At 60.9% G+C, this 56008-nt stretch carries 56 protein-coding genes (2 of these 56 only partly in view); 25 read left to right on the top strand and 31 right to left on the bottom strand.

Translation table 11 applies throughout. The features are described 5' to 3' along the window. On the top strand, nt 1-1070 hold the 3' portion of the coding sequence (locus tag MRY17_RS15625; RefSeq protein WP_243352434.1) for a DHA2 family efflux MFS transporter permease subunit. 460 nt of this gene lie to the left of the window's left edge; the window shows 1070 of its 1530 coding nt (coding positions 461-1530); its start codon lies off the left edge, out of view; its stop codon occupies nt 1068-1070. Between the two features lie 374 nt (nt 1071-1444). Here MRY17_RS15625 and MRY17_RS15620 read toward each other — a convergent pair whose 3' ends face one another. The 4 genes from MRY17_RS15620 to MRY17_RS15605 all read right to left on the bottom strand — a co-directional run bounded on the left by MRY17_RS15620 (nt 1445) and on the right by MRY17_RS15605 (nt 4186). Beyond that, nucleotides 1445-2251 carry an IS3 family transposase gene (locus tag MRY17_RS15620; RefSeq protein WP_243353948.1) on the bottom strand — a complete coding sequence of 269 codons (807 nt, stop codon included), beginning with the start codon at nt 2249-2251 and terminating at the stop codon, nt 1445-1447. 26 nt (nt 2252-2277) lie between these two features. After that, on the bottom strand, nt 2278-2583 hold the full coding sequence (locus tag MRY17_RS15615) for a transposase (RefSeq protein WP_243352433.1): 306 nt from the start codon (nt 2581-2583) through the stop codon (nt 2278-2280). Nucleotides 2584-2936: 353 nt separating this feature from the next. Further along, on the bottom strand, nt 2937-3686 hold the full coding sequence (gene lpxH / locus MRY17_RS15610; RefSeq protein ID WP_181284072.1) for a UDP-2,3-diacylglucosamine diphosphatase: 750 nt from the start codon (nt 3684-3686) through the stop codon (nt 2937-2939). Continuing rightward, nucleotides 3683-4186: a peptidylprolyl isomerase gene (locus MRY17_RS15605; protein WP_057721741.1), complete on the bottom strand. Its 504-nt coding sequence runs from the start codon at nt 4184-4186 to the stop codon at nt 3683-3685. Before MRY17_RS15605 ends, lpxH begins: the two co-directional genes overlap by 4 nt. Nucleotides 4187-4448: 262 nt before the next feature. Between MRY17_RS15605 and MRY17_RS15600 the strand changes: the two genes are divergently transcribed. Both MRY17_RS15600 and cysS read left to right on the top strand, forming a co-directional pair. Further along, complete coding sequence (locus tag MRY17_RS15600; protein ID WP_243352432.1) at nt 4449-6149, top strand: glutamine--tRNA ligase/YqeY domain fusion protein; 1701 nt, start codon at nt 4449-4451, stop codon at nt 6147-6149. Between the two features lie 22 nt (nt 6150-6171). Beyond that, nucleotides 6172-7554, top strand: a complete 1383-nt coding sequence (cysS, locus tag MRY17_RS15595) for a cysteine--tRNA ligase (protein WP_243352431.1) — start codon at nt 6172-6174, stop codon at nt 7552-7554. A gap of 409 nt (nt 7555-7963) precedes the next feature. Here cysS and MRY17_RS15590 read toward each other — a convergent pair whose 3' ends face one another. Further along, nucleotides 7964-8677 (bottom strand): DUF4225 domain-containing protein, encoded by a 714-nt coding sequence (locus tag MRY17_RS15590; protein WP_181284069.1) that lies wholly within the window; start codon nt 8675-8677, stop codon nt 7964-7966. Next, on the bottom strand, nt 8674-9159 hold the full coding sequence (locus MRY17_RS15585) for an Hcp family type VI secretion system effector (protein WP_198721482.1): 486 nt from the start codon (nt 9157-9159) through the stop codon (nt 8674-8676). The genes MRY17_RS15590 and MRY17_RS15585 overlap by 4 nt, the downstream gene beginning before the upstream one ends. Nucleotides 9160-9841: 682 nt before the next feature. On the opposite strand from MRY17_RS15585, the gene MRY17_RS15580 reads away from it, so the two are divergent. Next, a complete protein-coding gene (locus MRY17_RS15580) occupies nt 9842-10159 on the top strand; it encodes a nuclear transport factor 2 family protein (RefSeq protein ID WP_065884909.1) in 318 nt (105 codons plus the stop codon). Beyond that, nucleotides 10156-10938, top strand: coding sequence for an SDR family oxidoreductase (locus MRY17_RS15575; RefSeq protein ID WP_243352430.1), 783 nt, complete (start codon nt 10156-10158; stop codon nt 10936-10938). The genes MRY17_RS15580 and MRY17_RS15575 overlap by 4 nt, the downstream gene beginning before the upstream one ends. Here the strand turns inward: MRY17_RS15575 and MRY17_RS15570 are convergent. The 8 genes from MRY17_RS15570 to MRY17_RS15535 form a co-directional block, all read right to left on the bottom strand. Then, nucleotides 10935-11264 carry a winged helix-turn-helix transcriptional regulator gene (locus tag MRY17_RS15570; protein ID WP_181080935.1) on the bottom strand — a complete coding sequence of 110 codons (330 nt, stop codon included), beginning with the start codon at nt 11262-11264 and terminating at the stop codon, nt 10935-10937. The two genes, MRY17_RS15575 and MRY17_RS15570, sit on opposite strands and share 4 nt — an antisense overlap. Nucleotides 11265-11447: 183 nt before the next feature. Continuing rightward, nucleotides 11448-11786: a Na+/H+ antiporter subunit G gene (locus MRY17_RS15565; RefSeq protein ID WP_076950844.1), complete on the bottom strand. Its 339-nt coding sequence runs from the start codon at nt 11784-11786 to the stop codon at nt 11448-11450. Further along, nucleotides 11783-12061: a K+/H+ antiporter subunit F gene (locus MRY17_RS15560; RefSeq protein ID WP_005789171.1), complete on the bottom strand. Its 279-nt coding sequence runs from the start codon at nt 12059-12061 to the stop codon at nt 11783-11785. The genes MRY17_RS15565 and MRY17_RS15560 overlap by 4 nt, the downstream gene beginning before the upstream one ends. Next, complete coding sequence (locus MRY17_RS15555; RefSeq protein ID WP_181284064.1) at nt 12058-12546, bottom strand: Na+/H+ antiporter subunit E; 489 nt, start codon at nt 12544-12546, stop codon at nt 12058-12060. The genes MRY17_RS15560 and MRY17_RS15555 overlap by 4 nt, the downstream gene beginning before the upstream one ends. Next, on the bottom strand, nt 12543-14225 hold the full coding sequence (locus MRY17_RS15550) for a monovalent cation/H+ antiporter subunit D (RefSeq protein ID WP_243352429.1): 1683 nt from the start codon (nt 14223-14225) through the stop codon (nt 12543-12545). Before MRY17_RS15550 ends, MRY17_RS15555 begins: the two co-directional genes overlap by 4 nt. Then, a complete protein-coding gene (locus MRY17_RS15545; protein WP_003192163.1) occupies nt 14222-14566 on the bottom strand; it encodes a Na+/H+ antiporter subunit C in 345 nt (114 codons plus the stop codon). The genes MRY17_RS15550 and MRY17_RS15545 overlap by 4 nt, the downstream gene beginning before the upstream one ends. Beyond that, nucleotides 14566-17490, bottom strand: a complete 2925-nt coding sequence (locus tag MRY17_RS15540; RefSeq protein ID WP_243352428.1) for a monovalent cation/H+ antiporter subunit A — start codon at nt 17488-17490, stop codon at nt 14566-14568. The genes MRY17_RS15545 and MRY17_RS15540 overlap by 1 nt, the downstream gene beginning before the upstream one ends. A 188-nt stretch (nt 17491-17678) precedes the next feature. Further along, nucleotides 17679-18608 carry a DMT family transporter gene (locus tag MRY17_RS15535; RefSeq protein ID WP_191951918.1) on the bottom strand — a complete coding sequence of 310 codons (930 nt, stop codon included), beginning with the start codon at nt 18606-18608 and terminating at the stop codon, nt 17679-17681. A 92-nt stretch (nt 18609-18700) separates the two neighbouring features. Here MRY17_RS15535 and MRY17_RS15530 point away from each other — a divergent pair, with 92 nt between their 5' ends. From MRY17_RS15530 to MRY17_RS15470, 13 genes are all read left to right on the top strand, one after another. After that, complete coding sequence (locus MRY17_RS15530; RefSeq protein WP_191951917.1) at nt 18701-19264, top strand: helix-turn-helix domain-containing protein; 564 nt, start codon at nt 18701-18703, stop codon at nt 19262-19264. Nucleotides 19265-19381: 117 nt separating this feature from the next. Beyond that, nucleotides 19382-20521, top strand: a complete 1140-nt coding sequence (locus MRY17_RS15525) for a hypothetical protein (protein ID WP_243352427.1) — start codon at nt 19382-19384, stop codon at nt 20519-20521. A gap of 115 nt (nt 20522-20636) precedes the next feature. Further along, on the top strand, nt 20637-22100 hold the full coding sequence (locus tag MRY17_RS15520; RefSeq protein WP_243352426.1) for a hypothetical protein: 1464 nt from the start codon (nt 20637-20639) through the stop codon (nt 22098-22100). Nucleotides 22101-22350: 250 nt separating this feature from the next. Beyond that, nucleotides 22351-23547, top strand: a complete 1197-nt coding sequence (locus MRY17_RS15515) for an SfnB family sulfur acquisition oxidoreductase (RefSeq protein WP_243352425.1) — start codon at nt 22351-22353, stop codon at nt 23545-23547. A gap of 12 nt (nt 23548-23559) precedes the next feature. Continuing rightward, nucleotides 23560-23886, top strand: coding sequence for an acyl-CoA dehydrogenase (locus MRY17_RS15510; protein ID WP_191951913.1), 327 nt, complete (start codon nt 23560-23562; stop codon nt 23884-23886). Further along, nucleotides 23886-25319 carry an LLM class flavin-dependent oxidoreductase gene (locus MRY17_RS15505; protein WP_243352424.1) on the top strand — a complete coding sequence of 478 codons (1434 nt, stop codon included), beginning with the start codon at nt 23886-23888 and terminating at the stop codon, nt 25317-25319. Before MRY17_RS15510 ends, MRY17_RS15505 begins: the two co-directional genes overlap by 1 nt. A 110-nt stretch (nt 25320-25429) precedes the next feature. Beyond that, a complete protein-coding gene (locus MRY17_RS15500; RefSeq protein ID WP_243352423.1) occupies nt 25430-26278 on the top strand; it encodes an AMP-binding protein in 849 nt (282 codons plus the stop codon). After that, a complete protein-coding gene (locus tag MRY17_RS15495) occupies nt 26275-27045 on the top strand; it encodes an ABC transporter ATP-binding protein (RefSeq protein WP_243352422.1) in 771 nt (256 codons plus the stop codon). The genes MRY17_RS15500 and MRY17_RS15495 overlap by 4 nt, the downstream gene beginning before the upstream one ends. After that, nucleotides 27045-27926: a branched-chain amino acid ABC transporter permease gene (locus MRY17_RS15490; RefSeq protein WP_191951909.1), complete on the top strand. Its 882-nt coding sequence runs from the start codon at nt 27045-27047 to the stop codon at nt 27924-27926. The genes MRY17_RS15495 and MRY17_RS15490 overlap by 1 nt, the downstream gene beginning before the upstream one ends. Before the next feature lie 4 nt (nt 27927-27930). Next, a complete protein-coding gene (locus MRY17_RS15485) occupies nt 27931-28980 on the top strand; it encodes a branched-chain amino acid ABC transporter permease (RefSeq protein WP_243352421.1) in 1050 nt (349 codons plus the stop codon). Between the two features lie 21 nt (nt 28981-29001). Further along, nucleotides 29002-30342, top strand: coding sequence for an ABC transporter substrate-binding protein (locus MRY17_RS15480; RefSeq protein WP_181284053.1), 1341 nt, complete (start codon nt 29002-29004; stop codon nt 30340-30342). Between the two features lie 3 nt (nt 30343-30345). Beyond that, the gene (locus MRY17_RS15475; RefSeq protein WP_181284052.1) at nt 30346-31113 is read left to right on the top strand and encodes an ABC transporter ATP-binding protein; all 768 of its coding nucleotides are present in this window, start codon (nt 30346-30348) and stop codon (nt 31111-31113) included. Between the two features lie 12 nt (nt 31114-31125). Next, nucleotides 31126-32520, top strand: coding sequence for an FAD/NAD(P)-binding protein (locus MRY17_RS15470; protein WP_243352420.1), 1395 nt, complete (start codon nt 31126-31128; stop codon nt 32518-32520). Nucleotides 32521-32693: 173 nt separating this feature from the next. On the opposite strand, the gene MRY17_RS15465 is transcribed toward MRY17_RS15470, so the two are convergent. From MRY17_RS15465 to MRY17_RS15450, 4 genes are read right to left on the bottom strand one after another with little or no spacing between them, the layout of a single operon-like run. Then, nucleotides 32694-33941: an efflux RND transporter periplasmic adaptor subunit gene (locus MRY17_RS15465; RefSeq protein ID WP_243352419.1), complete on the bottom strand. Its 1248-nt coding sequence runs from the start codon at nt 33939-33941 to the stop codon at nt 32694-32696. Then, complete coding sequence (locus tag MRY17_RS15460; protein WP_243352418.1) at nt 33931-35409, bottom strand: TolC family protein; 1479 nt, start codon at nt 35407-35409, stop codon at nt 33931-33933. Before MRY17_RS15460 ends, MRY17_RS15465 begins: the two co-directional genes overlap by 11 nt. Further along, on the bottom strand, nt 35402-36601 hold the full coding sequence (locus MRY17_RS15455) for an ABC transporter permease (RefSeq protein WP_243352417.1): 1200 nt from the start codon (nt 36599-36601) through the stop codon (nt 35402-35404). The genes MRY17_RS15460 and MRY17_RS15455 overlap by 8 nt, the downstream gene beginning before the upstream one ends. Then, nucleotides 36598-37305: an ABC transporter ATP-binding protein gene (locus MRY17_RS15450; protein ID WP_181284205.1), complete on the bottom strand. Its 708-nt coding sequence runs from the start codon at nt 37303-37305 to the stop codon at nt 36598-36600. The genes MRY17_RS15455 and MRY17_RS15450 overlap by 4 nt, the downstream gene beginning before the upstream one ends. 354 nt (nt 37306-37659) lie before the next feature. On the opposite strand from MRY17_RS15450, the gene MRY17_RS15445 reads away from it, so the two are divergent. Next, nucleotides 37660-38412 (top strand): TetR/AcrR family transcriptional regulator, encoded by a 753-nt coding sequence (locus tag MRY17_RS15445; RefSeq protein WP_057721768.1) that lies wholly within the window; start codon nt 37660-37662, stop codon nt 38410-38412. Between the two features lie 167 nt (nt 38413-38579). Here MRY17_RS15445 and MRY17_RS15440 read toward each other — a convergent pair whose 3' ends face one another. Both MRY17_RS15440 and MRY17_RS15435 read right to left on the bottom strand, forming a co-directional pair. Then, nucleotides 38580-39641 carry an FUSC family protein gene (locus MRY17_RS15440; protein WP_181284204.1) on the bottom strand — a complete coding sequence of 354 codons (1062 nt, stop codon included), beginning with the start codon at nt 39639-39641 and terminating at the stop codon, nt 38580-38582. A 150-nt stretch (nt 39642-39791) separates the two neighbouring features. Beyond that, nucleotides 39792-41408 carry an NADP-dependent glyceraldehyde-3-phosphate dehydrogenase gene (locus MRY17_RS15435; protein WP_191956446.1) on the bottom strand — a complete coding sequence of 539 codons (1617 nt, stop codon included), beginning with the start codon at nt 41406-41408 and terminating at the stop codon, nt 39792-39794. A gap of 138 nt (nt 41409-41546) precedes the next feature. Between MRY17_RS15435 and MRY17_RS15430 the strand changes: the two genes are divergently transcribed. The 3 genes from MRY17_RS15430 (at nt 41547) to MRY17_RS15420 (ending at nt 44385) form a co-directional block, all read left to right on the top strand. Then, entirely contained in the window at nt 41547-42428 is an 882-nt protein-coding gene (locus MRY17_RS15430) for a Dyp-type peroxidase (RefSeq protein ID WP_243352416.1), read from the top strand. Nucleotides 42429-42514: 86 nt separating this feature from the next. After that, complete coding sequence (locus tag MRY17_RS15425; RefSeq protein ID WP_243352415.1) at nt 42515-42904, top strand: hypothetical protein; 390 nt, start codon at nt 42515-42517, stop codon at nt 42902-42904. A gap of 116 nt (nt 42905-43020) precedes the next feature. Continuing rightward, nucleotides 43021-44385, top strand: a complete 1365-nt coding sequence (locus MRY17_RS15420; protein ID WP_243352414.1) for an MFS transporter — start codon at nt 43021-43023, stop codon at nt 44383-44385. A gap of 27 nt (nt 44386-44412) precedes the next feature. Here MRY17_RS15420 and MRY17_RS15415 read toward each other — a convergent pair whose 3' ends face one another. Then, entirely contained in the window at nt 44413-44934 is a 522-nt protein-coding gene (locus tag MRY17_RS15415; protein WP_243352413.1) for a DUF3087 family protein, read from the bottom strand. Between the two features lie 114 nt (nt 44935-45048). Here MRY17_RS15415 and MRY17_RS15410 point away from each other — a divergent pair, with 114 nt between their 5' ends. Both MRY17_RS15410 and MRY17_RS15405 read left to right on the top strand, forming a co-directional pair. Continuing rightward, complete coding sequence (locus MRY17_RS15410) at nt 45049-45228, top strand: hypothetical protein (RefSeq protein WP_243352412.1); 180 nt, start codon at nt 45049-45051, stop codon at nt 45226-45228. 14 nt (nt 45229-45242) lie between these two features. Continuing rightward, on the top strand, nt 45243-45437 hold the full coding sequence (locus tag MRY17_RS15405) for a DUF6021 family protein (RefSeq protein ID WP_065884943.1): 195 nt from the start codon (nt 45243-45245) through the stop codon (nt 45435-45437). A gap of 43 nt (nt 45438-45480) precedes the next feature. Here the strand turns inward: MRY17_RS15405 and MRY17_RS15400 are convergent, their stop codons facing one another. Further along, on the bottom strand, nt 45481-45717 hold the full coding sequence (locus tag MRY17_RS15400) for a DUF6555 family protein (protein WP_065884944.1): 237 nt from the start codon (nt 45715-45717) through the stop codon (nt 45481-45483). 231 nt (nt 45718-45948) lie between these two features. On the opposite strand from MRY17_RS15400, the gene MRY17_RS15395 reads away from it, so the two are divergent. Continuing rightward, nucleotides 45949-46701, top strand: a complete 753-nt coding sequence (locus MRY17_RS15395) for an outer membrane beta-barrel protein (RefSeq protein WP_191951897.1) — start codon at nt 45949-45951, stop codon at nt 46699-46701. Between the two features lie 58 nt (nt 46702-46759). Here the strand turns inward: MRY17_RS15395 and MRY17_RS15390 are convergent, their stop codons facing one another. From MRY17_RS15390 to nuoG, 9 genes are all read right to left on the bottom strand, one after another. After that, a complete protein-coding gene (locus MRY17_RS15390; protein WP_181284197.1) occupies nt 46760-47074 on the bottom strand; it encodes a helix-turn-helix domain-containing protein in 315 nt (104 codons plus the stop codon). 278 nt (nt 47075-47352) lie between these two features. Next, nucleotides 47353-48816 (bottom strand): NADH-quinone oxidoreductase subunit NuoN, encoded by a 1464-nt coding sequence (gene nuoN / locus MRY17_RS15385; protein ID WP_073526615.1) that lies wholly within the window; start codon nt 48814-48816, stop codon nt 47353-47355. 7 nt (nt 48817-48823) lie between these two features. After that, a complete protein-coding gene (gene nuoM / locus MRY17_RS15380; RefSeq protein WP_025858974.1) occupies nt 48824-50356 on the bottom strand; it encodes an NADH-quinone oxidoreductase subunit M in 1533 nt (510 codons plus the stop codon). A gap of 55 nt (nt 50357-50411) precedes the next feature. Next, on the bottom strand, nt 50412-52265 hold the full coding sequence (nuoL, locus tag MRY17_RS15375; RefSeq protein ID WP_243352411.1) for an NADH-quinone oxidoreductase subunit L: 1854 nt from the start codon (nt 52263-52265) through the stop codon (nt 50412-50414). Next, on the bottom strand, nt 52262-52570 hold the full coding sequence (gene nuoK / locus MRY17_RS15370) for an NADH-quinone oxidoreductase subunit NuoK (protein WP_003174727.1): 309 nt from the start codon (nt 52568-52570) through the stop codon (nt 52262-52264). The genes nuoL and nuoK overlap by 4 nt, the downstream gene beginning before the upstream one ends. Before the next feature lie 2 nt (nt 52571-52572). After that, the gene (gene nuoJ / locus MRY17_RS15365) at nt 52573-53076 is read right to left on the bottom strand and encodes an NADH-quinone oxidoreductase subunit J (RefSeq protein WP_065884950.1); all 504 of its coding nucleotides are present in this window, start codon (nt 53074-53076) and stop codon (nt 52573-52575) included. Between the two features lie 9 nt (nt 53077-53085). Next, nucleotides 53086-53634, bottom strand: coding sequence for an NADH-quinone oxidoreductase subunit NuoI (gene nuoI, locus MRY17_RS15360; RefSeq protein WP_003174725.1), 549 nt, complete (start codon nt 53632-53634; stop codon nt 53086-53088). A gap of 11 nt (nt 53635-53645) precedes the next feature. Then, on the bottom strand, nt 53646-54653 hold the full coding sequence (gene nuoH, locus MRY17_RS15355; protein WP_124424056.1) for an NADH-quinone oxidoreductase subunit NuoH: 1008 nt from the start codon (nt 54651-54653) through the stop codon (nt 53646-53648). Further along, nucleotides 54650-56008, bottom strand: partial view of an NADH-quinone oxidoreductase subunit NuoG gene (nuoG, locus tag MRY17_RS15350; protein ID WP_243352410.1) — the 3' portion only. 1356 nt of this gene lie beyond the right edge of the window; the window shows 1359 of its 2715 coding nt (coding positions 1357-2715); its start codon lies off the right edge, out of view; its stop codon occupies nt 54650-54652. The genes nuoH and nuoG overlap by 4 nt, the downstream gene beginning before the upstream one ends.

Genomic DNA, 56008 nt, shown 5'->3' with positions numbered 1-56008 from the left:
GGCCGATTCTCGGTGGCTGGATCACTGACAGCTACAGTTGGCCGTGGATCTTTTTCATCAACGTGCCCATCGGGATTTTTGCGGTGATGGTGGTGCGTGCGCAGCTGAAGAAACGCCCGGTGGTCACCAGCTACCAGCCGATGGACTATGTTGGGCTGCTGAGCCTGATCGTCGGTGTGGGGGCCTTGCAGATCATCCTCGACAAGGGCAATGACCTGGATTGGTTCGAGTCCAACTTCATCATCATTGGTGCGGCCATTTCGGTGATCGCCCTGGCGGTGTTCGTGATCTGGGAGATGACCGACAAGCACCCGGTGGTCAACCTGCGGCTGTTCGCGCACCGTAACTTCCGGATCGGCACCATTGTGTTGATCCTCGGTTACGCGGGCTTTTTCGGCATCAACCTGATCCTGCCGCAGTGGCTGCAAACCCAGATGGGCTACACCGCCACCTGGGCCGGGCTGGCGGTGGCGCCCATCGGGATTTTGCCGGTGCTGATGTCGCCGTTCGTGGGCAAATACGCGCACAAGTTCGACCTGCGCCTGCTGGCGGGGTTGTCGTTCCTGGCGATGGGCTTGAGCTGTTTCATGCGCGCGGGCTTCACCAATGAGGTGGATTTCACCCACATCGCCCTGGTGCAGCTGTTCATGGGGATCGGCGTGGCGCTGTTCTTCATGCCGACCCTGAGCATCCTGATGTCCGACCTGCCGCCGCAGCAGATTGCCGACGGCGCGGGGCTGGCAACGTTCCTGCGCACCTTGGGCGGCAGCTTCGCGGCCTCGCTCACCACCTGGATCTGGATTCGCCGCGCCGACCAGCACCACGCGTACATGAGCGAGAACATGACCACTTATGACTCGGCCACGCGCGACGCGATACAGGCGCTCGGCGGGGCGGGGCACAAAGCGTATGCGCAGTTGGACCAGATCCTCACCAGCCAGGCCTACATGATGTCCACCGTGGACTATTTCACCTTGATGGGGTGGATCTTTGCCGGGTTGATGCTGCTGGTGTGGCTGGCCAAGCCGCCGTTTACCGCGAAAGCGGGGCCTGCGGCTAGCGGCCACTGATCCGAACGGATTGAAATGCAATCAACTGTGGGAGGGGGCTTGCCCCCGATAGCGGTGGGTCAGTTACAGATGTATCAACTGACACACCCTCATCGGGGGCAAGCCCCCTCCCACATTGGATGTGTGTTGTCAGGTATCAAGCGCCAGGCAGGGCCAACTGCGGATTGTTACTGGTATGGCTGGCCAAGCCGCCGTTTGGCGCGAAAGCCGGGCCGGAAGCAAGCGGCCACTGATCCGAACGGATGGAACGCAATCAACTGTGGGAGGGGGCTTGCCCCCGATGGCGGTGGATCAGTCACAGAGGTATCAACTGACACACCCTCATCGGGGGCAAGCTGAACTGGTCTAGTAATTTCGGACATTCTTTTCGGTTCTCACGCTGCGAGCTTTTCCGCCGCTATCGGTGAGTGGTAGCCGTTGTGGCTGTGGCGCCTTACGCTGTTGTAGCGCGCCACATATCGGTTGATATCTGCCCGAGCCTCGTGCTCTGAACTGTAACCGCCCTCAGGCACCCATTCCGACTTTAAGCTGCCAAAAAAACGCTCCATTGGGGCGTTATCCCAGCACTGACCTTTGCGACTCATGCTTTGCTTCAACTCGTGTACCTGCAGTTCAGCCCTGAATTTATGACTCGTGTACTGGCAGCCCTGGTCGGAATGAAACAGCACGCCTTTGGGTCGCCCTCTCAACTCAATAGCCATGCGCAGTGACTCGCTTGCCAGCGTCGCATCGGCGAGCAGTGAATACGACCATCCCACCACTCGGCGCGCGAACAAACCCAACACCACCGAAAAGTAGAGCCATCGCTTGCCGAGCTGGATATAGGTGATGTCCGCACACCACACCTTGTTGATGTCAGCGACGTAAAACTCACGCTCCAGCTCATGCTCAGCCACCAAAGACTCAGCGCCTGATGACTTGTACTTATGTGGCCGGCGTTGTCGGCTAGCAATTCCAGCCTCTTTCATCAAGCTACGAGCCATGTAGCGCCCCACCTTATAGCCTGCACCTCGCAGGTCTTCAGAAAGAGTTCGTGCTCCAGCCGATCCTCTGGACGCCTTGTGATACTTAATCAGAGCAACCTTAAGCGCTTCGCGCTCAAGATCGATTTTTCCCTGACGCTGACGCCAGGCGTAGTAGCTGCTGCGGTTGACTTCAAAAACGCGGCAGCAATCTGTAATGCCGTACTGTTCGCCTAGCTCGCTGATCAGAGGGAATGATCTTTGGAGTCCAAAAGCAGGAGAACACTGGCCTTTTTTAGGATTTCGATATCCCGGTCTTTTTGCCTGAGCAGGGCCTGGAGTTCGTGAATTTTCTTCTGTTCGGCAGTAATTGCCTTGGTGCCCGTCATCGTGGATCCGGCGCGCTCTTTACGCACCTGTTCGACCCAGCGGCGCAAAGCCGTAGGGCCAATATCCAAACTGGCGCAAACTTCGGGAACAGACATATTTTGATCAAGCACCATGCTTGCAGCGTTGAGTTTGACCTCACTGGAATAGGACTTTCGCATCATCTGTACACCTCAGGTTTGGGCGCCATCATAGCGCCCTATTGATGTGTCCAAATTCATTAGACCAGTTCAAGCCCCCTCCCACATGGATGTGTGTTGTCAGGTATCAAGCGCCTGGCAGGGCCAACTGCGGATTGTTGCTGGTATGGCTGGCCAAGCCGCCGTTTGGCGCGAAAGCCGGGCCGGAAGCAAGCGGCCACTGATCCGAACGGATGGAACGCAATCAACTGTGGGAGGGGGCTTGCCCCCGATGGCGGTGGGTCAGTCACAGAGGTATCAACTGACACGTCCTCATCGGGGGCAAGCCTCCTCCCACAGTTTGACCTCTGTTCACATGGGATCAGTGGTGCTGCGGATCAAGCGCCGGGCAATGCCAACTGCGGATTGATGAAGTCAAACGCCGTCAACTGAAAGCCTTGCTCATCCACCTGCAACGCCCAGCCTTGCTTGTCCCAATCCCCCAGCACAATCCGCTTGGCCGCCTGGTCACCAATCTGCAACTTATGGATGGCGGGGCGGTGCGTATGGCCGTGGACCAGGGTGCGCACGCCGAACTGCTGCATCACCCGTGGCACTTCTTCAGGCGTGACATCGACAATATCGTTAGCCTTCATGCGCACCTGGGCGCTGCTTTCACTGCGCAACTTGCGCGCCAGCCTGTGGCGCGTGTTCAAGGGCAGGTGGCGCAGGATAAACAACACCATTGGGTTACGCAGGATGCGCCGCAGCTTCATATAGCCGAGGTCGCGGGTGCAGAGGCTGTCGCCGTGCATCAGCAGCACGGGTTCGCCGTAGAACTGCACGACACTCGGATCCTTGAGCAAGCTGGCGCCTGCCGCCTTGCAGAACGCCTTGCCGATCAGGAAGTCGCGGTTGCCGTGCATGATGAAAATCGCAGTGCCGCTGTCGCTCAGTTCGCGCAGCGCGTCACAGATGGAACGCTGGAACGCGGTCATCCCATCGTCGCCAATCCAGGCTTCGAAGAAGTCCCCCAGAATGTACAACGCCTGGGCGCCCCGGGCGCGGCCGTGGAGCAGATCCAGAAACGCCCGGGTGATGTCCGGGCGCTCCTCTTCCAGATGCAAGTCTGAAATCAGCAATATCACCCAACGATCTCGGCTTTCTCGACGATCACGTCTTCGGCTGGAACGTCCTGGTGACCGGCTTTGGACGTGGTGGACACGCCTTTGATCTTGTCGACAACGTCCTGGCCTTCGGTGACTTTACCGAACACCGCGTAACCCCAACCCTGCACGTTCTTGCCGCTGTGGTTCAGGAAAGCGTTGTCGGCCACGTTGATGAAGAACTGCGCGGAGGCCGAATGCGGCTCCATGGTACGGGCCATGGCGACGGTGTACTTGTCGTTGGAGAGGCCGTTGTCCGCTTCGTTCTGGATGCTTGGGCGCTTGTCTTTCTTCTCTTTCATGCCTGGCTCGAAACCGCCGCCCTGGATCATGAAGTTGCCGATGACACGGTGGAAAACGGTGTTTTCGTAGTGGCCGGCGTTGACGTACTCGATGAAGTTGGCGACGGTGATCGGCGCTTTCTCGGCGTTCAACTCGATGACGATGTCACCGTGGTTGGTGGTCAGTTTGACTTGAGTCATGTTCACTACTCTTTTCAGGGAATTCGTGGGTTTGGGTGCCCGGGGCACCTTACCTGTCTGGCTTAAACGACGGCCAAGGCGCGCAGTTTAGCGTGCCCGGCAGGAATTTCGAGGTGGTTTTTTACCGCCCCGGCCACAAAAGCAGTAATTAAACAGCAGTTTTTGGTGCCAGCCTGTCAGTGTCTTGACTGCATCGGCTATTATGAGCCCTTTGTTTTATCTGGCCCCCACCCGGCCACGAACCTGTCTGTTCAAGGATCCTATGAGCAAGCCCACTGTCGACTCTACCCCGAATGCCAAGGCCGGACCTGCCGTCCCGGTCAACTTCCTGCGCCCGATCATCCAGGCGGACCTGGATTCGGGCAAGCACACGCAGATCGTCACTCGCTTCCCGCCAGAGCCCAACGGCTACCTGCACATCGGTCACGCCAAGTCGATCTGTGTGAATTTCGGCCTGGCCCAGGAGTTCGGTGGCGTCACGCACCTGCGTTTCGACGACACCAACCCGGCCAAGGAAGACCAGGAATACATCGACGCCATCGAAAGCGACATCAAGTGGCTGGGCTTCCAATGGTCCGGTGAAGTGCGCTACGCCTCCCAATACTTCGACCAGTTGTTCGACTGGGCGGTCGAGCTGATCAAGGCCGGCAAGGCCTACGTCGACGACCTGTCCCCCGAGCAGGCCAAGGAATACCGTGGCACCCTGACCGAGCCGGGCAAGAACAGCCCGTTCCGCGACCGTTCGGTCGAGGAGAACCTCGATTGGTTCGCCCGCATGCGCGCCGGCGAATTCCCGGACGGCGCCCGCGTCCTGCGCGCCAAGATCGACATGGCCTCGCCGAACATGAACCTGCGCGACCCGATCATGTACCGCATCCGCCATGCCCACCACCACCAGACTGGCGACAAGTGGTGCATCTACCCCAACTACGACTTCACCCACGGTCAGTCGGACGCCATCGAAGGCATCACCCACTCCATCTGCACCCTGGAGTTCGAGAGCCATCGTCCGCTGTACGAATGGTTCCTGAGCAACCTGCCCGTGCCGGCCCAGCCGCGCCAGTACGAGTTCAGTCGCCTGAACCTCAACTACACCATCACCAGCAAGCGCAAGCTCAAGCAACTGGTGGATGAGAAGCACGTGCATGGCTGGGACGACCCGCGCATGTCGACCCTGTCGGGCTTCCGCCGTCGCGGCTACACCCCGGCGTCGATCCGCAACTTCTGCGACATGGTCGGCACCAACCGCTCCGACGGCGTGGTCGACTTCGGCATGCTCGAATTCAGCATCCGCCAGGACCTCGATGCGAACGCACCGCGCGCCATGTGCGTGCTGCGTCCGTTGAAGGTCGTGATCACCAATTACCCTGAGGGCCAGGTCGAGAACCTCGAACTGCCGCGTCATCCGCAGAAAGAAGAACTCGGCGTGCGCAAGCTGCCGTTCGCCCGTGAAATCTACATCGACCGCGATGACTTCATGGAAGAGCCTCCAAAAGGCTACAAGCGCCTGGAGCCGAACGGCGAAGTGCGCCTGCGCGGCAGCTACGTGATCCGTGCCGACGAAGCGATCAAGGACGCCGACGGCAACATCGTCGAACTGCGTTGCTCGTACGATCCGGACACCCTGGGCAAGAACCCTGAAGGCCGCAAGGTCAAGGGCGTGGTCCACTGGGTGCCGGCCGCTGCCAGCATCGAGTGCGAAGTGCGCTTGTACGATCGTCTGTTCCGCTCGCCGAATCCTGAAAAGGCCGAAGACAGCGCCAGCTTCCTGGACAACATCAACCCTGACTCCCTGCAAGTACTCACTGGTTGTCGTGCCGAGCCATCGCTTGGCGACGCACAGCCGGAAGACCGTTTCCAGTTCGAGCGCGAAGGCTACTTCTGCGCGGATATCAAGGACTCGAGACCCGGTCGGCCGGTATTCAACCGTACCGTGACCTTGCGTGATTCGTGGGGCCAGTGATTAAAGTCTTAAGGGAAACATCGTGCTAACGATCTACAACACGCTCAGCAAGACCAAAGAAGTCTTCAAGCCGCTCGATGGCAACAAGGTGCGCATGTATGTGTGCGGCATGACCGTGTACGACTACTGCCACATCGGCCACGGCCGCAGCATGGTTGCCTTCGACCTGGTGACCCGCTGGTTGCGTTTCAGCGGCTATGATTTGACCTACGTGCGCAACATCACCGACATCGACGACAAGATCATCAATCGCGCCAACGAGAACGGCGAGTCGTTCGACGCGCTGACCGAGCGCATGATCGCCGCGATGCACGAGGACGAGGCGCGCCTCAATATCCTCAAGCCGGACATGGAGCCGCGTGCCACCGACCACATCCCGGGCATGCACGCGATGATCCAGACCCTGATCGACAAGGGCTACGCCTACGCGCCAGGCAACGGCGACGTGTACTACCGCGTCGCCAAGTTCATGGGCTACGGCAAGCTGTCGCGCAAGAAGATCGAAGACCTGCGCATCGGTGCGCGTATCGAAGTCGACGAAGCCAAGCAGGACCCGCTCGACTTCGTGCTGTGGAAAGCCACCAAGCCCGGCGAACCGAGCTGGGAATCGCCGTGGGGCGCCGGGCGTCCGGGCTGGCACATCGAATGCTCGGTGATGTCCACCTGCTGCCTGGGCGAGACCTTCGACATTCATGGCGGCGGCAGCGACCTGGAGTTTCCGCACCACGAAAACGAAATCGCCCAGAGCGAAGCCGCCACCGGCCAGACCTACGCCAACGCCTGGATGCACTGCGGCATGATCCGCATCAATGGCGAGAAGATGTCCAAGTCCTTGAACAACTTCTTCACCATTCGCGACGTGCTGGAAAAGTACCATCCGGAAGTTGTGCGGTATTTGTTGGTGTCGAGCCACTACCGCAGCGCCATCAATTACTCGGAAGACAACCTCAAGGACGCCAAGGGCGCCCTGGAGCGGTTCTACCATGCGTTGAAAGGCTTGCCTGCGGTTGCACCGGCTGGCGGCGAAGCGTTCGTGGCACGTTTTACCGAAGTGATGAACGACGACTTTGGTACGCCGGAAGCGTGTGCTGTGTTGTTCGAGATGGTGCGCGAGATCAACCGCCTGCGCGAGAGCGATCTCGACGCGGCGGCTGGTCTGGCGGCACGCTTGAAAGAGCTGGCCAGTGTGCTGGGGGTTCTGCAAATGAAGCCTGAGGATTTCCTGCAAGCCGGCGCCGAAGGGCGTGTCGATGCGGCGCAAGTGGATGCGCTGATCCAGGCGCGTCTGGCTGCTCGTACCAATAAAGACTGGGCGGAATCCGACCGTATCCGCGACCAACTGACCGCGATGGGTGTGGTGTTGGAAGACGGCAAGGGTGGGACGACGTGGCGGTTGGCTGACTGACGGTTGGTTGCTGTACGTTGAATATAAAACGCCCCGACTGTTTCGGGGCGTTTTTTGTAGTGTGGAGATTAGTATGCGTCAAACTAGCTGGATTTATAGCGCTCTCATCAAAACCACCATCTGATTTCCCATCTAACAGGTAGAGCCCCCGCGTGAGCGGGTATACAGAAAAAAGCAATCCATCCAATGAAGGGGTAGTTTGATATAAGATCTGGGTTGTATCCGAGTAAGGGAAAGTTGTTTTCTTCTATCATGCTTAAGTATGTGATCGCAAAAAAGCCATTAAATATTAAGCATAGTAGAAATTTTGCAAGAAAATATTCGGTTCCAGAGAAGCGTATTTTTAGTGTGTATGCGCAAAGAATTCCCCATGTGGCAAATAGCGGGAAAGTCAAAACGAACCAGAGTGTCAATATTTTTCCTCGTTGTGCATCTGCTTTATCGTTTGAAAATCTGTATAGACTTCGATTCCCATTGTAGTTGGGGTCATTGTTTTGTACGCTCGGATGTAATCGGTTGGGATGTATCTAAATAGGCGCCAAGCATCAGGTTTAAGTACGTGTCTCGCTGCACTGTAGACGGATAAACCAATATCAGCTGCACCGTAGGCCATATTGGCTGCCCGTTCATCATGGCCCATAGCGAATGCGGCCGACTGATAAGCAGCACGAACCGGGCCGACCGCATCTGATTGTCCCGTCACTAGATTACGCCCACCCTCATATACGTTATTTGCACCATGTGCGATCAGCGGCACCCCCGCAATGAGACAGAGCGTGCCAACTGATGCGTAGCAAATTCCAGCTCCTGTGGCCATTTGCAGCGCGCCTGCTACAACTCCAATGCCTTTACGCCCAATCTCCATTGACTGGTTCAGCAGGCTTTGCTGTTCGGTTTTTATCTCCACAAGCCCCTGTGCAACCGTCTTTTTTCCCTGCTCCACATCGTTAACAATACTACGAGCGTAATAGGCCACTTCCCGATTGAATATCGAACGATTAACGCCATCCTGTAGATGCCGGGCACTGATTGCACACGCATGATTGGTCAGTTTTGCAGCGGCTTGGCTGACTACCCCCAAGTCATAGAAAGTAGGCGTTTGATTTTTGTTCTTTGAGTTCATCGCCCGGTTTCCCATGAGCCATAGCCGCTGGTCCCCGCGATGTGATGTGTCCAGATAATTTCCCGATAACGAATCGACAGATGTTCTTGTGCGTCTACATCATTCAGGAGTACCGAATGGGGAACGTCGACGGTCAGGCTGGCAATGATGCAGCCCCTTATATCGACGGTGTAGTATTTTTCGTGCCGACCAAACTGTGAAATTCGATAGAAGTTGATGACGCAGTTCAGTTCTTCTCTGTTGGATAACGCCACGGCCAGCAAGGGCGAGGATTTATCAATGCTTTTTGTGATGACCACCGGGCCATGAGTGGAGGCTCTGACATTGCCGGTGTTGAGCATATTGTGGTTGAAGGACATCACCATGATTTCGTCTCGATGCCCTTCCTGACACTTGTTGCCAATGGAGTCTTGAGTTGAGCAGCCAGCCGAGATCAGGCCTTGAGATTTTCCGTTAATGGACATGTAACCGTGGTTAGCCATGGACGTTGGTATCCTGATTTATTCGCCATAAACATACGGAAAAATGTAAATAGGAAATATCGGATGTTTCGCCTTTTATCGTGCGAGCGGGATGTAGGATTATTCGGGTTTCTGCGAGAAGAAAAACGCCCCGTTATGCCGGGGCGTTTTGCTGGGGTTGTGCGAGCGAAGGTAATGACGGCATTCGTCGCCTCGCTGAATTTGCAGCGACCACCGAAGATTAGGCAGCCATCTTCCGAGCGACAACCCTAAAACGCTGTCGTAAGTTTCCTGCTGAGACTCACGCTTGATCTGAGTTGTTCGGCGGGGCGCGGAGCGTCCCGGGCGGCATTACCACGCGGAGCGTGGGAACGATCAAAATGGGCGGCGCGCATCAGGTTTTTCGTCTGATGCAAAACCAACTGTGGGGGAGGGTTTGCTCGCGAATGCAGTCTTTCATTCAGAGCAGCAGTGGCTGACTCACCGTATTCGCGAGCAAGCCCGCTCTCACATTTTGACCGTGCTCACCTTGCCGGGTCTTCGGTTTCAAATTTATTGGGGATGCACGCACTTCAATATTCGCGTAGGCCCGTAAATCCAATGGCTTACTTTGAAGTGAGCCCATTACCTTTTCGTGCGTTCTTGTGGCGAGTCCCGGCGGTTTCTATCCTGAAGGCCTATCGAACATTCAGGAGTACCCGCCATGACCCTCGCGCTTCCCCCAGCCATCGCCCGTTACTTCGCCGCCAGGGCAGGCGATTTCAGCGAGTGTTTCACTGCCGATGCGGTGGTGAAGGACGAAGGCCACACTTATGTCGGGTTGCTGGCTATCCAGGCCTGGAAAGCCGGCACCGGCAACAAGTACACCTACACCAGCGAACCGTTTGCCTGTGAGGAGCAGGGCGATAAAACCGTCGTCACCAGCCATCTGGTCGGCAATTTTCCTGGAAGCCCGCTGGACCTGCAGTATTGCTTCAGTCTGGAAGGCGACAGGATTGCTGCACTGGAGATCGGAGTATGAGCTTTGACCTCGGCCTGAAGGGCCTTCGGGCACTGGTCACGGGCGGTACTAAAGGCATCGGCGCCGCCGTGGTTGCGGTGTTGCATGAGCAAGGCGCCCAAGTGATTTCGGTCGCGCGTTCGGCGGCGGATTCGACGCGCGAAGGCGTGCATTTCATTGCCGCCGACCTGGGCACCTCCGTCGGTTGTGCGAGCGCTACCGAAGCGGTGAAAGATCGGTTCGGCGGCGTGGATATCATCGTCAATGTGCTCGGCGGCTCCAGCGCGCCCGGCGGTGGTTTTGCGGTGCTCGATGATGAGCAATGGGCGAATGCGCTGAACCAGAATCTGATGGCGGCCGTGCGGGTGGACCGGGCGTTGCTGCCAGGGATGGTCGAGCGTGGCGCGGGTGTGATTATTCACGTCACCTCGATCCAGCGGGAATTGCCGTTGCCCGAATCGACCACGGCCTACGCCGCTGCCAAGGCGGCATTGGCAACGTACAGCAAGAGCCTGTCCAAAGAAGTGACGCCCAAGGGCGTGCGGGTGGTGCGTGTCTCGCCGGGCTGGGTGGAGACGGATGCAGCGGTGGTCCTGGCGGAGCGGCTGGCGGATGAAGCGGGTACGGATTATGAAGGCGGCAAGCAGATCATCATGCAGGCGCTGGGCGGGATTCCCCTCGGGCGGCCGGCCAAGCCCGAGGAAGTGGCCGACTTGATCGCGTTTCTGGTATCGCCGCGCGCCGCTTCGATCAGCGGCACCGAGTATGTGATCGATGGCGGTACGGTGCCCACGGTCTAGCTCGCGGGTTTGGCGGCCTGCCATTTGAGCAGCCCGTCCAGCACCGGGCACAGGCTCTGGCCCCATTCTGTCATACGGTACTCGACCTTGGGTGGCACCACCGGGTAAACCGTGCGGTGCACCAGGCCATCGGCTTCGAGCTGGCGCAGCTGTTGGGCCAGCATCTTCTGCGAGATCTCCGGGATCAGCCGCTCAAGGTCGGAATAGCGCTGCACCTGGCCACCGAACAGGTGAAACAGGATGATCAGCTTCCAGCGCCCGCCGAGCCAGGCGAGTGTGGTTTCCACGTCGGCTGCGGCGGTGGCGGGGGTGTAGGTTTTGCTCATTGCGTGCTTCCTGGGAATCGCCGGAATTGGCGTTGCGAATCCGTTCCATTGCCTGGCATCTATCCAACTGTGGGAGCTGGCTTGCCTGCGATCGCGGTGGGTCAGCCAACATTTTCGGTGGCTGACACGCCCTCATCGCAGGCAAGCCAGCTCCCACATTTTGCACTGTGTTCATTTGATGAATCAGCGGCGGCTGCTGACTTCTGCCGGCACATCATCACCCGCCATACGCTTGCGAAACAGTGCCGTTCGCGCCAGCAGCAACGTTGTGACCGGCACCGTGATCGACAGCAAAATCGGAATCAACCACCCGTGCAGCACCGGCCCGGACTTGAGCACCGAAAAGTAGATAATCGACGCCAACGCCACGCACCACGCGCCGAGCGTCGAGGCCAGCGCCGGCGGGTGCATGCGTTGGAAGAAATCTTTCATGCGCAACAACCCAAGCGCACCGATCAGCGCAAACACGCTACTCAAGACCAGCAGCAGCCCGACGACGATTTCCATCCATAACGGCATCATTCAATCACCTCCCCACGCAGCAGGAATTTGGCCAGGGCGAACGAGCCGACAAAGCCGAACAGCGCAATCAGCAGCGCCGCTTCAAAGTAGGTGTCACTGGCGTAACGGATGCCCAGCACCAGCATCATCAGCATCGCCAGGATGTACAGATAATCCAGCGCCAGTACCCGGTCCTGGGCTGACGGGCCTTTGAACAGGCGGATCAACGTCAGCACCATCGCCAGCGAGAACAGGAACAGGCTGAACAGGATCGCATTGGAGAGCAGGGCGCTCATTCGAAGATCTCCATCAGGGGCCGTTCGTAGGCGGATTTGAAGTGCTCGATAAACTGCGCCTCATCATCCAGGTCGAACACATGCAGCAGCAGGACGCTGCGGTCCAGCGCCAGTTCCGACCAGATCGTGCCAGGGATCACCGTGGTGATCATCGACAACGCTGCAAGGCCGTTGGGGCTGCGCAGGTCGATGGGGATCTTGATGAAGCGCGCGCGCGGCGGGCGTGAACCGCAGGTCAGGACGCCCCAGGCCACTTGCAGGTTGGAGACAATCACGTCGCGGCCCACCAACAGCAACAGGCGCAGGATCGCACCGGGACGGCGCAGGCTGATCGGTTGCGGGCGCAGTGGCGCCATCATCAGCGGCGCCAGCACGCCCAGCAATGCACCGAGCAGCAGATTGCCGGGGCTCATGGACAGGTTCAGCACCAGCCACAACCCCAGCAAGGCCAGCGACAACCACGGGGCGGGAAACAGGCGCTTCATGGTTGCACCTCCATGGCGGCTGCCTGGGCTTCGGGACTCGGCACCGGGCGCGTCGCCATCACTGCCATCACGTAGCTTTCCGGGTTGTTCAGGCTCTTGGCGGTGGCCAGGGTGTAGCGCAGCAGTGGCTCGGCCTTGAAGGTCAGCGCGATGCTCAGGCCCAGCAGCAGGAAGATCGGCACACACTCGTAGCGGCGCAGCAGGGGCGATGGGCGTTCTTCAGGGGTCCAGAAGCGCTGGATGCCAAGCCGTGCGAAGGCAATCAGCGAGGCCAGACCCGACAGGATCAACAGTGCCACCAGGCCCCAGGCTGCCGGACGGATGGGTTCGTCCACCGCATTGCCGAGGCCCAGCGGATTGACCAGCGCATGCAGCAGACTGAGCTTGCCGATAAACCCGGACAGTGGCGGCATGCCGATGATCAGCAGCGCGCAGGCCACAAAACTCAGGCCCAGGAACGCCATGGTCCAGGGAATCACCTGGCCGATCACGGCTTTCTGTTCATCGTCGAGGTTGACCCCGGGCCGTGGATGCAGGGATTCCATGGCTTTGGGCAGCGCATCAATTTCTTCATCCAGCGGCAGGTCGTTGGCCGAGCGCGAACGCTCGATCAGCTCGGCCAGCAAGAACAGCGCGCTCAACGCCAGGGTCGAACTGACCAGATAAAACAGCGCCCCTGCGATCAGGCTGGGCTGGGCGAAACCCACGGCCGACAGCAGGATGCCGGCCGACACCAGGATGCTCAGGCTCGCCATGCGCTCCAGGCGCTGCGCCGCCAGCATCGCCAGCGCCGCGCACACAATGGTTGCCATACCGCCGTACACCAGCCAGTCACCGCCGAACAGCGCCGACGCACCGGCCTGGCCGGAGAACAGCAGGGTCCACAGGCGCAGCACGGTATACACGCCGACCTTGGTCATGATCGCGAACATCGCCGCCACCGGCGCGCTGGCCGAAGAGTAGGCGGGCGCCAGCCAGAAGTTCAGCGGCCACATGCCGGCCTTGGCCAGGAACGCGGTGGCCAGGATCGCCGCGCCGGCGTGCAGCAAACCACGATCGGCCTCCGGCACCAGCGGGATTTTCAGCGCAAGGTCAGCGAAATTCAGCGTGCCGGTCACGCCGTAGATCATCGCCGCACCGATCAAAAACAGCGATGAGGCCAGCAGGTTGATCGCGATGTAATGCAACCCCGACGACACGCGGGCACGGCCTGAACCGTGCAGCATCAAGCCGTAGGACGCCGCCAGCAGTACCTCGAAAAACACAAACAGATTGAACAGGTCGGCGGTGAGAAAGGCGCCGTACAATCCCATCATCTGCACCTGGAACAGTGCATGGAAACTGGTGCCGGCACGGTCCCAGCGGGCCATGGCGAACATCAGCGCGCTGACGCCGATGATCCCGGTCAGTACCAGCATCAGCGCCGACAGTTGATCCACCACCAGCACGATACCGAACGGCACTTGCCAGTTGCCCGGCAGGTACACGCCGATCGAGCCGGGACCGCCTTGTTGTGTCCAGTACAGCAGCAATATGGCAATGCCCAGCCCCATGATGCTGGAGAACAGGTTGATCCTGGCTTTGAGCGGGCGGCGTTTCTCGCCGAGCATCAGCATCAGCGCCGCAGTCAGTAACGGCAGCAGGATCGGCGCAACGATCAGTTGGTTGACCCAATTCATTCCTTGGGCTCCCGGCCGTCCACATGGTCAGTACCGGTCAGGCCGCGGGAGGCCAGCAGCACCACCAGGAACAACGCGGTCATGGCGAAGCTGATCACGATGGCCGTGAGCACCAGCGCCTGGGGCAGCGGGTCGGTGTAGTTGAGCAGGTCTTGCGGCACCCCGTCCTTGATGATCGGCTCCTTGCCGATAAACAGGCTGCCCATGCTGAAAATGAACAGGTTGACCCCGTAGGACAGCAGGCACAGGCCCATCACCACCTGAAACGTCCGCGGGCGCAGGATCAACCAGACGCCGGAGGCCGCCAGGACCCCAATGGCAATTGCGATGACTTCTTCCATCAGGCGGCAGCTCCTTGTGGGTTGACGACGGCTTTGGGCTGGTTGCTCGGCTTATGCGCGCGCACTGACTGGTGACCGAGGGCGGTAAGCATCAGCAGGGTCGAGCCGACGACCATGGCGTAGACGCCGACATCGAAGAACAGCGCGCTGGCGATATGAATGTCGCCCAGCACCGGCAAGCTCAGATGCCAGGTATGGGTGGTGAGGAACGGGTAGCCAGCAAACAACGCGCCGAGCCCGGTGAGCGTCGCCGCCAGCAGGCCGAAGCCCATCCAGCGCATCGGCCGCAGGCTCATCTGCGCCTCGACCCACTGCGTGCCGGCCACCATGTATTGCAGGATAAACGCCACCGACATCACCAGCCCCGCGACAAAGCCGCCGCCCGGTTGGTTATGGCCGCGCATGAACAGGTAGAACGACACCACCAGCGCTATCGGCAACAGCAGGCGCACCAGCACCGCCGGCACCATCATGAAGCCCAGGGCGGTGTCGCTGGCCTGGCGCGGGTTGACCAGGTCGGTGGCCACGTCCGGTGCCAGCTGGCGCTGTTGCGGCGGCAGTTCCATACTTTCTTTCGACGGGCGGAAGCGCCGCAGCAGGGCGTATACGGTCAGCGCCACCGCACCGAGCACGGTGATTTCGCCAAGGGTGTCGAAGCCGCGGAAGTCCACCAGCATTACGTTGACCACATTGCTGCCGCCGCCCTCGGGCAGGGCGCGGCTGAGGTAGAACGAGGAGATATCGTTGGGCGTCTGTCGGGTCAGCATCGCATAGGACAATAGCGCCATGCCGCCGCCGACCACCGTGGACAGCAGGAAGTCGCGCAGGCGGCGAATGCGCGCCTTGCGCAGCGAACCGGGCAGCGGCGAAACCTCTTCGATCCGTCGTGGCAGCCAGCGCAGGCCGAGCAGGATCAACACGGTGGTCACCACTTCCACCACCAGTTGCGTCAGGGCCAGGTCCGGCGCCGAGAACCACACGAAAGTAATGCAGGTCATCAGGCCGCACACGCTGACCATGGTCAGGGCTGCCAGCCGGTGATATTTGGCCTGCCACGCGGCGCCCAGCGCGCAGGCAATCGCCAGCACCCACAGGGTGACAAACACGACCGAGCCGGGAATCTTCGGGCGATCACCCCAGGTCAGGCCACTGTTGAGCATCGGGATCAAGGCGCCGATCACCGCCACGATCACCAGCAGGAACAACTGGGTTTGCAGGCGCTTGGTGCTGATGCGTTTTTCGATCTTGCGCACCCCGCGCATCATCACCACCAGGCAACGCTCGAAGCCGCGCTTGCCGTTGAAGTAGCCGATCAGCGGCGGGTAGGTGAAACGGCCGCGTTTGAGTTGTTTGCGCAGCATCAGGTACAGCACTACGCCACCGCACATGGCCACCAGGCTCATGATCAACGGCGCGTTCCAGCCGTGCCAGATCGCCAGGCTATATTCAGGCAGCGCGCCGTCCACCACCGGCAATGCGGCGGCGGCCAGGATCGAGCCGACCATCTGCGCTGGGAAGATGCCCACCAGCAGGCAGGTGAACACCAGCAGTTCAACCGGTGCGCGCATCCAGCGTGGTGGTTCGTGGGGGGTATGCGGCAGGTCGGTCGCCGGTGGGCCGAAGAACACGTCAACGGTGAAGCGCAACGCATAGGCCACGCTGAACGTGCCGGCAATGGTCGCGATCGCGGGCAGAGTGATCTCCACCCATTTTGTCGCCGAAATAAATACGGTTTCGGCGAAGAACATTTCTTTGGACAGAAAGCCATTGAGCAACGGCACGCCGGCCATCGAAGCACTGGCCACCATCGCCAGGGTCGCGGTAAACGGGATCAGACGCACCAGCCCGCTGAGCTTGCGGATGTCCCGCGTGCCGCTTTCGTGGTCGATGATGCCCGCCGCCATGAACAGCGAGGCTTTGAAGGTGGCGTGGTTGAGAATATGGAACACTGCCGCGACGGCGGCCAGCGGGCTGTTGAGGCCCAGCAGTAAAGTGATCAGGCCGAGGTGGCTGATGGTGGAATAGGCCAGCAGGCCCTTGAGATCGTTTTGAAACATGGCGCAGTAAGCGCCGAGGAGGAGGGTGAGCGCGCCGGCACCGCCGACGATCCAGAACCACTCTTCGCTGCCGGACAGCGACGGCCACAGGCGGGCCAGCAGGAACACGCCGGCCTTCACCATCGTTGCCGAATGCAGGTAAGCCGAAACCGGTGTCGGCGCCGCCATGGCGTGGGGCAGCCAGAAGTGGAAGGGGAACTGCGCGCTTTTGCTCAAGGCGCCGATCAGCACCAGGGCCAGCATGACCGGGTACAGCGAGTGCGCGCGAATCTGATCGCCCGCCGCCAGCACCTGATCCAGATCGTAGCTGCCGACGATATGCCCCAGCAGCATCACCCCGGCCAGCAGGCACAGGCCGCCTGCGCCTGTGACCATCAATGCCATGTACGCACCACGCCGCGCATCGGCGCGGTGATGCCAGTAACCGATCAACAGGAACGAGAACAGGCTGGTCAGTTCCCAGAAAAACACGATCTGGATCAGGTTGCCGGAAATCACCAGCCCGAGCATGGCGCCCATAAAGGCCAGGAAAAACGCGAAGAAGCGCGGCACCGGGTCATCCGGCGACATGTAGTAACGCGCGTACAGTGACACCAGCGTGCCGATGCCGAGCACCAGCATCGAGAACAGCCAGGCAAACCCGTCCATGCGCAGCACGAAATTCAGGCCAAGACTGGGCAACCACATGAATTCTTCACGGATCACGCCACCATGGGCAATCTGGGGGTAAAGCAGGGCGACTTGAATGGTGCCGACCAGGGCCACCAGGCCGGCCAGCAGGGATTCGGTATTACGTGCATTGTGCGGCAGCAAGGCCGCCAGACAGCTGCCAATGAATGGCAGAAGCAGTAGAACTATCAGGGACATAGGCTTCTAATCTGCGGGAGTTTGGGATGCATCATACGTGCCGCTTTCGCGATCACCAAACGGCAAGATGTGGCAGGATCCTACAAGGGAGCAGTAAAGCAGCTACAAGCGGCAAGCTACAAGCCGCAAGCTACAAGCCGAACGCATACCTCTTGCAGCTTGTGGCTTGCAGCTTGCCGCTCAAAGCATCACCCCCGATTTTCCTGCTCGACCGCGTCCTGCACATCGCCAGCTTTTGAGCTGCTCCTCTTCAACTCACTTACAATCACCGCCACCACAATCAACACCGCCCCCAGTATCGCAATCGGCGGGAAGCGCTCCCCGGCAATTCGCCCAACCACGCCGGCCCATACCGGCTCGCCGGCATAGATCAAGGTGGCCCGGGTCGGCGAAACACTCTGCTGCGCCCAGTTCATCGCCACCTGGATCACCGCACTGGTCAACCCCAGGCCCACCGCGCTGAACAGCAGCAGCCACGAAAAGCCCGGCAACGGCTCGCCCATCGGCACCACCATCAGGAACGACAGCAGCGACGCCGTGGCCAGTTGCACCACGGTCACCCGTCGCACATCCACTTGCCCGGCGAAGGCGCTGATCAGAATGATCTCGGCGGCAATCGCCACGGCGCCAATCAGCGTGGCGATTTCACCGGGGCTGAAATTCAGCGACGCACCGGCCGGGCCGGTCAACAGCATCAACCCGGCAAACGCCAGCATGATGCCAATGCTCGGCATCAACCCCGGACGCCGACCCAGCACCAGCCACTGCAATAAAGGCACAAACGGCACATAGAGCGCGGTGATGAATGCCGACTGGCTGCTCAGGATCGTCTGCAGGCCAATGGTCTGCAAGCCGTAGCCGAACATGATCGCCACGCCGATGAACACCCCGGCCTTCAACTCGAACAGGGTCAGGTCGCGCAAGGTTCGCAGGGAAAAGAAGCCGACCACAATGGCCGCAGCCGCAAAGCGCAGGCCCACGAAAAACATCGGCCCGCTGACGCTCATGGCATGATGCACCAGCAGGAAGGTGCCGCCCCAGATCATGGTGATGACCAGCAGGATGCATTCGGCTTTGCTCAAGCGATTGAAACGCGAAGGGGAGTGCTGGGCAGTCATGGCGGCTCGGTCTTGCAAGGGAAAGGCACGGACCGCACAATGCGCCGCACGCTGGGCAGTATACTGCGCACACCCACCCATTGAGCAATATAGTGCACAAAGAAAATCCACACCGGGCCTCGGTCCTGCAACACGTCAGCCAGAACGTTCGGCGTCTGCGCCATGCCGCCGACCTGAGCCAGACCGCGCTTGCGGAAAAATCCGGGGTCAGCCGGCGCATGCTGGTGGCCATCGAGGCCGGCGAAAAGAACGTCAGCCTGTCTACCCTGGACCGTGTGGCCGAAGCGTTGGAGGTGGCGTTCAGCGATCTGATCCAGGCCCCGGATGCCGGCGACCACAGTCGCATCAACGAGTTGGCCTGGGCGGGGGATATCCCCGGCAGCAAAGCCGTGTTGCTGGCCAAGGCCACGGCGCGGCGTGAAGTCGAACTGTGGGAGATGCGCCTGGAGCCAGGTGATCGCTATAGTCCGGAACCGGATCCGGAAGGCTGGAGCGTGCAGGTTTTTGTGTTCGACGGCTGTTTGACTCTGACATTGGAGGGCGCGAAGAAATGCATAGGGGCGGGTGAGTTCTTTATGTTTTCCAGCGATCAAGCCCATGGCTATTGCAATGATGGCGGGGTGGCTGTTCGGTTTGTTCGCAACGTGGTGATTTGAAGCAACACCGAAAGCTCTGGCGCAATCCTCAGAATAGTCATCGCGACGTGTCAGGCAGGCTGCATTATTTTTTCCTGAGTTCTCCAAATGGAGATCATTGGAATAAAGGAGATGCCCATGCCTGTCAGCCCACTCGGTATGACCAGACTGCCTTTGCCGTTAGATATTGATGCATTATTGATTAATACACGCGCCAGCCCAGTTAAGTCCAACAGCGAGTTCCCGCCACGCTGGAGTAGCTGGGAAGCTGAGCATGTGGTTGGCGCAGAGGAGAAGAAACGCTCCACGCTCGCAACGCCTCTACGGTATCGCAAAAGCGGCGAGGATAAAGGCTTCAATCTCCCCCCCGTTGATAGAGCGGCCCTGGCCCGCGGGCCATTGTGCTCAAAAAAATCAGCCGATAAATACAACATGCCTCAAGTAGGGCTCGTTTCCGAAGCCGGCATGGAGACACGCATAGCTCGCTATGCACGCAATCCGGTCCTGCCTGACTTCATATACAATTTCTTAACCGAGGCAAATGACCAGAAGTTCCTCGCCTTGCGCCAACACCCTGAGCAGTTTCCAGCAACGCCCTTCACTTCGCAGGGAGGCATCGTGCTGATGCCGAATACGCGATACATAGAAAAACACCCTGAAATTTTTCCACAGCCGATGGAGTTGAGCGCCCGCACTCGTCATACCGGTGGCTATGCGCTGGTGGGATACTGGATACCGCCTGATATGTTTGAACATCGCCAGGCGTTTCAGGAGGTTTTTAAAAGTCGCGTGAATACCGGCGAGGGTGTGAATGTGCGGGAACGTGTAGGCGAATATGAAAGACGTACAAAACGCACGTTTTTGGTGAACCCCATAGATGTTCAAAAAGAGCACCTCGAACTGCTTAAGTCGTTTAGGGATATGAGCCTGCGTTCCATTGAAGAGGTTTACGGTTATCAACCCGGTAAGGACACCGTGCAGATGTATTTGCACAGCCCGATCTACGGAGACTCAACCGCCGGCCTGCATATTCATGTGCGTGTGAATCAGCGGCTGCCAGCAGGTGAGGCCGACGCCGGCAGCATCGCATTGGACAAAATGATAGACATGCTGGAGGACAAGGAATTTGGCAGCGGCAGTATCAAGAGCCAGGTGTTGGACATGATGCCTAAAACTCGCTCGGGACTATGGGTGTCGTTTAATTCAGCCACGAACAAAAAGCAGTTTGAAGGGATTCCCGTTAGGTATGTTTCCAATCCATGGAAGCAGCCCGGGTAAAGTGCGCATCAGGTAAATAGTTGAATGCTGCGCCGCTTTTTGGGCTGCCCTTCGCCGACCTTGGGTGGGTGAGGCGACCATTAGAGTGTATCTATTACATGCAGAGGTCCTGGCTATGTTGATTTCTTCCGGTTCTCCGGCGTTACCGTCCTATACCTTGTCGGCCGCGCCTTCAAGTATGTCAACAACCCACGTCGACGCAGAGCGATCTCGCGGGGCCGCGCCGAAGGCTCCCGTTAACCTGTCGGGTGGCGTGCCCGTGGAGCGCAGCAGCAATGGTATTTTATTTACGCGTGATGCCCAGTTTATTGAACATAATGATGAATTATATCGCGTAAAAAATCCTTACTACACTAATTACGTCGCCGCCGAAGAGGTGGTGATGGGTAATTTATTTGCGATGACCGGGTTGGGCGCGCCCAAAATGATGTTGTGCAATGGTTGTGAAGGTTTTTTTGACTTTAATAAAACCACCAGGGGCGACTTTTCCGCGAATGCCGATTTGTCAAAATTTTCTTGTGTTGCGTCCAAGGTTGAGCCGAGCTTCAAGGACCTTGGTACTTTCTTGTTAGATACCACTGTGATGCCTGATTTAATTAAAGCAGCAGGTGAAAGATCGCTCGCCGGCGCGCCGGGCACTGAAAAAATCATTGATTCTTATCATGCGCTCGTTCAAAGCTATAAAAATGCGGACAGTCGTCTTGAAGATATTTATCAAGCCTTTCCTGACGGCCAGCATCGGCAGGCGCCAGGTGTACTGGATAAAGTAAAGGCTGAAAACCTGATCAAGTTTTCGGTGCTGGAAAAGCTGAATGACTTGCTGCCGTCGGAGCTTAAGCAGGAACAGCAACAGCACTACTTTGCCTCGCGGTTGATTAATAATTGGGATTACTTGAATTTTTCATTTTGTAATTTTGGTTATTTTCAACCCGACAATGCCAAAGGTCAATATAAGGGCATGACGGTTGATTTTGGTGGGAGTGGGACTCTGGGGTTTGGCGGGCTCTCCAAGGCGGAGAGCTTTGAGCGTGCAACCCAGGGCGCGCGACCGGAAAATCCGTTGCAATCCACCAGCTTGTTTGAGCGAAAGGATTCAACATTTTCCAGCGACTTTCCTCCCTCGCTGACAGGTATCAGCACCATCCCGCGCAGCAGGCCGCTTCTTTCCACCATCAAGGATATGGTCAAGACCGAAAACGATATTTATGAGGCCAAAAATATCCAGACCCACGAAAAGGCGCTTGGGCCTGCTCTTGAAGTGGCCTACAGATTATCGGTATTGCCCGAGCACGCACTCCAGCAGTTTTTTACCGAAAACTGGGTGGCGGGCGGTCAGGACTTCCCGTACCGCGACAAGAGCCCGGAACACAATGTCGACACACAACAAATGACCAACATCATGGCCGACAGGAAGAACGCCTTTATCGATCAATTCGGGCGGCGAAATATTGAACGCTGGGAAGCCAACAACCCTGAGCGCGCAGCACAGGCGAGGGCAGAGGTCGAGCATGCGGTCAATAGCGTGGTCGAGGGCAAGTATGAGGTCAGACCCCTTGGCGGTGGCAGCCAGACGATCTGACGCTGCTGGGTCCAGGCTTCCCGTAAAACGCCGCGCGGATTGTCGTGTTGGTTCTTTGCGGGGAGGCTGATGATCATTTCGACGCAGGACTGTTCAGCTGTTGGTAGTGCAACAGCAAATAGACATTTTGCTGTCTGGTGATAGCGCAAAACAGCGGTTATTTTTATAAACTATTGATTGTTATGGTGATTTAAATACGGCACGACTCCTGCACTGACTCTGTTATTCATTCAGAGCCTGGAGTCGGCCCATGTCAGCTCACCCTCACTACTCAGCCCATATCATCCGCTCGGACGCGGAGGCCATCGAGGTTGCCACACGGCTGGCGGCGCGGTTTGCCGTTGAGGCCAGCGAGCGCGACCGTGAGCGGCGCCTGCCCGTGGCGGAACTCGACGAGTTCTCTGCCAGCGGCCTGTGGGGTATCACCATTCCCAAGGCCTACGGCGGCGCCGAGGTGTCCTATGTGACCGTGGCCGAGGTGATCAAGCTGATTTCCGCCGCCGACCCTTCACTGGGGCAGATTCCGCAGAACCATCTCGGCGTGGTGGATATCCTCCTGCAAACCGCCACCGAAGAGCAGAAGCGCCACTACTTCGGCAAGGTGCTGGCGGGCTATCGCTTCGGCAATGCCTTTTCCGAAGCCAAGAGCAAAAACGCCGGCACTTTCGACACGCAGATTCGCGTCGACGGCGATACGGCCCGCATTGACGGTGAGAAGTTCTACTGCACCGGCGCGCTGTTTGCGCACATCGTGCCGACCGTCGGCAACGACGAGCATGGCCAGGCGCTGATTGCCTTTGTCGAACGCGATGCGTCCGGCCTCACGGTGATCGACAGCTGGGATGGCTTCGGCCAGCGCACCACCGCCAGCGGTGGGGTAACCCTCGACGCTGTGAGCGTGCCTTCGAGTGCGGTCATCCCCGCATACCTGGCGTTTGACCAACCCACCGCCAACGGCCCGATCTCGCAGATTATCCAGGCGGCAGTCGATACCGGCATCGCGCTGGGGGCGCTGGAGCAGGCGAAAATTCACGCCCGCCAGGCACGACCCTGGATCGACAGCCAGCAGGACCACGGCTGGCAAGACCCGTTCACCCTTGCCGCCATCGGCGACCTGGCGTGGCGCGTGCACGGCACCGAAGCGATGCTCGCCAAGGCGGGCAGGGCGGTCGACCTCGCTCTCGCCGAACCGAATGAAGACACTGTCGCCAATGCCTCGCTGATCGTCGCCCAGGCCAAGGTGCTGTCCGCCGAAACGGCCTTGCTCGCCAGCAGCAAACTCTTCGAGCTGGCCGGCACTCGCTCGGTCACCGGCAAGCACAACCTCGATCGTTTCTGGCGTAACGCCCGCACCCACACCTTGCACGACCCGGCGCGCTGGAAATACCACTTGATCGGCAACTTTGTGCTCAACGGCGTGAAGCCTGCACGCCACGCCTGGAACTGAGGAACCTCACCCATGACTGCACTGAACCATGCGCGCCAACTGCTCGAGACCACCCGCCGCTTTGTCGAGCGCAGCGACGACCCTTACGTGATCAGTCGCTTTGGCGACTTGCAGATTCGTGTCGACGTGGCTGCGGCCCTGTTCGAGCGCGCCGAAACCGACCCGAGCCCGGTGGCTGTCACCGAGGCACAGATCGCGGCCGCCGAAGCCCTTATCGCCGCCAGCAATGCGGAGTTCGAATTGACCGGCCACCGCACCGCGCTGCCGTCGCCGCTCGATGACCCGCTGCGCGTGAAATACCGGATCGTCGGCAACTACCACCTCAACGGAGTGCTTTGATGTCTCGCGAAATTCGCCTGAATGCCTTCGACATGAACTGTGTCGGCCACCAGTCGCCCGGTTTGTGGGCGCACCCCCGCGACCGTTCCTGGCAATACAAGGACCTGGAATACTGGACGGACCTGGCGAAAATCCTCGAACGCGGCAAATTCGACGGGCTGTTCATCGCCGACGTGCTCGGCATCTACGACGTCTACAACGGCAACGGCGACGCGGCGATCCGCCAGGCGACGCAAGTGCCGGTCAATGATCCGCTGTCGCTGATCGCCCCCATGGCCCTGGTCACCGAACATCTGGGGTTCGGCCTGACTGCCTCGCTGTCCTTCGAACATCCGTACCCGTTTGCGCGCAGGCTCTCTACCCTCGATCACCTGACCAAAGGCCGCGTCGGTTGGAACATTGTCACCTCCTACCTGGAAAGCGGTGCCAGGAATCTCGGCCAGAAAGCCCAGACTGAGCACGACGCGCGCTACGACTATGCCGAGGAATACCTGCAGGTTTGCTACAAACTCTGGGAAGGCAGCTGGGAGGAGGGGGCGGTGCTGCGCGACCGTGATCGACGGATTTTCAGCGACCCGAGCAAAATCCACGAGATTGGCCATGTGGGCAAACACTTCCAGGTGCCCGGCATCCACCTGTGCGAACCCTCGCCGCAGCGCACACCGGTGCTGTACCAGGCCGGCGCATCGAGCCGGGGCAAACAGTTCGCCGCCGAACAGGCCGAGTGCGTGTTCGTGGCCGCGCCGTCCAAGGTGCTGCTGAAAAAGACCGTCGCCGATATTCGCCGGCGTGCGGCCGAGGCGGGGCGTGATCCGCGCAAAATCCTGATCTTCAACCTGCAGACGGTGATCGTCGGCGAGACCGACGCGCAGGCCAAGGCCAAGTTCGATGACTACACGTCCTATGTCAGCTACGAAGGCGCGATGGCGCTGATCTCCGGCTGGACCGGCATCGATTTCAGCCAGTTCAAACCCGACGAGCCACTCAAGCATGTGCACACCAACGCCATCCAGTCGGCGGTGGAAGCCTTTTCCACGGCGGATCCAGACAAGGTCTGGACGCCGAATGAACTGGCCAACTGGGTCGGCATCGGCGGCTTTGGCCCGCTGTTTGTCGGCGGTCCGCAGACGGTGGCGGACCTGCTGCAGGAATGGGTGGAGGAGACCGATGTGGACGGCTTCAACCTGGCCTATGCGCTGACCCACGAAACCTTTGTCGACGCCGTGGAATTGCTGGTGCCGGAGCTGCAGAAGCGCGGCGTGTACAAGACCGAATACGCCCAGGGCACGTTGCGCGAAAAGTTGTTTGGCGAGGGGCCGAGGCTGGGCGCCAATCACCCCGGCGCCAGCTACCGCGACCTGTCTGGCTCACACAAAACCCCTGTGGGAGGGGGCTTGCCCCCGATAGCGGCAGGCCAGGCAAAGGTGTCCTAACTGACCCACCGCCATCGGGGGCAAGCCCCCTCCCACATTTGTCCTGTGTCGTTTGAATATTTCAGCCAGCGGACCACCGCACGCTCAAACATCCAATAGGAGTCATCCCTATGAGCGTGCCCGAACCCAAAGCCGCCCTTGAACGCCTGCACCACTGGGCACAACTCACACCCTTGCACGTTGCCCTGCGTCACAAACGCCAGGGCCAATGGCATGCGTGGCGCTGGATCGACGTGCTGCGTGACGTCGGACGCCTGGCTGACGGCTTGCGCCAGCAGGGCTTCAGCGAACAGTCGCGGCTGGCGCTCATCGGCGCATTTGAGCCGAACCTGCTGTTGCTGGCGCTGGCCGCCCAATCCGTGGGCGGGCAGGTCCTGACGCTGGCCGATGATCTGGAGCCGCAAGCCCTGGAGCAACAGCTCTGGCGCCTGCATCCCAGTCACGCCTGCGTTCAAGGACGCCAACCCGATTGGACATTTACCCAGCGCCTGGACTTCGCTCAACTGCTCGGCCCGGTCGACCCGGTGCAACGCCTGCAACGCTGGTGGCAACCCGGCGCAGAAACGGTGTTGTGGAGCGAGGAGGGTACGCACTGGCGAGGCGGTCTTGCCGTGGTGCTGGAGCAGTGGCTCGACAGCGGCCACGGCCTGGCGTTTCCGGAGACACAGGCGTCGGCGCGACGCGATCGCAGCGAAGTCGCCCCGACCGGCCTGCTGCTGTCACCCGAACGTTTGCAGCACCTGGCCGATGAGATCGAAAGCCGCCTCGCCGCCCACGGTACCTGGCGTCGACGTCTGTGTGACTGGGCCATCGCCCATCCGCACAGCGGCCTGCGCCGGTTGCTGAAAAACCGGGTGCGCAAGCTGCTCGGTTTCCAGCGCCTGGGCTATATCTGGCAACCGCTTAAAACCACTGCCGAGCCAATCTGGCTGGCCGAATTCAAACGGGACATTGCATGAGCCAGACCATTCTCCAGGTGCGCGATATTTCGCTGTCGTTCAAAGGCGTCAAGGCGATCAATGCGTTGTCTTTCGAGGTGCGGCGCGGCGAGATCTGCGCGCTGATCGGACCCAACGGCGCAGGCAAGAGCTCGTTGCTCAATGTGCTCAACGGTGTGTATCGCTTCGATGCCGGTGAAATCGTGTTCGAGGCGCAACACTTGCACCGCATCGATCCGCTGGGCGCCGCCCGCCGAGGCATCGGCCGTACGTTCCAGAACAATGCGCTGTTCAAGAAAATGAGCGTGCTCGACAACATCCTTACCGGCCTGTCGAGGCATACGCGTTCCAGCTTGATCGAGCAGGCCCTCGGCCTGCCGCGTGCGCGGCGTGAAGCCGAGGCGTTTCGCCTGCGCGGGCAGGGCATCCTTGAATTTCTTGAGCTGCAAGCCCATCGCGAGGTGCCGGTGGGCAACCTGTCCTACGGCCTGCAAAAGCGCGTGGAGTTGGGCCGCGCGCTGATCGCCGGGCCCAGCCTGTTGCTGCTCGACGAACCCATGGCCGGCATGAACGCGCAAGAGAAACAGGACATGGCGCGCTTCGTCGCCGACGTTAATCGCGATCTGGGCACCACCGTGGTGTTGATCGAGCACGACATGGGCGTGGTCATGGGCCTGTCCGACCACGTGGTGGTGCTCGACTACGGGCGCAAAGTCGGCGACGGCACGCCGGCCCAGGTGCAGGCCAACCCCGACGTGATCGCGGCCTATCTGGGGGCGGTGCACTGATGATCTTTTTCTTCGAAACCCTGCTCGGCGGTTTGCTCGCCGGCACCCTGTACTCGTTGGTCGCCATCGGCTTCGTGCTGATCTACAAGGCCAGCGGCGTGTTCAATTTCGCCCAGGGCGCGATGCTGCTGTTTGCCGCGCTGACCTTCGTCAGTCTGCACGACCAGGGCGTGCCGTTTGCCTTGGCGCTGCTGCTGACGGTAGTGGTGATGATCGTCGGCGCCTTGCTCATCGAGCGGCTGGTCTTGCGCCCGCTGGTGAACCGTTCGCAGATCACCCTGTTCATGGCCACGCTGGGCCTGTCGTTCATCATCGAAGGCCTGGCCCAGGGCCTGATGGGCTCGCAGGTACGCGCGCTGGACCTGGGCATCGATGACGTGCCGCTGTTTGTCGGCCCGCTGATGCTCAGCCAGTTCGACCTGATCGCCGCGGCGGCTGCCGTAGTGCTGGTGACCGTCCTCGCGCTGCTGTTCAACAAGACCCGCATCGGCATATCCCTGCGCGCGGTGGCGGATGACACCACGGCGGCGCTGTCCATCGGCATCAACCTCAATCGGATCTGGCAGATCGTCTGGGCGGCGGCCGGCATCGTCGGGCTGGTCGCGGGGCTGCTGTGGGGCGCGCGCCAGGGGGTGCAGTTCTCGTTGTCGCTGGTGGTGCTCAAGGCCTTGCCGGTGTTGATCATCGGTGGCTTTACCTCGATTGGCGGGGCGATTGCCGGCGGGTTGATCGTCGGCGCCGCCGAGAACCTCGCCGAGGTGTATCTCGGCCCGTTGATCGGCGGCGGTATCACGCCATGGTTCGCCTATGTATTGGCGTTGGCCTTCCTGTATATCCGTCCCGCCGGCCTGTTCGGCGAGCGGGCCATCGAGCGAGTCTGAAAGCATGTCGATTCCCGTCGTTCAAGAAACCGCGCCGCTCGTGCTGATGCAACGCCGCGTTCCCTGGAGCCTGCTCGGTCTGCTGGCGCTGGCCTTTGTCGTGGTGCCGCTGTGGGGCAACGACTATTGGCTCAACGCGATCCTGATCCCCTTTCTGGTGCTGTCCCTGGCCGGGCTGGGCTTGAACCTGCTGACCGGCTACACGGGGCAAACGTCGGTGGGCGCGGCGGGCTTCATGGCGGTAGGCGCGTTCGCCACCTACGGGTTTTTGCTGCGCCTGCCCGAGCTGGGCCTGCCGGTGGCGCTGCTGGGCGGCGGGGTGATCAGCGCGCTGGTGGGGCTGCTGTTCGGCCTGCCCAGCTCGCGGATCAAGGGTTTTTACCTGATGGTCACCACGCTGGCTGCGCAGTTCTTCCTGGAATGGCTGTTCGTCAAATTCCCCTGGTTCTACAACTATGGTTCGTCCGGCACTATTTCCGCGCCGACGCTGGCGCTGTTCGGTCATGACCTCAACACGCCGTTGAGCCGCTACTGGCTGACCCTGGTCACGGTGCTGCTGCTGACCTGGACCGCCGTCAACCTGGTGCGCAGCCAGGTCGGGCGCAACTGGATGGCGATCCGCGACATGGACACCGCCGCCGCCGTGGTCGGCATCCCGGTGGTGCGCTACAAGCGCCTGGCGTTCGCGGTCAGCTCGTTCTACTTAGGGATTGCCGGTGCGCTGTGGGCGTTCGCCTACCTGGGCACGGCCAGCGCCAGCAGCTTCGATATCAACCGCTCGTTCCAGATCCTGTTCATCATCATTATCGGCGGCATGGGCAGCATTGCCGGCAACTTTGTCGGTGCGGCCTTCATCAGCCTGCTGCCGATCCTGCTCAGCCACGCCGGGCAGGCGCTGTTCGGCGGCTCGGTCGATGCGGGGCAGTTGCAGAACCTGCAGAAAATCATTTTTGGCGTGTTGATCATCGTGTTCCTGATCAAGGAACCCGAGGGCCTGATTCGCCTGTTGCACACCCTGCGTGACCGTCTGCGGCAGTGGCCGCTGCGTTTCTAACCTTCCTTCAAGAGAACTTCCATGCGTGCATCCTTGAAACGTTCCCTGCTCGGCACCGCGTTTGCGCTGGCGACTTTGGCCGGTGCTGTGCCCCAGGCCGTGGCTTCGCCTGACCAGCAATTCATTCCCCTGGCGACCTACCGTGTCGGCGCCTATGCCTCCAGCGGCGTGCAGGTGTGGGCCGGGATGATCGATTACCTGCGCTATATCAATGAAGTGGAGGGCGGCATCAACGGCGTGAAGCTGGTGTGGCAGGAGTGCGAGACCGAATGGACGGCGGAGAAGGGCATCGAATGCTACGAGCGTTTCAAAAATGGCCTGGATGGCGCGCCGGTTGCGGTGTACCAGCCCAACGGCGCGCCGGCCGCCTACGCGCTCAGTGAACGGGCGGAAGTGGACAAGATCCCGCTGATCACCCTGGGTTACGGTCGCACCGAAGCCACCGACGGCACGGTGTTTCCCTACAACTTCCCGGTGATGCTGACCTTCTACAGCGAGGCCTCGACCCTGGTGAACTACATCGCCGAGCGCGAAGGCGGCTTCGACAAACTCAAGGGCAAGAAAATCGCCACGGTCTATCACGACTCGGCCTACGGGCGCGAAACCCTCGGCCCGTTGAAATTGCTGGCCGACAAGTATGGCTTCGAGAATATCCAGATCCCGGTGGCCGACCCCGGCAACGAGCAGTCGGCGCAATGGCGCCAGGTTCGCCAGGCCAATCCGGACTGGGTGTTCCTGCGCACCTGGGGCGTGTCCACCCCGGTGGCGGTGAAGACGGCGGCGCGCTTCGGCTTCCCGGTGGACCATATCATCGGGGATATCTGGGCCAGCTCCAGCGAAGACGTGCTCCCGGCCGGTGCCGCCGCCAAAGGTTATCTGGCGCTCACGCCGTACCCGGCAGGCAGCAACTTCGAGATCCACAAGCGCCTCAGGCAAGCGATCCTCGACAAGGGCCACAGCGACCTCAAGGACCTGAAAAACTTCGGCAGCGTCTATTACAACTCGGGCCTGGTGAATGCCGCCGTGGCCGTGGAGGCGATTCGCACGGCCCAGGCCAAATTCGGCAAGCGCCCGCTCAATGGCGAAGAGGGCCGCTGGGGCCTCGAACACCTGAACATCGACGATGCGCGCCTTAAGGACATGGGCTACCTGGGCCTGATGCAAAACCTCAAGCTGTCGTGCCGCGATCATGAAGGTGGCGGTTCGGCGCGGGTGCAGCAGTGGGACGGTGCCAACTGGACACTGATCAGCGACTGGATCGCCGCCGACCGTGCGTTGTTGCGTCCGCTGATCGATGAAAAGTCCGCGGCGTTCGCCAAGGAAAAGCACCTGACGCCGCGCACCTGCAGCGGGGATGAATAAACCATGAGCCAGCCTGCCACTGAGCCAGGCCGCTCGGCGTTGCTGACGGTCGACGATATCGAAGTGATCTATGACGGGGCGATCCTGGCGGTGGCCGGGGTATCGCTGAGTGTGCCCAAGGGCGCCATCGTTGCGTTGCTCGGTGCCAATGGCGCGGGCAAAAGCACCACCCTCAAGGCCATTTCCGGGCTGGTGCGAGCCGAGCGCGCCGACGTCAGCCGTGGCCGGATCGACTACGCAGGCTCGAACCTGGCGGGCGTAGAACCCAGCCAACGGGTACGCCAGGGCATGGTGCATGTGCTCGAAGGCCGGCATGTGTTCGGCCAGCTCACGGTGGAAGACAACCTGCGCAGCGGCGGCTTTGTACGGCGTCTGAGCCGCAGGGAACTGGCTGAGGATCTGGAGCGCATCTACACCTGGTTCCCCAGGCTCAAGACCAAGCGCCACACCCGCGCCGGCCTGACCTCCGGTGGCGAGCAGCAAATGGTCGCCATTGGCCGGGCGTTGATGACCCGTCCGGCCCTGGTGCTGCTCGACGAGCCGTCGATGGGCCTGGCGCCGATGATCGTGCAGGAGATTTTCGCGATCATCGCGCAGCTCAACCGCGAGCAACAGGTGAGCTTTTTGATCGCCGAGCAGAATATCAATGTCGCACTCACCTATGCGTCCCGGGGCTACGTGCTGGATACTGGGCGGGTGGTGTTGAGTGGCAGTGCCGCCGAGTTGTTGGGTCGGGGTGATTTGCATGACTTTTATCTGGGCAAACAGTAAGGGCGAACCTGCATGAGTGAATCGATCCGCAACGCCGATGTACTGATCATCGGCGGCGGCCTGAGCGGCACGATGCTGGCGGTGCAACTGCTGCGCCTGCCGGGCCGGCGGCGCCTGCTGGTGATCGAACCGCGTGCGCAACTGGGCCGGGGCGAGGCCTACAGTGCGGTCGAACTGGGCCACACCCTGAACGGCAATGCGGCGCGCATGAGTGTCGATCCGGACAACGCCGATGACCTGACCCAGTGGCTTACCGACTACATCGGCGCCGGCGGGTGGCCGGAGTCGGCGCAACAGCCTGTGCCCATCAGTGAACTGTTCCCGCCACGGGGCATTTTTGGCCTATATGCGCAGCAGCGCTTGGCGCAGGCCAAAGCACTGTCCGCATCCACCGTCGAGCATATCCGGGCGGAAGCGGTCGATGTGCAAGTCGACGCGACCGGCACCCTGTTGACCCTGGATAACGGCGAGCGCCTGCGTGGCGCCTTTGCCGTATTGGCCACCGGCATGTTCCCGGCGGCGCGCACGCCGCTGACCGAATCCAGCGGCTTGAACGCGGCGGCGGTGGATCCGTGGGATGTACAGGCCATGACCCGTCTTGAGCCCCACTCGAGCGTGCTGATCATCGGCTCCGGGCTGACCATGGTGGATGCCGTGGTCTCCCTGGAACAAGCCGGGCATCGTGGGCCGATCGAGGTGTTCTCGCGCCATGGCCTGTTGCCCCATGTGCGCCGCCAGCCGCCGGGCTGGGACGACTTTCTCGGCGCCGACCACACGCTGCGCAGCCCTCGGCAACTGTTGCGTGAAGTGCGGCGCCAATGCCGCATTGCGCTCGACCAGGGCGTGGATTGGCAGGCGCCGCTGGACACCGTTCGGGTGCATATCGCCCGGTTGTGGAGCCAGGCGAGCGAGGGTCAGAAACGTCAGTTCGTGCGGCACGTGCGGCCGTGGTGGGAAAGCCATCACCACCGTTCGCCGCCGTTGAGTGCGCAACTGGTTGAAAGGTTGCACGCAGAGGGGCGGTTGCGGATTCACGCTGCGTCGTTCAAGGGGCTGGTGCCTGCGGCCAGCGGCGTGACCATTGGCGTGCGCCATCGCGGCGAGCAGACCCTCACCCACGTATCCGGCGCGGCGCTGATCAACTCCAGCGGCATCGAATACGACTGGCGCCGCGTGGCCCGGCCGTTGCCGCAGCAATTGCTCAAGCGCGGGTTGATCCAGCCTGGGCCATTGGCGCTGGGGATTGCGGCGGACACTTCTGGCGCGGTGCTGGACGCCCAGGGCCAGGTGAGTGGGCGGCTGTTCGCCATGGGCCCGCCGCTGCGCGGGATGTGGTGGGAGAGTACGGCGGTGACGGATGTGGCGATCCAGGCCAAGGCACTGGCCGCCAAACTCACACAAATTTAAATGTGTGAGGGGGGCAGGCTCTGATGCCCGTGTAGGAGCGAGCTTGCTCGCGAAAAACATCAACGATAACGCGTGCTTCCTGAATGAACGCGGTGCCTGTGAGTTTTTCGCGAGCAAGCTCGCTCCTACAGACTGGCATCAGGGCAAGCCCCCTCCCACATTTGGATCTGCATTTACTTTGAGATTTTCACCAGTCCAGGCTTGAGGCCAAACACTTCAACGCCCTGGGGCGTCGATTGCCCGGTCGTCACCTTCACTTTTTCCACCGGCTGGTCGATCGCCGCGCGGTACTCGACGGTGTTGTCCGCCTGGATCGCCTCGCTCGGCACCACAATCGCCTGCGCATTGTTATAGGTGACAATGGTCAACCGCGCGCTCATTCCCAGGCGCACTTGCTGCAATTGCTGCGGCGTGAGGCTGGGGATCGACAACGTTACCGGAAACTGCGCGCTGCCCTGGCTGTCATTGGCGATCGCCAGGCCGCTGACCACGCTCACCGAACCCGTCAGCCGCTCACCGTCAAAACCATCCCCCATGACTTCCACCGCCTGGCCCTGATGCAGTTGATTGATGTCCAGTTCGGAGACCTTGGCGACGATTTTCAAGCGTTCGATATTGGCCAGGCCAAACAACACCTGGCCTTGGCTGACCTTGCTGCCGGCTTGTACCGGTGCGTTGTTGCTGGCGCCGCTTGGGGAGGCCGTGCTGTTGCCGGGTGCGGGCACGACGATGCCGGAGAAGGGCGCCTTGACCTCCTTGCCCTCGAGCAGCTTGTGCAGGGCGTCGTATTTGACCGTGGCGTTGGTCAGCTCCATATCGGCGATCTGCCGGTATTCGCCCTTGCCCTGTTCCAGCGCCTGTTGCAGTTCACTGCGCGCCGCTGCCAGGTCCAGTTGCTGCTGCTGGGTCTGTTGCTTGAGGTCGTCGAGTTCGTTGCGCGGAATGATGCCGCGCTTGAACAGGTTTTCGCTTTCGGTGAGCTTGCGCCGGGTGTTGCCGGCGTTCATTTCTGCGGTGCGCAGGCTGCGCCGGGCGCGGCTGACGGCGGCGCTGCTGTCCCAGTCCTGCATTTCCTGCACGGTGCGCCGCGCCTTGAGCTGGGCCGAGAGGGCGTCGCGCAGTTGCACTTCGAGGGTGGCCGGGTCCATGCGTAACAGCACCTGGCCAGCCTCGACGCGCTGGCCTTGCTCGACCAGGTTGGCCAGTACATTGCCGTCGAACGGTGCCGTGAGGGTGACGGTGGTGTCAGGCTCGATCTTGCCCACCAGGCCGATCTGATGCACCAGCGCGTCGGGCTTCACCTCGAGCCACTGTTCACCGGCGGCGGCCGGACTTTCGGCCGGGGGTCGCAGGGCCAGCCCGACGCCTGCCACCAGCAGGATCAATACCGCGCCCAGCAGGCGTTTGCGATTAGTAGTCATTGAGGGCGATTTCCCAACTTTCCAGGGTCATGCCCAGCGTCAAGTCAAGCTGGGTCTGAGCGTTCAAATAAGCGATCAGCGCGTTGAGCCGCGCGTTTTCGGCGTTGCGCAGGTCAGTTTCGAAACTCAACACCTGGAAGTTGGTGGAGCGCCCGGCGCTGAGTTTTTCCCGTTCAATCTCGATCTTGCGCCGCGACAGATCCACGGCGCGCTGGGCGATCTCGTACTGGCGCCAGCGGGTGCCGAGGTCGCGCACCACATCGTTGACGGCGCGCTCGAGTTCCTGGCGGGCGTCGGTGATACGGATTTCCTGGTCCTCGACATCCACCCGGGCCCTGACTTCGGCCTGGCGCGTGCTGATATCGCCGATGGGAATCTGCACCTGCACGCCGGCATAGCTGTCCCAGTTGCGGTTATGGGTGCGGCCGTTGTCGCTGTCGTTGGCGTCGCGCACCTGGTTCGCGCCTGCCACCAGGTCCACTTGCCAGCGTCCCGAATCCTTGGCGATCACCAGATTGAGGTCGGCCCGCTGGCTGCCGAGCAGGGCGGCGAGGTATTCCGGTTGCTGGGTTTGCGCGAGGTTGAACGCCTGGCGCTTGTCGATTTCCATGGGCCGGGCTTCCAGGGCTTCGGTGGCGCGAATCGGTGTGGACAGGTCCAGGGCCAGCAGGCGCAGCAGGGCCAGGCGACTGGTATCGAGCTGGTTCTGCGCTTCCTCCACGCCCAATTGCTGGGTGGCGATGTCGGCTTCGGTCTGCACGATCTCGAATTCGGCCATGCGCCCGGCACTGATCAACGCCTTGTTCACCTCCAGCAAGGTATTGGAGCGCTTGAGCGCGTCCTGCACGATCACCTGCTGCTCCTGGGCCCGCAGCAACTCGCGGTAGGTGGCGATGATCTGGCTGATGGTTTGTGCCACGGTGGCCTTGAGGTTGAGACGGTTGGCCTGTTCCGCCAGGCGCGACAGGCGCAGCGGTGCGGTGGTGGCGTCCCAGCCGGCGCCACGCATCAGTGGCTGGATGATGGCCAGGTCCAGGCCGTCGCTGCGATACCGGCCGGCACGGTCGGCGTTGTTCAATTGCTGGGTCCAGGCCATGCTCAGGCGGGTACCGTATTCGCCGAGCAGGCTGGTGGACGGCGCCAGGTTGGCGTTGCGTGCGTTGTCCTGGGAACCGCGTGTGCCGCGGTAATAACTGTTGAGGGTGAGCTTGGGGTTGAACACGTCTTCGGCGACCCGCAGGTCGAACTTCTGCGCCACCCGCTGCAGGTAGGCGCTGCGGATCGCCGGGTTGTTGCGCAGGCCCAGGTACACGGCGTCGCCCAGGGTCAGGGTGGTCACCTGGGCGTTCAGCGAGACGCCGCGATCATAGCCGCTGCGGGTGGTGCTGGGCGCCGAGGGTTTGATCACCACTTCGGCGGGCATGGTGGGCAAGCTGATCAGTGCCAGCAGCAGTAACCATTTACTCATCGCGCAAGGCCTCCACCGGCTGCAGGCGTGAGGCCGAGACCGCCGGGTAGATGCCAAAGAACAACCCCACCAGCAATGTGCTGCCCACGCCCAGGGGCAGGGCGGCCACCGCCAGGGAAAATACCCAGCCCGACAGCCAGGCGTAGAACCAGGCGGCGGTCATGCCGAGCACCGCGCCGCACAGCGCGCCGACGGCGGTCAAGGTGACGGCCTCAAGCAGGAAGAGGTTGCGGATATCCCGTTGCCGAGCGCCCAGGGCCATGCGAATGCCGATCTCGCGACGGCGCTCGGACACGTTCATCAGCATCACATTCATCACCCCGACACCGCCGCCCACCAGGGAGATCGCGCCGAGGGCCAGCAGCAGGTACGCGAAGGTGCGGCTTTGGCGGGTCATGCCATCGATCATTTGCTGGGGCACCGTGATGTCGACGTTGTGCTCGGTCAGTTGCGGTTGCAACGCGGCGGCGGCGTCCCGTGCCACACGTTCCATGTCCTGCCCTGGCTGGGCACGGATGATCACGTTGTTGATCTGCGGGTTGGCAAAGATACGCCGCATGCCCTCGGCTGGAAGGAACAGCGATTCATTGGCTTGCACCGGCATCAGCATCGCCCGTGGCTGGTTGTGCAGGATGCCGATGATCAGAAACAGGTAGTCGTTGATGCGCACGCGCTCACCCGGTTTGAGCGGTTCACCGGGTGCGCCGAGGGCCTGGGCGACCTGGTCGCCGATCACGGCATAGGTCTGGCTGGCATCGAAGGCCGACAGGAAACGCCCCTCACGCACCGCCAGGCGCATGGCGGCCTGCACGTCCGGGGTGCTGCCGACGAAGTTGGCATTGGCGGTGCGGCCATGGAGCACGATGGGCCCGCTGAACAGGCTGAGCGCGCCGATGTGCGCAATGCCCGGTACGGCCTGACGCACCGCGTCCAGGTCGAGCCGGGTGCGCATCGGCACGTTGCCGCTGCCTTTGGGCGGGAACTGGACGACCAGGGTATCGGTGCCCATGTCCTTGAAAATCATCGCGGCATCCACCGCCGCGTTGTGGCCGATATTGATCAACGCCACCACCGACGAACTGCCGATCACGATACCCAGCAGCGCCAGCACCGAGCGTTTGCCCAGGGTGCGCAGGCTGATGAACGCTTCATGCAGCAGTTGGCTCAGACTCTGTTCGAACCGCAGGCTCATAGGCGCTCGGCCTCGTGCACCACGCCGCTGCGCACCAGGATCTTGCGCTCCAGCCGCTCGGCGATATGCGCATCGTGGGTGACGATGATCAGCGTCACCTGCTGTTCGCGGTTGAGCGCCAGAAGCAGGTCCATGATGTCCTGGGCGGTGCTGCTGTCGAGGTTGCCGGTGGGTTCGTCGGCGAGGATCACCGAGGGCTTGCCGACCAGCGCGCGGGCGATGGCGACGCGCTGGCGTTGACCACCGGAAAGGTCGGCCGGGCGGTGGTGGGCACGCTCGGCCAGGCCGACCTGTTCAAGCATGCGCAAGGCCTGCTCGACCGATTCATGGCGGGATATGCCGCGATAACTCAGAGGCAGCGCGACGTTGTCGAGGGCGCTCAGACGCGGCAGCAGGTTGAAGCTCTGGAACACGAAACCGATCTGCTGGTTGCGGATCGCCGCCAGTTCATCGGGGCTGCTGTTGAAAATATCGTGACCGGCGAAGCGGTACTGGCCGCAGTTGGGCAGATCCAACAGGCCGAGGATATTGAGCAGGGTGCTTTTGCCGGAGCCGGACGCGCCGAGGATGCCGCAGCTGTCACCGCTGGCGATGGACAGGCACACGTCATTGAGAATGGGCAGGTGTTGCCCGGCAAGCTGATAGCTTTTGCCGATGCCCTGCAAGGAAATCAAGTGGGGGTGCGCGGGGGGCTCTGTGATCATGACTACCCTGGCGTCTCAACGGTGCGGCGCTGTCCCGTAAATCTTTGTAACAAGTTGGGAAGCTGCCGGTGCCCGTCAGGAACTCATTAATTTCTTGTTTTTAAAAAGTTGTTTGAATACTAACCGCGTTCATTCCGCTTCGCCAGCGGCGGATTTAGAGCGGTTTGATGCATGGAAACGAGGTCTTCAAGCGCATTGCGCAACGGGTAAAAAGCCGTCGGCCTCCCTCGACGTCGCGGTACGCAATGGCTTTGGTCTATATGGCACCGTGTCATTACTTGATTTCGAACGTAGGCCCCGGTATAAAAAATCAAAATATTTTTTAAAACAATATTTCCCCCCCGTGGAACCCCTATGGCTGCGAAGAAACTCAGCGCTCCAAACATTACCAAGACTCGACTGCTGGATGCGACAGAGGCTCTCTTTATTAAGTACGGATATGACGCCGTTTTATTACGGCAGATTACCGAGCGCGCCCAAGTGAACCTGGCCGCGGTGAACTACCACTTCGGGGACAAGGATTCCCTGATGAAAACCCTCTTGATGCAGCGCCTCGAGCCGCTCAATGAGCAACGCCTGGAGTTGCTGGCGCGTTGTGAAGCCGAAGCCGACGGCCCGCTCGACTGCGACACGCTGCTGGGCGTGCTGTTCGCCCCCGCCATGGGAATGGAGCGCAGCGATCCCGCCAGCGGGGAAGGGCGCTCATTCATCCGTTTCCTGGGCCGGGTCTACAGCGACACCTCGCCGTTTATCCAGGAATATCTGAAGGTCCACTACCAGCCAGTGTTCCAGCGTTTCTTCGAAGCGTTTGCCCTGGCGCTGCCGGACCTGCCGCGCAACGAACTGGGTGTGCGCCTGCAATTTGCCCTCAAGGCGATTTCCGGGGTGATGGCCGGCACTGAATTGCGCCTGCTGATGAACTCCATGAGCCTGGGCCGCCCGGCCACGGACGCCGAGGTGATGGCCAAGCTGATTACCCTGGTGTCGGCGGCGATCCGGGTACCGCAGCAAAGCGCCGAGGCCGAGATCGCCTTGGCCAAGGTGCTGGAGACCCAGCGCGCGATTCGTGAGCAGGCGACGGCGCCTGCCGCCAAGGTTGCGCGCTAGGCCAAATCCTGGGCAAAAAAAAGCCCGCTGGGGCGGCGGGCTTGATATGCAACGTTTGTAACGGATGAGGCTTCACACTACGTTCCGGCTTGTGAATAAAACGTGAAAAATATGTAAGAGAAAGTGTGAATACCTTAACGCAGCCAAACTGACGCCCATGGCGAACGCTAAATTTTCCAGCGAGGGGCACTTTTTGCCAGGCGCTGCCGCATCTGATCCACATTGGCCGCCAGTTGCACGGTCAACAATCGATAACCGTCCAGCGCGCTGTAAACGGGAGCATCCAATGGTGTCTGGACAATGCTGGTGTTTTGAGGGCGGTCCAGGCGCTCCGTGACACCCGATTTCAGCGCCCGTGCCATGCCCACCAACTGAACCCGGATCTGCCGGTGTTCGGCCTTGAGCGTCAGGCGCATGCGGGCGCTGGCTTGTTCATCGCGTGGGTCCGGTCGGGTAGTGCCAAGAATTTCCAAGGTGCTGATGCACATGCGCAGGTGTCGCTGGAGTTTGTCCAGCTCGGTCATGGAAATCCGCACTTCCTTGGACACCGACGGCATCAGCGAGCGCAGTTGCAGCATCGCCGCGTTCAAGCGGTTGAGCAGCTTGAGGTGTTCATCGTCGGTCACCGACTGGCCATTGATGATGCGGCTGTAGATCGCCGCACAATCGCGCAGGGCGCTGGCCAGGTTGTAGCGCCACGAGTACACCGCGTACAGCGGCAGGGCGAAGGAAAACGCCAGGGCCAGCGCGATGCCGATCAGGATGTCGACGGTGCGCCACAGGCCATCGGAGATCGGATTGTCGCCGTGCCCCGCCACGATAAACACCGTGATCGCCGACAGCAGCGCGATATAGCCGCCCTTGCCGATGGCGTGGTAAGAAAAGAACCCGCACACCGCTGACATCAGCAGGTAGGTCAGGAATGGCTGGCCGAAGTAGGCCTGTTGCACCACCAGCAGCAAACCGACGCTGGCGCCGATCAGCGTACCGTAGGCACGCTCCACGGCTTTCTTGCCGATATTGCCGTGGTGCTGCAAGCCGCCGATCACGATCAGCATGGTCACCGACGCCCATTCACCATGGGGCAGGTTGAGGCCGGTGGTCAGCAGGATCGTCGCCAGTAAGCCGATGGACACGCGCACGGCGTGGATCAGCTTGGCGTGGCGATAGCGCCGGTACGGGTCGAGCAGAGGCCGCAGCAGGCGCCGGGCAAAAATGGGCAGGTTCATCGGTATTAAGGGGGTCTCGTTAGCCAGGGCAAACCGATCCAGTGTGGGAGGGGGCTTGCCCCCGATAGCGGTGGATCAGTAAAAATCATGCTGACTGACACACTGCTTTCGGGGGCAATCCCCCTCCCACCTATTTTGACCGAGGTGATCTTAGAAGATGTAGTCGGTGCTGATAAAGCTTGAGTCACGGTTGCGCAGGATATCGCCGAGCAACGCCTTGTTGCTCTCCTGGAACTTGGTGGCCACCAGGGTGCGGATCGAGAACACGCGCAGCGCGTCATGTACCGACAACGTACCCTCGGCCGAGTTCTTGCGCCCGTTGAAGGGGAAGGTATCCGGCCCGCGTTGGCACTGGGCGTTGATATTGATCCGGCCGACCTGATTGGCGAACGTATCTACCAGCCGTCCGATCTCAACCGCGTTGGTGCCGAACAGACTCAGTTGCTGGCCGAAGTCCGAGTCCAGTACATAGTCGATCACCGTTTCCAGATCACGGTAAGGCACGATCGGCACCACCGGGCCGAATTGCTCCTCGTGGTACATGCGCATCTGCGGGTTCACCGGGTACAGCACCGCCGGATAGAAGAATGACCCACGGCTCGCACCGCCGTTGGCATTCACCACCCGGGCGCCGTGCTGTGCGGCATCGGCCACCAGCTCGTTGAGGTAATCCACCTTGCCCACTTCCGGCAGCGGGGTCAGCGCCACGCCGTCATCCCAGGGCATGCCGGGTTTCAGCGTCGCCAGCCTGGCGTTGAATTTTTCGATAAAGCTGTCGACCACAGCCTCATGCACAAACAGGATCTTCAGCGCGGTGCAGCGCTGGCCGTTGAACGACAGCGAGCCGGTGAGCGCTTCGCTGACCGCGTTGTCGAGGTCGACCTCCGGCAGCACGATGCCCGGGTTTTTCGCATCCAGGCCCAATGCGGCGCGCAAGCGGTGGGGTTTGGGGTGCAGTTTTTTCAGGTCGCTGGCGGCCTTGTTGGTGCCGATGAAGGCAAAGATATCGATCTTGCCGCTGGCCATCAGCGCGCTCACGGTTTCACGGCCGCTGCCGTAGATCACGTTGATCACCCCGGCCGGGAAACTGTCGCGAAACGCCTCCAGCAACGGGCGGATCAACAGCACGCCGAGCTTGGCCGGCTTGAACACCACGGTATTGCCCATGATCAGCGCCGGGATCAGCGTGGTGAACGTTTCGTTCAGCGGATAGTTGTAAGGCCCCATGCATAGCGCCACACCCAGGGGCACGCGACGGATTTGCCCAAGGGTGTCCTGCTCCAGCTCGAAGCGGCTGCTGCGGCGGTCGAGTTCCTTGAGGGCGTTGATGGTGTCGGTGATGTAGTCGCAGGTGCGGTCGAACTCTTTCTGTGAGTCCTTGAGGTTCTTGCCGATCTCCCACATCAGCAGCTTGACCACCGCGTCGCGCTGTTCGCGCATGCGTCGCAGGAAGGCTTCCACATGCTGGATGCGCTCGGCCACACGCAGGGTCGGCCACTCGCCCTGGCCCCGGTCATAGGCGCGCACGGCGGCGTCGAGGGCGGTGAGGGCGGTCTCGGCGTCCAGCAGCGGCGTGCTGCCGATGTGCACGCGTTCGTTGCCCAGTTGCACAGGGCTCTGCACGCGGGCCAGCGGGCCATTCCACACCCGCAACTGGCCATCGACCAGGTAATCACGCTGTTCAATCGGCGCACCCAGGCGAAATTGCTCCGGGATATCGGCGAGCGTGGAGGGAAACAGCTCGGTGAGCAGGTTGCTGGTGGTCATGGCGCTACCCCTGGAATAGTTGCAAAACATGACTAGAGAGTCACCCATACCAGGGCTCTGTGGCAAGGCTTGCGCGCTTTCCCCTGCGCATTGCGGGTGCTTCGGGATAAACTGCGCGGCTTTCCTGAAGGAGTTCACATGAGTCACTACCAGCCGGGCATTCTTGCCGCACCCGTGCCGTTGCAGGCACGCCACCTGTTTTTTGCCCTCGAGTCCCTGGATGCCTTGCCCGCGGCGCTGGACGCGCTGGTGCAGTTGACGGATTCAGCGGCGGTGGTCGGTTTCGGTGAGCCCCTGGTAACCGCGCTGCGCGCAAGCATCGAAGGGATGCGCAGCTTCCCGGCCGTCAGCGGCCCGGGCGCGCATAACCCGTCTACGCAACAGGCCCTGTGGGTATGGCTGCATGGCGCGGACCGTGGAGAATTGCTGTTGCGCAGCCGCGTGTTCGAAAAAGCCCTGGCGCCGGCGTTGCGCCTGGTGCAGATGACCGAAGGCTTTCGCTACAAGACCGGTTTCGACCTGACCGACTACGAGGACGGCACCGAGAACCCTCACGATGACGCGGCCGTCGAAGCGGCCTTCACACACGGCGGCGCCAGCTTCGCGGCCATCCAGCAGTGGCAGCACGATCTTGACGGTTTCGCTGCGCTACCGGCCCAGGAGCGCGACCACATCATCGGCCGTCGCCATGGCGACAACGAAGAGCTCGACGACGCCCCCGCATCCGCCCACACCAAACGCACCGCCCAGGAAAGCTTCACCCCGCAGGCGTTCGTGGTGCGTCGTTCGATGCCGTGGGCCGAGAACGGCCAGGCGGGGCTGATGTTTCTCGCGTTCGGGCGTTCCTTCGACGCATTCGAAGCGCAACTGCGCCGCATGAGTGGACTGGAAGATGGGATTGTCGATGGTTTGTATCGCATCAGCACACCGTTGACCGGTGGCTATTATTGGTGCCCGCCTTTGAAAGAAGGGCGTTTGGATCTGAGCGCAATCACTCAGGCGACGCCAATCCAAAGATGATCGCCCGCCCTTGAGGTTTCTGGAACCGAGCTATGGTCGCCCGCCACCTAAGAGCGACCCCATCAAACTTCAAGGAGAACTCAACCATGGAGATCGTAAGAATTTCCGTGTCGCCCGTCTCACCGCCAGGACCGTCCACCAGTGATTACTCGAAAATGTCGGACTCGGATCTGGCCAGGGCGGTTGGTGACAACTTCCAGGCGTTCAAGCACGCGACGACCCCGAACGCAACCACGGATAAAATCCGTGAAGTGGCGGGACGCTCGCTGACAGGTGACGCGCAGAAAGATAATGAAATCCAACTGGCCCGCGAAGTGCGCAAGCGTGACAACGTCATGGATGAGCTGGACTCAGTGGATGACAACGGCAAGCGCGACGGCGTGATCGGCCCCTGGAATCCGAACATGGCGGCTGACAAGTTGGCCTGCAATCGTTGCATGCAGCCGCCCATTACCACGCTTCAAATTACTTTTTGAGGTGGGCCTGGCCGGCCGTGGCGAACATGAAAAAATTGACAGCCACGCCAATGAGCGCTGAAAAAAATCCGCACTGGCCGTAATCTGTGCACCCTTGCCACCTGTGCGGATTGTTCATGCCTTCTGTTGCCGATGGGCTACCCCTCGATAAGCGCTTACCGGCCGTGATTGCCCTTTCCCTGGGAATCGGCATGGCGACGCTGGACACGGCCATCGTCAATACCGCCTTGCCGACGCTGGCAGAGGGTATCGGGACTGACTCGGCGTCGGTGATCTGGGTGGTCAACGCCTATCAGTTGGCGATTATCGCGACGGTGCTGCCGTTTGCTTCCCTGAGCGATGTGCTGGGGCATCGCCGCGTGTACCTCGGCGGGTTGCTGCTGTTTATCGTTTCGTCGTTATTGTGCGGGCTGGCCGATTCGCTGCTGACGCTTACCGCTGCACGGGTGGCGCAGGGCCTTGGGGCGGCGGCGCTGATGAGCGTCAACACCGCCTTGCTGAGGCATATCTACCCCTCAAAAATGCTTGGGCGTGGCCTGGGCTATAACTCGCTGGTGGTGGGGTTGGCATTCACCCTGGGGCCCACCGCTGCGTCGGCGATTCTCTCAGTGGCCAGTTGGCATTGGCTGTACCTGATCAATGTGCCACTGGGGCTGCTTGCCTTGGGCCTGGGCCTGCGCTCGTTACCGACGCTGCCGATCACCGGGCACGCGTTTGATCGGTTGGCGGCGCTGTTATGTGCCGGGTTGTTCGCCTTGCTGGTGCTGGGGTTGGGCGCCGCCGTGCATGGCGCACGGGGCGCGCTGACCCTGGGGCTCATCGCGCTGGCGCTGGTGTTTGGCGCTTTATTGCTGCGCCGCGAGGCTGGGCATCCGGCGCCGATGCTGGCGATGGACCTGTTCAAACGCCCGGTGTTTGCGTTGTCCTCGCTGACGGCCATCTGCGCCTTCAGTGCCCAGGGCCTGGCGTTTGTTGCATTGCCGTTCCTGTTGCAGTCGGCGCTGGGCCACAGCCAGGTGGAGACTGGCTTTCTGATGACACCGTGGCCGGCCGTTGTGGCGGTCATGGCCCTGGTGGCGGGGCGCCTGGCTGACCGCGTGTCACTGGGTCTGCTGTGCGGCATTGGTTTGTTGATGCTCAGCGTTGGCATGGCCGCGCTGGCGACTTTGAGCAATGATGCCTCGGCCTTCGATATCGGCTGGCGCATGGCCTTGTGTGGCGCCGGCTTCGGCTTTTTCCAGTCGCCCAACCTCAAGGCGCTGATGACCAGCGCACCCTTGGCGCGCAGCGGCGGGGCCAGTGGCATCGTGGCGATCTCGCGGTTGCTGGGCCAGACTCTGGGCGCATCATTGGTCGCCTTGTGTTTCCATCTGTTTGTGGACAGTGGTCCAGCCTCGGCATTGTGGCTGGGTTGCGTGTTCGCGCTGATCGGTGCTGTCGCCAGTGGGCTGCGTTTATTGCCCTATAAACGAACTGTCTAGCGCTTGTGAATGGCACATACGCAGTGCTCACCGGTTTTCAAGGCTCTCCAGCCAAGCCGGATCGAGGTGGGTTTGGTCGGTATCAATCCCCAACGCCTGCATCCTGGCCTTGTGTGCCTCGACCTCACCGACCAGTTGCGCCTGGGCGCTGGAGTTGGCATCCAGGGCATGCATCTGTGTCAGCGCCAAGTGGTAGAAGCGCAACACTTTGATAGCGTTCGGGTCACCGGCCTGCACCTGTTCGCTGACCTTGTGCATCACATTGGTCACGCTCATCAGGCTGCGCTTGAGCTGCCAGCCGTAGACCGCCGGTGCGAGCCAGGGCTGGCGCCAGAAAGGGCCGCGCACCAACCCGACAGTGATCAACACCCCGGCAAATACACCGCCGACATTGAAGCGAAAGTTGTCCCCGCCAGGCTCACCGAACAGCATCACCGCCAGGCTCGACAGCAACATGGCCAGGGTCAGGAATACCACGGCGATAATCAGCGTGCTGCGGCGGGTTTGTTTTCGATAGAGAGCGGGGTCACAGGTTTTGAGTTCGAACATTCGGGTCAGGTCTCCAGCACGGGCGGGCATCTTCTCATGCTTCAAGCAATCAAGTTGAACGATGGCCAACGGTGTTTCCTCTAAATCCGTGAAGCCATCATGAGGTAAGCCATCATGTCCGAACACAAGCAACCGCCGCCTGGCACGCCCGATCCCGATCGCACGCCCGGTGAAGAGGAGCGCGATAACGATGCGCTGCGCCCTAACGATCCGGCCGAGCGCCAGACCAACGACGACGTGGAGCAGGCCGAACACGACCTGGAAAACCTCCACGACAAAGCCCGACCGCTGTAAGCAAGGAGGTCTGTATGAGCAATCCCCCGAACGGCCCGCGTTCCGACGAACACGCCACTGGCAAGGATGAACTGGGATTCGATCCCGATTCGCCGGATGTGGCTGACCCGCAGGTCGATCCCATTGGCCCGGCCATTGCGCCGCTGGACAAGCAAAAGCAAGCGGAAAAAAAGCCGCCCTACGATCCGTTGGGCGACTTGAAGAAGTGAACCAGGCCCCGCAATGTGCGGGGCTTTGTTTATAGGGCTTTGTTTATTTTGGAGGGTTCCAGCTCACATCGGTGATGCCGTATTTTTCCGCCCAGGGCCGGGTGGTTTTTTTTACCTGCTCATGCCCCACGCGACCGATGCGGCTGACGTGCGCGATGTCGGCGTCGACAGCCGCCCAATGCCAGGCTTCGGTGCTGTTCATCACCTCTGCGCGCACGACGAAAGACTTGGGTTTACCGTGTAATTGATAGTTGATGGTGTAGATTTTAGCGGTACTCATGTTGCCTCCCTGTCTTGTTATAGATGGATAGGCTGGCGCGCGTAAAGGTTCATTCAAAATCACAATTCGCCTCCAGGCGCGGTAGAGTGGCGCCTCAAGAGTATTGAACTAGAGCCTTCGCTGAACCGTTTTTTCTCCATTTTGGTGCAAATTCGTTCGAACTTTTTGCTGGCGCCAAGGTTCGAACCGATTCCTGAATACTTTGCCCGCTCAAAAATGGAGATTTAAACGATGTCCAAACTATTCGGAAAATTCCTCAAGAACGCCTCGTGGCTGGCCCTGGTGGCGACGCCAACCGTGGCGTTGGCGGCACCGTCGACCGACCCGATTTCCACCTTCGGGATCCTCGGCAGCTATAACGACTTCAAACTCGAAGGCGGTAGCGAAAGCGACAAGGACCACATGCCCGAGGCGGGCCTGTTCTACAACTTCGGCAACAAGCTCACCGCTGAATCCGGCTTCATCTACCAGGCCGGTATCGAAGCCAAGTACGGTGAGAAAAGCGATAACAAGCTCAAGGAAGGCCAGGCCGACCTCGACCTCGGCTGGCGTGCCGCGCTGGATGCGCGCAACTTCGTCGACGTGATTGTCGGCGGTGGCTACACCTGGACCCGCTACGAGCCGGACACCAATGGCTACGACCTGAAGCTCACCAACAAGTCGCCGTTCGCCAAGGCCGCCCTGGGCTACAACCACCAGTTCGATGACATGACCCTGCGCGTTGAAGCCGGCGCCCGTCATACCATCGATGGCCGCGCCAAACTCAAAGTGGACGGCGTCGGCAGCGACAGCGTGGACCTCAAGGACCGCACCAACCCTTACGCCGAAGTCAGCCTGTTGATGAACCAGAAGGGCAACCTGCCGGTGATGGCGGGCCTGTACTACACCCGTACCGAGTACAAGCTCGATGACGACTCCTATGTAGCCGACAACACCAAGCTCAAGCGTGACGAGTATGGATTCAAGGTCGGTATCGCGTTCTGACACTGTTGCACCGTAAAAAACGCCCCGAACTGTCGGGGCGTTTTTTTTTGCTTGCAGGTCAGCCCAGTGCGGCCAGTTGCGCCACGGTCTCGGGAAAACGCGCCACCAGCCGTATCAGCGTGACTGCCTGTGCATTTGGTTTGGCCCGGCCTTGTTCCCAGTTCTCCAGGGTCCGGGTGTTGGTACGCAGGTACATGGCGAATACCGACCGGGAGAGGTTGAGTTGCTGACGTACTGCGATCACCTCGTCTGCGGTAAGCGGCGCCAGCTTGTTGAGGTGCACTTTGTGGGTGCGCAGGGTGATTTTTCCCTGGCGTTCGTCGGCCAGGGCATCGAAGCCTTCGATTAACTCTGAAGCGATAGGGCGGGTCATAGTTGCTCCTACGTAGATTGCGTATGAGCGGGTCACTCTAAGAAAGGAAGTTGGGACCGTATGTCAGACGGAGTTGTGTATTAGGTAAGGCGCTTCCGTAGTGCCCGTTCAGGCGCCTTCGCGGGCAAGCCCGCTCCCACATTTGGAATGCATACCCCTGTGGGAGTGGGCTTGCCCGCGAAGACGATAGTGGTTGCACTGCATCTCTATTGTTTCCCTCTGAGGCGCAAAAACGGCGCCCAGAGGCGCCGTTCTTTTTACTGCATCAACCTAAGCGATCAAACCCCCAGCACCGCATGCTGCACCAGCGTGAGCAACGGTTGCGGGTATACACCCAGGAAGAACGCGAGCAGGGCGATGGCGAGCAGCATCACGCCACCTGCCTTCTGTTCCCAATGCAGCTCGGCATCCACACGGCGCAGGTTCGGCTCGATCAGGTACAGGGTGACCATCACGCGCAGGTAATAGAACACGCCGATGGCGCTGCCCAGTACCAACGAGGCAACCAGCCACCATTCGTGGGCTTCGACACCGGTAGCGACGATGTAGAACTTGCCGATAAAGCCCGCAGTCAGCGGAATACCGGCCAGGGACAGCATCATCACGGTGAGTACGGCGGTCAGGTACGGACGGCGCCAGAACAGGCCGCGGTATTCGTACAGGGCGTCGGCGTCACGGCCTTTGTAGGGCGAGGACATCAGCGTTATCACGCCGAATGCGCCGAGGCTGGTGATCACGTAGGTGACCAGGTACACGCCGATGGCTTCCACGGCCAGGCCTTTGCTCGCCACCAGGGCGATCAGCAGGTAGCCGAAGTGGGCGATGGAGGAGTAGCCCAGCAGACGCTTGAGATTGTTCTGGGTCAGCGCCAGCAGGTTACCGAACAGGATCGATGCAATGGCGATCACGGTCAGTACGTTGCTCAATACGCCAGTGTTGGCGGCAGGGGAGATCTGGAACAGACGCACCATCACCGCAAACACGGCAACCTTGGACGCCGTGGCCAGGAACGCGGCTACCGGCGCCGGGGCGCCTTCGTACACGTCCGGGGTCCACAGGTGGAACGGCACCAGCGACAGCTTGAACGCCAGGCCGATCAGCATCATCGCCAGGCCCAGTTGGGCAATCGGCGCCGGGCTGTTGGTGGCGGCCAGGGCGTGGCCGATACCGGTGAAGCTCAGGCTGCCGGCTTCGGCGTAGAGCAGGGCCATACCGAACAACAGGAACGCGGAACCGGCTGCCGACAGCACCATGTACTTGATGCCGGCCTCCAGGGAGCGCTTGCTGAAGAAGGCATATGCCACCAGGCCGTAGGTCGGGATCGACAGCAATTCCAGGCCGATGAACAAGCCGGCCAGATGCTGTGCGCTGACCAGCACGATGCCACCGGCCGCAGCCAGCAGGATCAGCAGGTACAGCTCTTCCTTGTTGCCCGGGTAGCCGGTGCCGCCTTCGCCAAGGTAAGCGTGGGCGAGGGTGACGCAGGCCAGGGTCGCGACCAGGATCAGCGCGATGTACAGCAGCGCGAAGTCATCGACCATCATCAGCGGGGTCACCGCCAGTGGCGCGACCTTGAGGGCCGGGATGATCGACAGCAGGGCCAGGTTCAAACCGGCGCAGGACAGCAGGAACGTTTGCGAATGATTGCGGCGCCAGGCGATCGCCAGCATCACCACCACAATGGTGAGGCTGGTGATCAGCAGCGGCGCAAGCGCGATAAAGTGTTGGATCGTGAATTCCATAGCGCTCTTACCGGGCCGAAGCGAGTTGAGAGAAGGCGGTGCCGAACCACTGCTGCACGCCATGCATCGTGGCGGCAGAAGTGTCCAGGAACGGCTGCGGGTAAACGCCGATGTAGATCAGCAATACAGCAAGGCCGAGCACCATGATCAGTTCGCGCGCATCCATCCCTTGCAGGACGGTGTCGGACTTGGCCGGGCCGAAGTAGGCGCGGTGGATCATGATCAGCGAGTACACCGAACCGAACACCAGGCCGGAGGTGGCAATGGCACTGATCCACGGCGTCTGCACGAAGGCCCCCATCAGGATCAGGAACTCGCCGATGAAGTTGCCGGTACCCGGCAGGCCCAGGGACGCAGCGGCGAAGAACAGGCTGATCGCCGGCAGGTACGCGATGCGCGACCACACGCCACCCATTTCACGCATGTCACGGGTATGCAGGCGCTCGTACAACTGGCCACTGAGGATAAACAGCGCAGCGGCCGACACACCGTGGGCCAACATCTGGATCACCGCGCCCTGCAGCGCCAGTTGGCTGCCGGAGTAGATGCCGATCAGTACAAAACCCATGTGGGAAACGGACGAGAAGGCAATCAGGCGCTTGATGTCGGTTTGTGCGAAGGCCAGGAACGCGCCGTAGAAGATCCCGATCAGACCCAGGGTCATGGCGATCGGCGCGAACTCGGCCGAGGCATTCGGGAACAGCGGCAGGGCGAAACGCAGCAGGCCATAGGCCGCCGTCTTCAACAGGATACCGGCCAGGTCCACGGAGCCGGCAGTCGGCGCCTGGGCGTGAGCGTCAGGCAACCAGGAGTGGAACGGCACCACCGGCAGCTTCACCGCAAACGCGATGAAGAAGCCCAGCATCAGCACGTATTCGGTGGTCAGGGACATCTTGGTCTTCAACAGGTCGGCGTAGTTGAAAGTAATTACGCCGGTATTGTTGAAGTTGACCAGGACCAGGCCCAGGATCGCCACCAACATGATCAGGCCGGAAGCCTGGGTGAAGATGAAGAACTTGGTCGCCGCGTAGATCCGGGTTTTCTTGCCATCCGAAGAACTGTGACCCCAGAGCGCGATGAGGAAGTACATCGGCACCAGCATCATTTCCCAGAAGAAGAAGAACATGAACAGGTCCAGCGCCAGGAACACGCCGACAACGCCGCCCAGGATCCACATCAGGTTCAGGTGGAAGAAGCCCACGTGACGCTGGATCTCTTTCCAGGAGCAGAGTACCGAGAGGATACCCAGCAGGCCGGTCAGCAGGATCATCAACAGCGACAGGCCGTCGAGGGCCAAGTGCACGTTGATGCCGAAGCGCTGGATCCATACGTGCTTGAATTCAAGCGCGAAGGTTGGATCGACGCCCGGTGCCGGAGCGAATGAATAGTCACCATGGGCCCACAGCCAGAGGCCGAGCGCGAGTTCCAGGGACATGGTCAGCAACGCAATCCAGCGGGGGAGGGTGGCGCCGAAGCGTTCACCCATCCAGCAGAGCAGGCCGCCGATAAAGGGGATCAGGATTAGCCAGGGCAGAATCATGACGGGCTCGTTTCCTTTCGCAAGTTCGCAAAGTACGCAGTGCACTTAAACATAGTCAGACCGCTACCACGACGATGGCGCCGATCACCAGAACGGCACCCGCCGCCATGGACGCTGCATACCAACGCAATTGGCCGGTCTCGCTGCGGCTCAGGGCGGTGTGACCGGCCTTGGCGGCACGCGGGATCAAACCAATGGTCTGGTCGAGCGGATCTTTACGCAGTACATGGCTGATGGCGAGGTAAGGCTTGACGAACAGTTTGTCGTAGAGCCAATCGAAGCCCCAGGCGGCGAACCACCAGGCCGACAGGAAGCGCCCGATGCCACTGTTGGCGACCGCCGTGACGAAGCGACGCTTGCCGAGGAACAGCAGGGCCGCCAGCAGGATACCGGCAATGGCGATGGCGCCCGAGGCGATTTCCAGGCTGTGCTTGTCGGCGCCGCCGGCATGGCCGACGCTTTCAGGCAGCACACCGGCCAGTGGCGGGGTGATCAGTGCGCCGATGAAGGTCGACAGCACGATCAGCACCGACAGCGGCAGCCAGTGGGAGATGCCATGGCCTGCATGGGCTTCGGTCTTGGCTTCACCGTGGAAGGTGATGAAGATCAGGCGGAAGGTGTACAGCGAGGTCATGAACGCACCCACCAGGCCCGCATACAGCAGGTTATGGTTACCGCTGGCGAACGCTTCCCAGAGGATTTCGTCCTTGGAGTAGAAGCCGGCGGTCACCAACGGCAGGGCGGCCAGAGCGGCACCACCGACGATGAAGCTGGCGTAGGCCAGTGGCAGTTTTTTCCACAGGCCGCCCATCTTGAAGATGTTCTGCTCGTGGTGGCAGGCGACGATCACCGCACCGGAAGCAAGGAACAGCAGGGCCTTGAAGAAGGCGTGGGTCATCAGGTGGAAAATCGCCGCGTCCCAGGCGCCGACACCCAGGGCCAGGAACATGTAGCCGATCTGGCTCATGGTCGAGTAGGCGAGGATACGCTTGATGTCGGTCTGTACCAGGGCTGCGAAGCCGGCCAGTACCAGGGTCACGCCGCCGACGATGCCAACGAGGTGCAGGATGTCCGGCGCCAGGGTAAACAGGCCGTGGGTACGCGCGATCAGGTAGACACCGGCGGTCACCATGGTCGCGGCGTGGATCAGTGCCGACACCGGCGTAGGGCCGGCCATTGCGTCCGCCAACCAGGTCTGCAGCGGCAGTTGCGCGGATTTACCCACGGCGCCGCCCAGCAGCATCAGGGTCGCCAGGGTGATCCAGAAGTCGCCGACCTGGAATTTCTGCGGCGCCAGCACCAGCAGTTCCTGGATATTCAGCGTGCCCACCTGTTGGAACAGGATGAACAGGCCGATGGCCATGAACACGTCGCCGATGCGCGTGACGATAAACGCCTTGAGTGCTGCGTTACCGTTGTTGCGGTTGCTGTAGTAGAAACCGATCAACAGGTACGAGCACAGGCCCACGCCTTCCCAGCCGAAGTAGAGGAACAACAGGTTATCGCCGAGCACCAGGAACAGCATGCTGGCGATAAACAGGTTGGTGTACGAGAAGAAGCGCGAGTAGCCCGCTTCACCACGCATGTACCAGGACGCGAACAGGTGGATCAAAAAGCCCACACCCACCACCACGCCGAGCATGGTGATCGACAGGCCGTCGACATAGAGGGCGAAGTTGGGCTTGAAGCCCTCCACCGACATCCACTGCCACAGCACCAGGGTGTAGTGACCGCCTTCGGGTGGCGCCACGTTGAATTGCCAGATGACGTAGGCGGCCACGATGGCCGAGAGACCAATGGAACCTACGCCGATCAGGGCCGAGAGGTTCTCCGACCAGCGTCCGCGAGAGAACGACAGCAGCAGGAAACCGAGCAGGGGAAATACGAAAGTCAGAAAGATCATGTTCATCCGCGCATCTCACTGGCAGCGTCGATATCAAGCGTGTGGAAGCGACGATACAGCTGCAGCAGGATCGCCAGGCCAATACTGGCTTCGGCGGCTGCCAGGCTGATCACCAGGATGAACATGACTTGTCCATCCGGCTGGCCCCAACGTGCGCCTGCCACGATGAACGCGAGTGCCGCAGCGTTCATCATGATTTCCAGGCTCATCAACACGAACAGAATGTTACGGCGCACCATCAGGCCGACCAGGCCAAGGCAGAACAGGATGCCGGCGACCGCCAGACCATGCTCCAAAGGGATAGCAGGCATCGTCATTGCTCCTTGGCTTCGTTGCGGCCCAAGTGGAAGGCAGTGATGGCTGCGGCGAGCAGCAGCATCGAAGCCAGTTCGACCACCAGCAGGTACGGACCGAACAGGCTGACGCCCACGGCTTTCGCGTCCACGGTGGTGTGGCCGATGGCCTGGCCGCTCTGGTGAGCGAACAGCACATACAGCAGTTCACCCAGCAGCAGGGCTGCGAGGACAACCGGGCCGAGCCAGATGCCGGGCTTGAGCCAGACGCGTTCCTGGGCGACCGACGCCGGCCCCAGGTTGAGCATCATCACCACAAACACGAACAGCACCATGATGGCGCCGGCGTAGGCGATCACTTCCAGCACACCGGCGAACGGCGCGCCGAGGGCAAAGAAGGTCATGGCCACGGCGATCAGCGAAATGATCAGGTAGAGCAGGGCGTGCACGGGGTTGGTGTTGGTGATCACGCGAAGCGTGGACACCACTGCAATACCCGATGCGAAATAGAAAGCGAATTCCATCTTTCTTCCTTAAGGCAGCAAGCTCTTCACGTTGATCGGCTCGGCTTCGTTTTGTGCGGCGCCCTTGGGCTTACCGGCAACGGCCATACCTGCAACACGATAGAAGTTGTAATCAGGGTTTTTACCGGGACCAGAGATCAGCAGATCTTCTTTCTCGTACACCAGGTCCTGACGTTTGAACTCGGCCATCTCGAAATCCGGCGTGAGCTGGATCGCGGTGGTCGGGCAAGCTTCCTCGCAGAGGCCGCAGAAAATGCAGCGCGAGAAGTTGATGCGGAAGAAGTCCGGGTACCAGCGACCGTCTTCGGTTTCAGCTTTCTGCAGGGAGATGCAACCCACCGGGCACGCCACAGCGCACAAGTTGCAGGCTACGCAACGCTCTTCGCCATCGGGGTCGCGGGTCAGTACGATGCGGCCGCGATAGCGCGGCGGCAGGTACACCGCTTCTTCCGGGTATTGCAGGGTGTCGCGTTTGCGAAAGCCGTGACCGAACACCATCACCAGGCTTCGCAACTGGGTACCGGTACCCTTAACGATGTCGCCAATATATTTGAACATGGGTCAAATCCTCACTGAACCGCGGCAGCCGGCGTGTTCATCAACACGACGGCAGCCGTCACCAGCAAATTGATCAGGGTCAGCGGCAGGCAGAATCTCCAGCTGAAATCCATCACCTGGTCATAGCGCGGGCGCGGAATCGAGGCGCGCAGCAGGATGAACAGCATGATGAAGAACGCGGTCTTCAAGAAGAACCAGAAGAAGGCCAATTGCGGCAGGATGCCGAACGGACCGTGCCAGCCGCCGAAGAACAGCGTGACCAGCAGGGCCGAGATCAAGATGATGCCGATGTACTCACCGACAAAGAACATGCCCCACTTCATGCCGGCATATTCAATGTGGTAACCGTCGGCCAGTTCCTGTTCCGCTTCCGGCTGGTCGAACGGGTGACGGTGAGTCACGGCCACGCCAGCGATGAAGAAGGTGCAGAAGCCAAAGAACTGCGGAATGATGAACCACAGGTTCTGTGCCTGGTACTCGACGATATCGCGCATGTTGAACGAGCCAACCTGCACCACGATGCCCATCAGCGCCAACCCCATGAACACTTCATAGGATACGGTTTGCGCCGAAGCACGCAAGCTGCCCAGCAGGGCGAACTTGTTGTTGCTCGACCAGCCGGCGAACAGCACCGCATACACCGACAGACCGGCCATGGCGAAGAAGAACAGCAGGCCGATGTTCAGGTCCGCCACGCCCCAGGTCGGGGTGATCGGGATGATCGCAAAGGCGATCAGCAAGGCGCTCATGGCCACGACCGGCGCCAGGGTGAAGATCACCTTGTCGGCGAACGGCGGCGTCCAGTCTTCCTTGAAGAACATCTTCAGCATGTCGGCGGCGATCTGGAACATACCGAACGGGCCAACGCGGTTCGGACCGTAACGGTCCTGCCACCAGCCCAGCAGGCGACGTTCGACGAAGCTGAGCAGGGCGCCCGCAACGACCACGGCCAACAGGATCACGATGGCCTTGACGACCGAGATGATCACGTCGATCACTTCAGGGGTGAACCAGGTCATTGCGCTGCCTCCTGCAGACCGTCAACGGTTTTGCCAAAGATTGCCGCAGGAATACCGGCGATGCCTTTTGGCAATGCCACCAGGCCGGCGCCCAACGCTTCGTTGATGCGCAGCGGCAGGCGCAGGGTCTGGCCGGCCACGTTCAGGCTGAGCAGCGCACCGTCGTTGACGCCGAGGCGGTCGGCTTCGGACTTGGCCAGGGCCACGTAAGGCGCGGGAATGCGTTCCTGAACCGGCGCGGCCTTGGAAGAAGTCTCTTCGCTGCCGAACAGGTGGAAGAACGGCACGACCTGCCAGGTACCCTGGGCCGGGTTGAACGGACGCGGTACCGCAGCGAACCAGTTCAGCGAATCTCCGGTGCTTTCGATCAGGCGGGTGCCCGGGTCGCCGGCGCGGATGTGACCACCGACTTCGTCCTGGAACTTGTTCCAGGCCTGCGGCGAGTTCCAGCCCGGCGACCAGGCGAACGGCACCTGCTGACGCGGCTCGACCGAACCCGAGTAACCTTCCATGGAGAAGGCGAACGCGGTGTCGTTATCTTGCGGGGTACGCGGTTCGTGCACGCTGATGTTGGCGCGCATGGCGGTGCGCCCGGAGTAACGCAGCGGTTCACGGGCCAGTTTCAAGCCCTTGATGCGGAACGCGGCGGACGGCGCGGCGTCGACGATACGCGCCAGCTGCGGCGCGCTGGCGGCGGTGGCGGCAGTCACGTGGTCGAGCTGGGTCCAGTCGATCGGCTGGTTCAGCAAGGTCGCGCGCAGGGCATGCAGCCAGCGCCAGCCTTCGTGCACCAGGATGCTGGCGTCCATGTACTTCGGATCGAACACCTGGAAGAAACGCTGGGCGCGGCCTTCCTGGCTGACCAGGGTGCCGTCGCCTTCGGCGAAGGTGGCAGCCGGCAATACCAGGTGGGCGCGTTCGCTGGTGGCGGTCTTCTGGTGGTCCGTGACGATCAGCACCTTGGCGGCGTTGAGCGCAGCGTCAACCTTGGCCGCAGCGGTACGGGTGTACAGGTCGTTTTCCAGCACCACGATGGCGTCGGCATTGCCGTCGATCACCGCTTGCAGGGCCGCGTCCACGGATTCGCCACCGAGCATGGCCAGGCCAAGGCTGTTGGCTTCCGGTACAACCAGGCTGATGGAGCCGTTCTTGTCACGCAGCTTCAGGGCCTTGGCGATGTTGGCGGCGGCTTCGATCAGCGCCTTGGAACCCAACGAGGTACCGGCGATGATCAATGGGCGCTTGGCGGCCAGCAGGGCGTCGGCGATGCGTTGGGCCAGTTCCACGGCTTCAACGTCCAGGCCTTCGACGGCCGGTGCGCTGGCGTCGAGGGCGTGGGCCACGGCGAAACCGAG

This window comes from Pseudomonas orientalis (genome assembly GCF_022807995.1).
Taxonomy (GTDB): Bacteria; Pseudomonadota; Gammaproteobacteria; order Pseudomonadales; family Pseudomonadaceae; genus Aquipseudomonas; species Aquipseudomonas orientalis_B.
Note: the sequence above shows the minus strand (reverse complement) of the source record. Positions and strands in the feature narration are given on the sequence as shown.

Coding starts and splice junctions, on each gene's coding strand:
- MRY17_RS15565 (WP_076950844.1), bottom strand. CDS start 11,786: ATGATGCCGTTATGGATGGAAATCGTCGTCGGGCTGCTGCTGGTCTTG.
- MRY17_RS15425 (WP_243352415.1), top strand. CDS start 42,515: ATGGAGATCGTAAGAATTTCCGTGTCGCCCGTCTCACCGCCAGGACCG.
- MRY17_RS15615 (WP_243352433.1), bottom strand. CDS start 2,583: ATGATGCGAAAGTCCTATTCCAGTGAGGTCAAACTCAACGCTGCAAGC.
- MRY17_RS15495 (WP_243352422.1), top strand. CDS start 26,275: ATGAGCCAGACCATTCTCCAGGTGCGCGATATTTCGCTGTCGTTCAAA.
- MRY17_RS15450 (WP_181284205.1), bottom strand. CDS start 37,305: ATGATCACAGAGCCCCCCGCGCACCCCCACTTGATTTCCTTGCAGGGC.
- MRY17_RS15490 (WP_191951909.1), top strand. CDS start 27,045: ATGATCTTTTTCTTCGAAACCCTGCTCGGCGGTTTGCTCGCCGGCACC.
- MRY17_RS15440 (WP_181284204.1), bottom strand. CDS start 39,641: ATGAACCTGCCCATTTTTGCCCGGCGCCTGCTGCGGCCTCTGCTCGAC.
- MRY17_RS15390 (WP_181284197.1), bottom strand. CDS start 47,074: ATGACCCGCCCTATCGCTTCAGAGTTAATCGAAGGCTTCGATGCCCTG.
- MRY17_RS15520 (WP_243352426.1), top strand. CDS start 20,637: ATGTTGATTTCTTCCGGTTCTCCGGCGTTACCGTCCTATACCTTGTCG.
- MRY17_RS15445 (WP_057721768.1), top strand. CDS start 37,660: ATGGCTGCGAAGAAACTCAGCGCTCCAAACATTACCAAGACTCGACTG.
- MRY17_RS15505 (WP_243352424.1), top strand. CDS start 23,886: ATGTCTCGCGAAATTCGCCTGAATGCCTTCGACATGAACTGTGTCGGC.
- MRY17_RS15435 (WP_191956446.1), bottom strand. CDS start 41,408: ATGACCACCAGCAACCTGCTCACCGAGCTGTTTCCCTCCACGCTCGCC.
- MRY17_RS15580 (WP_065884909.1), top strand. CDS start 9,842: ATGACCCTCGCGCTTCCCCCAGCCATCGCCCGTTACTTCGCCGCCAGG.
- nuoI (WP_003174725.1), bottom strand. CDS start 53,634: ATGTTCAAATATATTGGCGACATCGTTAAGGGTACCGGTACCCAGTTG.
- MRY17_RS15395 (WP_191951897.1), top strand. CDS start 45,949: ATGTCCAAACTATTCGGAAAATTCCTCAAGAACGCCTCGTGGCTGGCC.
- MRY17_RS15560 (WP_005789171.1), bottom strand. CDS start 12,061: ATGAGCGCCCTGCTCTCCAATGCGATCCTGTTCAGCCTGTTCCTGTTC.
- MRY17_RS15535 (WP_191951918.1), bottom strand. CDS start 18,608: ATGACTGCCCAGCACTCCCCTTCGCGTTTCAATCGCTTGAGCAAAGCC.
- MRY17_RS15485 (WP_243352421.1), top strand. CDS start 27,931: ATGTCGATTCCCGTCGTTCAAGAAACCGCGCCGCTCGTGCTGATGCAA.
- MRY17_RS15585 (WP_198721482.1), bottom strand. CDS start 9,159: ATGGCTAACCACGGTTACATGTCCATTAACGGAAAATCTCAAGGCCTG.
- MRY17_RS15545 (WP_003192163.1), bottom strand. CDS start 14,566: ATGGAAGAAGTCATCGCAATTGCCATTGGGGTCCTGGCGGCCTCCGGC.
- MRY17_RS15590 (WP_181284069.1), bottom strand. CDS start 8,677: ATGAACTCAAAGAACAAAAATCAAACGCCTACTTTCTATGACTTGGGG.
- MRY17_RS15410 (WP_243352412.1), top strand. CDS start 45,049: ATGTCCGAACACAAGCAACCGCCGCCTGGCACGCCCGATCCCGATCGC.
- MRY17_RS15500 (WP_243352423.1), top strand. CDS start 25,430: ATGAGCGTGCCCGAACCCAAAGCCGCCCTTGAACGCCTGCACCACTGG.
- MRY17_RS15430 (WP_243352416.1), top strand. CDS start 41,547: ATGAGTCACTACCAGCCGGGCATTCTTGCCGCACCCGTGCCGTTGCAG.
- MRY17_RS15600 (WP_243352432.1), top strand. CDS start 4,449: ATGAGCAAGCCCACTGTCGACTCTACCCCGAATGCCAAGGCCGGACCT.
- MRY17_RS15575 (WP_243352430.1), top strand. CDS start 10,156: ATGAGCTTTGACCTCGGCCTGAAGGGCCTTCGGGCACTGGTCACGGGC.
- MRY17_RS15480 (WP_181284053.1), top strand. CDS start 29,002: ATGCGTGCATCCTTGAAACGTTCCCTGCTCGGCACCGCGTTTGCGCTG.
- MRY17_RS15460 (WP_243352418.1), bottom strand. CDS start 35,409: ATGAGTAAATGGTTACTGCTGCTGGCACTGATCAGCTTGCCCACCATG.
- MRY17_RS15420 (WP_243352414.1), top strand. CDS start 43,021: ATGCCTTCTGTTGCCGATGGGCTACCCCTCGATAAGCGCTTACCGGCC.
- MRY17_RS15525 (WP_243352427.1), top strand. CDS start 19,382: ATGCCTGTCAGCCCACTCGGTATGACCAGACTGCCTTTGCCGTTAGAT.
- MRY17_RS15550 (WP_243352429.1), bottom strand. CDS start 14,225: ATGAATTGGGTCAACCAACTGATCGTTGCGCCGATCCTGCTGCCGTTA.
- MRY17_RS15470 (WP_243352420.1), top strand. CDS start 31,126: ATGAGTGAATCGATCCGCAACGCCGATGTACTGATCATCGGCGGCGGC.
- MRY17_RS15405 (WP_065884943.1), top strand. CDS start 45,243: ATGAGCAATCCCCCGAACGGCCCGCGTTCCGACGAACACGCCACTGGC.
- MRY17_RS15605 (WP_057721741.1), bottom strand. CDS start 4,186: ATGACTCAAGTCAAACTGACCACCAACCACGGTGACATCGTCATCGAG.
- nuoL (WP_243352411.1), bottom strand. CDS start 52,265: ATGAACATGATCTTTCTGACTTTCGTATTTCCCCTGCTCGGTTTCCTG.
- MRY17_RS15570 (WP_181080935.1), bottom strand. CDS start 11,264: ATGAGCAAAACCTACACCCCCGCCACCGCCGCAGCCGACGTGGAAACC.
- nuoN (WP_073526615.1), bottom strand. CDS start 48,816: ATGGAATTCACGATCCAACACTTTATCGCGCTTGCGCCGCTGCTGATC.
- MRY17_RS15555 (WP_181284064.1), bottom strand. CDS start 12,546: ATGAAGCGCCTGTTTCCCGCCCCGTGGTTGTCGCTGGCCTTGCTGGGG.
- MRY17_RS15510 (WP_191951913.1), top strand. CDS start 23,560: ATGACTGCACTGAACCATGCGCGCCAACTGCTCGAGACCACCCGCCGC.
- nuoJ (WP_065884950.1), bottom strand. CDS start 53,076: ATGGAATTCGCTTTCTATTTCGCATCGGGTATTGCAGTGGTGTCCACG.
- MRY17_RS15415 (WP_243352413.1), bottom strand. CDS start 44,934: ATGTTCGAACTCAAAACCTGTGACCCCGCTCTCTATCGAAAACAAACC.
- MRY17_RS15455 (WP_243352417.1), bottom strand. CDS start 36,601: ATGAGCCTGCGGTTCGAACAGAGTCTGAGCCAACTGCTGCATGAAGCG.
- MRY17_RS15540 (WP_243352428.1), bottom strand. CDS start 17,490: ATGTCCCTGATAGTTCTACTGCTTCTGCCATTCATTGGCAGCTGTCTG.
- nuoK (WP_003174727.1), bottom strand. CDS start 52,570: ATGCCTGCTATCCCTTTGGAGCATGGTCTGGCGGTCGCCGGCATCCTG.
- MRY17_RS15400 (WP_065884944.1), bottom strand. CDS start 45,717: ATGAGTACCGCTAAAATCTACACCATCAACTATCAATTACACGGTAAA.
- MRY17_RS15515 (WP_243352425.1), top strand. CDS start 22,351: ATGTCAGCTCACCCTCACTACTCAGCCCATATCATCCGCTCGGACGCG.
- MRY17_RS15475 (WP_181284052.1), top strand. CDS start 30,346: ATGAGCCAGCCTGCCACTGAGCCAGGCCGCTCGGCGTTGCTGACGGTC.
- nuoM (WP_025858974.1), bottom strand. CDS start 50,356: ATGATTCTGCCCTGGCTAATCCTGATCCCCTTTATCGGCGGCCTGCTC.
- MRY17_RS15465 (WP_243352419.1), bottom strand. CDS start 33,941: ATGACTACTAATCGCAAACGCCTGCTGGGCGCGGTATTGATCCTGCTG.
- nuoH (WP_124424056.1), bottom strand. CDS start 54,653: ATGACCTGGTTCACCCCTGAAGTGATCGACGTGATCATCTCGGTCGTC.